The sequence below is a fragment of the Thorsellia anophelis DSM 18579 genome (assembly GCF_900111395.1).
Lineage (GTDB): Bacteria > Pseudomonadota > Gammaproteobacteria > Enterobacterales > Thorselliaceae > Thorsellia > Thorsellia anophelis.
Genome location: NZ_FOHV01000005.1, coordinates 1 through 57,671 on the forward strand (window position 1 = coordinate 1; position 57,671 = coordinate 57,671).

The 57,671-nt window shown below is 35.0% G+C and carries 47 protein-coding genes, 1 other RNA gene and 3 pseudogenes (1 of these 51 running past the window's edge); 16 read left to right on the forward strand and 35 right to left on the reverse strand.

Annotated elements, in window-relative coordinates; genetic code table 11:
• From BMW37_RS03960 to BMW37_RS15470, 12 genes and pseudogenes are all read right to left on the reverse strand, one after another.
• The coding region (locus tag BMW37_RS03960) for a transposase (RefSeq protein WP_143047592.1) at positions 1–244 on the reverse strand (244 nt) is incomplete at its 3' end.
• Between the two features lie 151 nt (positions 245–395).
• On the reverse strand, positions 396–854 hold the full coding sequence (locus tag BMW37_RS03965; RefSeq protein ID WP_093318001.1) for a hypothetical protein: 459 nt from the start codon (positions 852–854) through the stop codon (positions 396–398).
• Positions 855–962: 108 nt separating this feature from the next.
• Positions 963–1,892: a DUF5655 domain-containing protein gene (locus BMW37_RS03970; protein ID WP_093318002.1), complete on the reverse strand. Its 930-nt coding sequence runs from the start codon at positions 1,890–1,892 to the stop codon at positions 963–965.
• A gap of 1,347 nt (positions 1,893–3,239) precedes the next feature.
• Positions 3,240–3,431 (reverse strand): annotated as a pseudogene (locus BMW37_RS15460) (integrase); the annotation flags it as partial.
• A gap of 93 nt (positions 3,432–3,524) precedes the next feature.
• Positions 3,525–3,761 (reverse strand): Arm DNA-binding domain-containing protein, encoded by a 237-nt coding sequence (locus BMW37_RS15465; protein WP_245711021.1) that lies wholly within the window; start codon positions 3,759–3,761, stop codon positions 3,525–3,527.
• Between the two features lie 338 nt (positions 3,762–4,099).
• On the reverse strand, positions 4,100–4,963 hold the full coding sequence (locus BMW37_RS03980) for a YicC/YloC family endoribonuclease (RefSeq protein ID WP_093318217.1): 864 nt from the start codon (positions 4,961–4,963) through the stop codon (positions 4,100–4,102).
• Between the two features lie 96 nt (positions 4,964–5,059).
• Positions 5,060–6,271 carry an FAD-dependent oxidoreductase gene (locus BMW37_RS03985; protein ID WP_093318003.1) on the reverse strand — a complete coding sequence of 404 codons (1,212 nt, stop codon included), beginning with the start codon at positions 6,269–6,271 and terminating at the stop codon, positions 5,060–5,062.
• A 72-nt stretch (positions 6,272–6,343) separates the two neighbouring features.
• Complete coding sequence (locus tag BMW37_RS03990) at positions 6,344–7,996, reverse strand: hypothetical protein (protein WP_093318004.1); 1,653 nt, start codon at positions 7,994–7,996, stop codon at positions 6,344–6,346.
• A 126-nt stretch (positions 7,997–8,122) separates the two neighbouring features.
• Complete coding sequence (gene ubiH, locus BMW37_RS03995) at positions 8,123–9,346, reverse strand: 2-octaprenyl-6-methoxyphenyl hydroxylase (RefSeq protein WP_093318005.1); 1,224 nt, start codon at positions 9,344–9,346, stop codon at positions 8,123–8,125.
• 1 nt (position 9,347) lies between these two features.
• Positions 9,348–10,697: a Xaa-Pro aminopeptidase gene (pepP, locus tag BMW37_RS04000; protein ID WP_093318006.1), complete on the reverse strand. Its 1,350-nt coding sequence runs from the start codon at positions 10,695–10,697 to the stop codon at positions 9,348–9,350.
• A gap of 242 nt (positions 10,698–10,939) precedes the next feature.
• Entirely contained in the window at positions 10,940–11,521 is a 582-nt protein-coding gene (locus BMW37_RS04005; RefSeq protein WP_093318007.1) for a UPF0149 family protein, read from the reverse strand.
• A gap of 173 nt (positions 11,522–11,694) precedes the next feature.
• Complete coding sequence (locus BMW37_RS15470) at positions 11,695–11,997, reverse strand: zinc ribbon domain-containing protein (RefSeq protein ID WP_245711022.1); 303 nt, start codon at positions 11,995–11,997, stop codon at positions 11,695–11,697.
• Positions 11,998–12,583: 586 nt separating this feature from the next.
• Between BMW37_RS15470 and tnpA the strand changes: the two are divergent.
• The 4 genes and pseudogenes from tnpA to BMW37_RS04030 all read left to right on the forward strand — a co-directional run bounded on the left by tnpA (position 12,584) and on the right by BMW37_RS04030 (position 14,694).
• A pseudogene (gene tnpA, locus BMW37_RS04015) lies at positions 12,584–12,967 on the forward strand (IS200/IS605 family transposase).
• A 238-nt stretch (positions 12,968–13,205) separates the two neighbouring features.
• Positions 13,206–13,505 (forward strand): annotated as a pseudogene (zapA, locus tag BMW37_RS04020) (cell division protein ZapA); the annotation flags it as partial.
• Positions 13,506–13,811: 306 nt separating this feature from the next.
• A non-coding RNA gene (gene ssrS / locus BMW37_RS04025) (6S RNA) lies at positions 13,812–13,994 on the forward strand.
• Between the two features lie 88 nt (positions 13,995–14,082).
• Complete coding sequence (locus BMW37_RS04030; protein ID WP_093318009.1) at positions 14,083–14,694, forward strand: 5-formyltetrahydrofolate cyclo-ligase; 612 nt, start codon at positions 14,083–14,085, stop codon at positions 14,692–14,694.
• 594 nt (positions 14,695–15,288) lie between these two features.
• On the opposite strand, the gene BMW37_RS04040 is transcribed toward BMW37_RS04030, so the two are convergent.
• The 3 genes from BMW37_RS04040 to pepB all read right to left on the reverse strand — a co-directional run bounded on the left by BMW37_RS04040 (position 15,289) and on the right by pepB (position 19,267).
• Positions 15,289–16,854, reverse strand: coding sequence for an alanine/glycine:cation symporter family protein (locus tag BMW37_RS04040; protein ID WP_093318011.1), 1,566 nt, complete (start codon positions 16,852–16,854; stop codon positions 15,289–15,291).
• A gap of 158 nt (positions 16,855–17,012) precedes the next feature.
• Positions 17,013–17,897 carry an enhanced serine sensitivity protein SseB C-terminal domain-containing protein gene (locus tag BMW37_RS04045; RefSeq protein WP_093318012.1) on the reverse strand — a complete coding sequence of 295 codons (885 nt, stop codon included), beginning with the start codon at positions 17,895–17,897 and terminating at the stop codon, positions 17,013–17,015.
• Positions 17,898–17,902: 5 nt separating this feature from the next.
• Positions 17,903–19,267: an aminopeptidase PepB gene (gene pepB, locus BMW37_RS04050; protein ID WP_093318013.1), complete on the reverse strand. Its 1,365-nt coding sequence runs from the start codon at positions 19,265–19,267 to the stop codon at positions 17,903–17,905.
• Between the two features lie 1,264 nt (positions 19,268–20,531).
• Between pepB and gyrB the strand changes: the two genes are divergently transcribed.
• The 8 genes from gyrB (at position 20,532) to fis (ending at position 30,485) form a co-directional block, all read left to right on the forward strand.
• On the forward strand, positions 20,532–22,946 hold the full coding sequence (gene gyrB / locus BMW37_RS04060) for a DNA topoisomerase (ATP-hydrolyzing) subunit B (RefSeq protein WP_093318014.1): 2,415 nt from the start codon (positions 20,532–20,534) through the stop codon (positions 22,944–22,946).
• Between the two features lie 526 nt (positions 22,947–23,472).
• A complete protein-coding gene (gene deoR / locus BMW37_RS04065) occupies positions 23,473–24,255 on the forward strand; it encodes a DNA-binding transcriptional repressor DeoR (RefSeq protein WP_177168571.1) in 783 nt (260 codons plus the stop codon).
• Between the two features lie 294 nt (positions 24,256–24,549).
• Positions 24,550–25,785 (forward strand): phosphopentomutase, encoded by a 1,236-nt coding sequence (locus BMW37_RS04070; protein ID WP_093318016.1) that lies wholly within the window; start codon positions 24,550–24,552, stop codon positions 25,783–25,785.
• Positions 25,786–25,910: 125 nt separating this feature from the next.
• On the forward strand, positions 25,911–26,411 hold the full coding sequence (locus BMW37_RS04075) for a PACE efflux transporter (protein ID WP_177168572.1): 501 nt from the start codon (positions 25,911–25,913) through the stop codon (positions 26,409–26,411).
• Positions 26,412–26,693: 282 nt separating this feature from the next.
• The gene (locus BMW37_RS04080; RefSeq protein WP_093318018.1) at positions 26,694–27,899 is read left to right on the forward strand and encodes a hypothetical protein; all 1,206 of its coding nucleotides are present in this window, start codon (positions 26,694–26,696) and stop codon (positions 27,897–27,899) included.
• A gap of 3 nt (positions 27,900–27,902) precedes the next feature.
• Positions 27,903–28,955: a hypothetical protein gene (locus tag BMW37_RS04085; protein ID WP_093318019.1), complete on the forward strand. Its 1,053-nt coding sequence runs from the start codon at positions 27,903–27,905 to the stop codon at positions 28,953–28,955.
• Positions 28,956–29,204: 249 nt separating this feature from the next.
• Entirely contained in the window at positions 29,205–30,167 is a 963-nt protein-coding gene (dusB, locus tag BMW37_RS04090; RefSeq protein ID WP_093318218.1) for a tRNA dihydrouridine synthase DusB, read from the forward strand.
• A gap of 21 nt (positions 30,168–30,188) precedes the next feature.
• Positions 30,189–30,485 (forward strand): DNA-binding transcriptional regulator Fis, encoded by a 297-nt coding sequence (gene fis / locus BMW37_RS04095; protein ID WP_093318020.1) that lies wholly within the window; start codon positions 30,189–30,191, stop codon positions 30,483–30,485.
• 252 nt (positions 30,486–30,737) lie between these two features.
• On the opposite strand, the gene rpoH is transcribed toward fis, so the two are convergent.
• From rpoH to ftsY, 4 genes are all read right to left on the reverse strand, one after another.
• Positions 30,738–31,595: an RNA polymerase sigma factor RpoH gene (rpoH, locus tag BMW37_RS04100; protein ID WP_093318021.1), complete on the reverse strand. Its 858-nt coding sequence runs from the start codon at positions 31,593–31,595 to the stop codon at positions 30,738–30,740.
• Between the two features lie 120 nt (positions 31,596–31,715).
• Positions 31,716–32,717: a permease-like cell division protein FtsX gene (ftsX, locus tag BMW37_RS04105; RefSeq protein ID WP_093318219.1), complete on the reverse strand. Its 1,002-nt coding sequence runs from the start codon at positions 32,715–32,717 to the stop codon at positions 31,716–31,718.
• 10 nt (positions 32,718–32,727) lie between these two features.
• Positions 32,728–33,384, reverse strand: a complete 657-nt coding sequence (ftsE, locus tag BMW37_RS04110; protein ID WP_093318022.1) for a cell division ATP-binding protein FtsE — start codon at positions 33,382–33,384, stop codon at positions 32,728–32,730.
• A 116-nt stretch (positions 33,385–33,500) separates the two neighbouring features.
• Positions 33,501–34,982, reverse strand: a complete 1,482-nt coding sequence (gene ftsY, locus BMW37_RS04115) for a signal recognition particle-docking protein FtsY (RefSeq protein ID WP_093318028.1) — start codon at positions 34,980–34,982, stop codon at positions 33,501–33,503.
• A gap of 466 nt (positions 34,983–35,448) precedes the next feature.
• On the opposite strand from ftsY, the gene rsmD reads away from it, so the two are divergent.
• Positions 35,449–36,057, forward strand: a complete 609-nt coding sequence (rsmD, locus tag BMW37_RS04120; protein ID WP_093318029.1) for a 16S rRNA (guanine(966)-N(2))-methyltransferase RsmD — start codon at positions 35,449–35,451, stop codon at positions 36,055–36,057.
• Positions 36,058–36,158: 101 nt separating this feature from the next.
• On the opposite strand, the gene BMW37_RS04125 is transcribed toward rsmD, so the two are convergent.
• Positions 36,159–37,958, reverse strand: coding sequence for a hypothetical protein (locus BMW37_RS04125; RefSeq protein WP_093318030.1), 1,800 nt, complete (start codon positions 37,956–37,958; stop codon positions 36,159–36,161).
• Between the two features lie 335 nt (positions 37,959–38,293).
• On the opposite strand from BMW37_RS04125, the gene BMW37_RS04130 reads away from it, so the two are divergent.
• Positions 38,294–38,836 carry a gamma carbonic anhydrase family protein gene (locus BMW37_RS04130; protein ID WP_093318031.1) on the forward strand — a complete coding sequence of 181 codons (543 nt, stop codon included), beginning with the start codon at positions 38,294–38,296 and terminating at the stop codon, positions 38,834–38,836.
• A 2-nt stretch (positions 38,837–38,838) separates the two neighbouring features.
• Here BMW37_RS04130 and aroE read toward each other — a convergent pair whose 3' ends face one another.
• Positions 38,839–39,699: a shikimate dehydrogenase gene (gene aroE, locus BMW37_RS04135; protein ID WP_093318032.1), complete on the reverse strand. Its 861-nt coding sequence runs from the start codon at positions 39,697–39,699 to the stop codon at positions 38,839–38,841.
• A 472-nt stretch (positions 39,700–40,171) separates the two neighbouring features.
• On the opposite strand from aroE, the gene lpxL reads away from it, so the two are divergent.
• A complete protein-coding gene (gene lpxL / locus BMW37_RS04140) occupies positions 40,172–41,161 on the forward strand; it encodes an LpxL/LpxP family Kdo(2)-lipid IV(A) lauroyl/palmitoleoyl acyltransferase (protein WP_093318033.1) in 990 nt (329 codons plus the stop codon).
• A 403-nt stretch (positions 41,162–41,564) separates the two neighbouring features.
• On the opposite strand, the gene lysS is transcribed toward lpxL, so the two are convergent.
• The 5 genes from lysS to tmaR form a co-directional block, all read right to left on the reverse strand.
• Positions 41,565–43,097, reverse strand: coding sequence for a lysine--tRNA ligase (gene lysS, locus BMW37_RS04145; protein ID WP_093318034.1), 1,533 nt, complete (start codon positions 43,095–43,097; stop codon positions 41,565–41,567).
• Positions 43,098–43,152: 55 nt separating this feature from the next.
• Positions 43,153–44,251 (reverse strand): peptide chain release factor 2 gene (gene prfB / locus BMW37_RS04150; RefSeq protein WP_143047593.1). Its coding sequence is split into 2 segments (ribosomal slippage): positions 43,153–44,175 and positions 44,177–44,251, totalling 1,098 coding nucleotides; the frame shifts between segments, so codons are not numbered across the junction.
• 349 nt (positions 44,252–44,600) lie between these two features.
• Complete coding sequence (locus tag BMW37_RS04155; RefSeq protein WP_093318035.1) at positions 44,601–46,265, reverse strand: hypothetical protein; 1,665 nt, start codon at positions 46,263–46,265, stop codon at positions 44,601–44,603.
• A 75-nt stretch (positions 46,266–46,340) separates the two neighbouring features.
• The gene (locus BMW37_RS04160; RefSeq protein ID WP_143047594.1) at positions 46,341–46,802 is read right to left on the reverse strand and encodes a hypothetical protein; all 462 of its coding nucleotides are present in this window, start codon (positions 46,800–46,802) and stop codon (positions 46,341–46,343) included.
• 255 nt (positions 46,803–47,057) lie between these two features.
• Positions 47,058–47,369, reverse strand: a complete 312-nt coding sequence (gene tmaR / locus BMW37_RS04165; RefSeq protein WP_093318038.1) for a PTS system regulator TmaR — start codon at positions 47,367–47,369, stop codon at positions 47,058–47,060.
• 590 nt (positions 47,370–47,959) lie between these two features.
• Here tmaR and sbcB point away from each other — a divergent pair.
• Positions 47,960–49,393 carry an exodeoxyribonuclease I gene (sbcB, locus tag BMW37_RS04170; RefSeq protein ID WP_093318039.1) on the forward strand — a complete coding sequence of 478 codons (1,434 nt, stop codon included), beginning with the start codon at positions 47,960–47,962 and terminating at the stop codon, positions 49,391–49,393.
• Between the two features lie 99 nt (positions 49,394–49,492).
• Here sbcB and BMW37_RS15065 read toward each other — a convergent pair whose 3' ends face one another.
• The 9 genes from BMW37_RS15065 to mlaE form a co-directional block, all read right to left on the reverse strand.
• A complete protein-coding gene (locus tag BMW37_RS15065; RefSeq protein WP_177168573.1) occupies positions 49,493–49,660 on the reverse strand; it encodes a hypothetical protein in 168 nt (55 codons plus the stop codon).
• A gap of 575 nt (positions 49,661–50,235) precedes the next feature.
• Positions 50,236–52,515 (reverse strand): NADP-dependent malic enzyme, encoded by a 2,280-nt coding sequence (locus BMW37_RS04175; RefSeq protein ID WP_093318041.1) that lies wholly within the window; start codon positions 52,513–52,515, stop codon positions 50,236–50,238.
• 154 nt (positions 52,516–52,669) lie between these two features.
• Positions 52,670–53,725 carry a phosphoserine phosphatase SerB gene (gene serB / locus BMW37_RS04180; RefSeq protein ID WP_245711023.1) on the reverse strand — a complete coding sequence of 352 codons (1,056 nt, stop codon included), beginning with the start codon at positions 53,723–53,725 and terminating at the stop codon, positions 52,670–52,672.
• Positions 53,726–53,812: 87 nt separating this feature from the next.
• Positions 53,813–55,087, reverse strand: coding sequence for a UDP-N-acetylglucosamine 1-carboxyvinyltransferase (gene murA / locus BMW37_RS04185; protein ID WP_093318042.1), 1,275 nt, complete (start codon positions 55,085–55,087; stop codon positions 53,813–53,815).
• Positions 55,088–55,217: 130 nt separating this feature from the next.
• Entirely contained in the window at positions 55,218–55,475 is a 258-nt protein-coding gene (locus BMW37_RS04190; RefSeq protein ID WP_093318044.1) for a BolA family protein, read from the reverse strand.
• A gap of 104 nt (positions 55,476–55,579) precedes the next feature.
• Positions 55,580–55,870 carry an STAS domain-containing protein gene (locus tag BMW37_RS04195; protein WP_093318045.1) on the reverse strand — a complete coding sequence of 97 codons (291 nt, stop codon included), beginning with the start codon at positions 55,868–55,870 and terminating at the stop codon, positions 55,580–55,582.
• A gap of 4 nt (positions 55,871–55,874) precedes the next feature.
• Positions 55,875–56,543 (reverse strand): phospholipid-binding protein MlaC, encoded by a 669-nt coding sequence (mlaC, locus tag BMW37_RS04200; RefSeq protein WP_093318049.1) that lies wholly within the window; start codon positions 56,541–56,543, stop codon positions 55,875–55,877.
• Between the two features lie 75 nt (positions 56,544–56,618).
• Complete coding sequence (mlaD, locus tag BMW37_RS04205) at positions 56,619–57,137, reverse strand: outer membrane lipid asymmetry maintenance protein MlaD (RefSeq protein WP_093318050.1); 519 nt, start codon at positions 57,135–57,137, stop codon at positions 56,619–56,621.
• Between the two features lie 72 nt (positions 57,138–57,209).
• Positions 57,210–57,671, reverse strand: the 3' portion of a protein-coding gene (gene mlaE, locus BMW37_RS04210) for a lipid asymmetry maintenance ABC transporter permease subunit MlaE (protein ID WP_093318051.1). 318 nt of this gene lie beyond the right edge of the window; only the last 462 of its 780 coding nucleotides appear in the window; its start codon lies beyond the right edge, outside the window — the gene reads right to left on this strand; its stop codon occupies positions 57,210–57,212.

The window sequence follows — 57,671 nt, forward strand, 5'->3', positions numbered from 1 at the left end:
CTAACTGGCGTTTGAGCTCATAAATTTCTCTTTTGTCTTCATTCAGGGGAACTTTACCCTCAGCTAAATTACCGGCTGTCTCATTTAAATACTGACTTTTCCAGCGCGTAACAGCTGAGTGAGATGCACCAGAAATTTCCATAACGTGTTTAATTGAATGATTATCTTCAACGATGAGTTTAGCGAATTCATTCTTTTGTTTTGGGGTAAAAGATTGGCGCACTTTTCTGTTTTTATCTGTCATGTAATGTCTCCAGTTTGATTGTCATTGTAGGCTATAATTGCCTACAAGAAAACTATACCAGTACAACTAGTTACTTTTATAAAACTACTACTAATAGATTATTTTATAAATAAAAGCCCCTAGTAATTTAATTGACTGTTTATAATTTTATTTAAATTACAATATCGTTACGATTTTTGGTTTGAGTATAATTGAAAGGTGGGTATTCTAAATGATTTTGGAAGTACCACCATAAAAACTGTCCTTCCGCTTCATTCAACGAGTCACCAAATTGATTGTGATAACAATAAGCAATCTCTATTCCTCCATAATTTTGTAAAACATGACCATACTTAAGTTTATTCGCTTTAGTTTTGATCATTTTATTTATGGTGCTATTGGAATACCTTTTACTAATTGAGCTAGATGTTTGTCCGATATAGAGTATTCTACTTTCACCTTTGAGTCTAGTAATCGGTTTCTCGGCTATTAAAAAATATATAACATTACTTACATTTTTAGCTTCTTCAGAGCCTAAAACATCTGAAAATGAATTTATTGAGAGTGATTCAATCTTACCTGAAAGATGATAAAAGCTATTAACAAGTTCATATAAATTATCTTGATTCATAATAATCCTATCATTAAGCATTCATTAAATATTCCACAAAATAGATATGTTGTGAGAACTATATTTCGAAGTAAAATAAATATCTTACGAATAGTTATCTATAATCCCTCACCCATTCACCCTCAAAGATTGCTTAATCAGCATTAATAAATAATCCAATTCTTCTTCTTTTTCAAAGATAAATTCACAATCCCCATTTCCCCAGCTACCGATATGGGTAATATCGCGTACGCGCTTTTTAGGATCGTCAATTTCTGAATATTTAAGATTGATATACACCTTAATTTTGGATTTGGTTAGCACTAAATCGACGATATTTCGTTTACTGCCAGTAAACGCTAAATACTTCTTTCTTGGCACTAACGTGATATCGCCTAAATTCAAAATCTCATCACGCAAACGTTCATAGCGTTCGATTAACGTTGTGGGTAGATCATGAAGATGATCGCTTTCGTTATAGACTTTCACCTCTTTTACGACATCAAAAATTTCAGGATTGGATTGTGAGAGAAAATTAATACTTTCAGTTTGTTTAGTGGCTTTGATTGGGGAAAACAGCACTGTGCCGTTTGTGTACTGTTTGATCTCCCATAATTCAAATGGCAAATCTTTAAAATTAATCGACTCTTTTTGGAAGACGGTATAACTCGGCGAGACAAAAATCACGCGAGATTGACTCCAATCGACATCTTCTTTTCTTAGTGCATGGTGTTTTGATTTTTCGTCAAGGTATTCGTTATAGAGCAATACAAATTCGGCTTTGTTATTAATCAACAAAGAGAGGTAAGAAAAGCCTTGATCGATCACTGAGAATTGCTTGCCATTTTTATATTCGATGATCACAAAACATTTATTGATAGGATCAAAACAGACGCTATCGAGCCTAAAGTTATTCAGGGCAAATTCGCTTTTAATAAATTCCAGCCCAAATACTTTATCCATATTGGCTTCGGTAAGTTGTTGGATATGTTTTTCTAAGGCAAAAGGCTGTTCATCAATCGGTGCCAGCGAACCTTGTTTTGACGTAAATAACTTCACCCGTAACTCCTAATTCAACGATATGTTGTGTATTTTTGCTAATTTGGTAATGTTTGTTACAAAGCAGGATATTACAATAACGGCAAATAAATAACAGTGTCTTTTATACCTTTCATTTTTCAATATGATGCTTTGTTGGTTGCTTCCAATATAAGTTATTTTCGATATTTGAAGCTATGATGAAACCATTTCTTGATCTTATCTAAACCACCTAAATTGAACAGCAATTTGATGTGCTGATCATGCCTTGCTTACTTCAATTTGCTGGTTTTGTAGTCTATTGCCTGCTGGTTTAATTAAAGCAGGGAAACTCCTGTGGCTTTAGATGCTACAGTTGGTTCATCATGAGTATCTATTTGTTGGGATTATTCCTGATTGCACAGGGTCTTTTCACATTCTGAAAGTAAAAAAACACCAAAATTCTAACACATCTCAACAAAATAGTTTAAATAACAATCAAAAAAATATCCCTAAAATCCAGATTTTTGCTAATACGTCAGACTTATGTAGACTGTTACGACACAAAACAGACTCAAAAGTCGGAATTTTTGGGCAAAAACGACCAAATCCTCTCGCTATTAACACGTCCTGTTCAGACAAATAAAGAGACTATTTAAGGGTTTATATTTTCTAAAAAATTCCAAAACGTTCTTAAAAACGGAAATAGTCCAACACAGACGGAATCAAGTAAACAACCCACAGCAGACCATGCCAGTAGTACACCGAATACGGGTTAATTTTATTCACCTACTGTAAATAATTAAGATGTCCCAACAAGTTATTTTTATTTTAAGGGCAACGAAATTGAGAATTACTTCGTATCAAAGATGCAAAGGCATTGATCGTATTTGATAAAGACTATGTTACGTGATTTTCAGTGATTGCCCTTGTTTGCCGACTATTTGGGGCAGTTCAGGTTCCTTTTATTCATCTACTAAAACTAGCTATATTAAGTTGTGCCCCTATTGCCCCACCTTCCCATTGTGAGTGAGTAAATGGGCAGATATGTTAGTCTCTCTTCAATCATTTTTTATAAGCTAGGTTATAAGTCGAGAATGCAGACATATTTAGCCCCAGTTTGCCTACAATGCCGCCAATCACATTTATGGTAATTCGACGTATGAACACCACTAATATCTTCAAGCACTCATAGACTGCGTTATAAAGCTGCCGAGAAGCAATGCTAATTCACCAACCAAAGTATGTCGGTATGACTATACAAAGTGTAATTGAGCGAGCTGTATAATAAATTCAGTGTTAGCGGCTCCTCTCTCGGTTTGTTGATAACATTTCTGAAACAGGCTCAAAGTTCACTAGTGGTTCGATAGTATCGGCAACAGTTTGATGTGCAATACGACGCTCGTCAAAGTAGTCATGACGGTCGTAAATTCCCTCAACGCCTTTTAGTTTATGGTTCAGACAACGTTCGGCCACGTTGCCAGGAATCCGCAAAGAGGCGGCAAGGCTGCGAAAAGTGCGGCGTAAATCATGCACAGTGAAGTGTTCTAGTTTGCCCATTTTATTGGGGGGTGTTTTTTGCGTCCTGCTTCGTGGCCGAACAACTTAGTAATGGCTCGGTTAAGTGTATCTGGGCCCATATGTGGACGATTACTCGCTCGTCTTCGGAACCTGTCAAGAAAGTTGTAGCTGCATCTTAGACGATTCAAGTCGAGCTTCTGCTAGGGTCATGCTTGGGTATTGGCCGAGCGTGGCTTCTCGTCGTCCGTTTAGGCTCGTATACCTTAGCATCCAATACGGCATGCCAGATACTCTTACGCAAAAATAAAGACCATTACCATCACTGTATTTCTTGTTTACTGTTGCGGTGCGTGCATAAGACTGCACTTGAGTTGCGGTTAGTTTTGCCATCGTTTGTTACTCTATATTCCTATGAAATCGTTAAAATTTGCCCACCACTACCCACCACTTTTTTGTTTATCGAATAGTTCGATAGTTGAGTGATTGAACAATCTGTGAGCTGCATAATAAGTGGAGATGGCATAAGGCGGTGGTGAGATAGATGCAAAAATCTGCTCACCATATATTTTGGTTTTTCGCTTATTGAGTCAAAAAAAACAGGGCTTGCCCACCACTTAAACAGCAACTTATAACGGACATCTGCAAACCGATTTGGACGAGGGAAATAAAAAACCTTTATTTACAATGAAATAACAGGGCTTTTAAGACATTCTTGGACGGGTAAAAAACTATTCGATGTTTTGAATCTGCTCACGCATCTGCTCAATCAAAATTTTAATCTCAATAGCAGATTGCGTAATTTCAGGTTTAATTGATTTTGAACCTAATGTATTTGCCTCACGATTAAACTCTTGCATCATAAAATCCAATCGTCGACCAATTGGCTCTGGCTTAAGTAATATCGAACGAGTTTCAGTTATATGGATATCTAATCTATCTAATTCTTCCGATACGTCAGACTTATTAGCTAATAGTAACAGCTCTAATTCTAATCGAGAGTGTTCAGCTTGCAACTTAATTTCATTCAGTTTTTGCAGTAACCTATCACGTTGCCATTGAAGAGCAATAGGTGAAAAAGCCCTGATTGATTCCACTTCCTGAGCAATACTGTCTAATTTTTGAACTAAAATATGCCTAATTTGCTCCCCTTCTCTTTGCCGCATCTCAATAAATGATTTTAATGTTTTACTAAAAAGTATTTTTGCTACCTTATGTACCTCTTCTAAATTTTGAGAATGAGAAATCACGACACCTGGCCAATTTAGAATGTCTATTGGGTTTACACTACCCTCATCTGCTATATTCTGGACCCATTTAGCCGCTTCTATAATCTTTTTAGCAAGTGGTTTATTAATATCAAAATCATTTTTGGAAGAAGGACTCAAATCCATCTTTATATGACATTCAACTTTACCACGAGAAATTGATTGCCTTAAACACTCACGAAAATAAGGTTCTAGCTCTCTAATTTCATCGTCTAATCTAAACTGCGTTTCTAAATACCTTTGGTTAACCGATCGTATTTCACACACTAAGCTGCCCCATGATTCAACTATTATTTTACGAGCAAACCCTGTCATGCTGCTCATCATTTTATGATTATGGCTCATTCATGGATCCTAATATGTAGTATTTATGTTTATGCTTAGATTAAAGTTCAATTGTGCTTATATGGTTATTTATTAAAACTAATTATTGAACTGATAAGCTTTTAATTTTTCTGGCATATCATATAGTCCTAATGCATGTGTCATCATATGATTTTTGACAAAGGGAAGTTTATTAACCAATCCGACGCCTAGCGTACGCATGCTTTTTTTAACTAAGTTATTACCAGCAAATAAATCTTGAAACCCTTGCATTAATGCCAACATTTTCACAGCTTGTTGCTTACGCTGGCGCTCGTAATTACCTAAGTAATAATGCCGACCAAAATCTTTACCAGATTTATTGAGCCTAGTTAATTCTTCGCTTAATAAAGCAACATCCATCAAACCTAAATTAACACCTTGGCCTGCTAGTGGATGGATAGTATGAGCTGCATCACCGATAAGCACTAACCTTTCTTTCGCAAAATGATGGGCATATCTTGCTGTTAAAGGAAATGTTTTTCGTTCACTGAGTACTTCACACAAACCGAGCTTCATATCAAAACTCGTACTTAATAACTCATTAAAATAGGCTTCATCACACGACTGCAATTTTGATATATCATCCGGGAGACCTGACCAGACAATTGTACTGGTATAAGGATCCATTTGAGGTAAGAATGCCAAGACACTATTGGGCGAAAAAACTTGTCTAGCAGTCTCATTATGCTCATCATGAGTTCTAATCCTTGCCATTAGCGCATGATGCTTATAGTCCCAAAATGTTATCGGTACATCCGCATACTGCCTTAAAATAGAGTGAGCACCATCAGCAGCAACCAATAGCTTTCCTGTTAACATCCCCGTATTTAAAGAAATAAACACCTCATTTTCACCAAATGCAACCTGGTTAATCTCACTTTGCTCAAATAATTTAATAGATGGATTTGATTTAGCTGCTTGCCAAAGTGCATACTGAACACGATGATTTTCTGCAATCACGCCGATATGATCAACGCCATTTTCTCTTGCATTAAACTCTATATGACCATAAGTATCTTTCTCCCAAACTGACATAGAGTGATATGGACAGGTTGTTCCGCCTAATATCGTCTGCCAAACACCTAGTTGTTTAAATAATGTTTCACTTGCCAAGTTGAAGGCTGATACCCTTAGAGTAGGTAGTTCTGATGCTGTTGGTGCAGAATGTTTTTCAATCACTGCCACTTTAAATTGGTTTTGTGAAAGTGACAATGCTAGCGTTAACCCCACCATTCCTCCACCGACAATAACAACATCATAGTTTTGCATATATTCCTCACTAAGCGTGCTAACTGACCTTTTTAATTTAAAATATCATTCAAATTCAAAAAGTAAGATAGCTTAATTTAATTTTAGCTCTAAAAAAGTTTTTTGAGCTGGTGTCAATGGGCTCTTTTGAAGTTCTGTCCACAAAGCAACCGCTTCTTCCTCACGTTTTGCTTTCAAATAGGCTTGTGACTGAATCATATAGAGTGCAAAAATTTCATTTTTATTAGCTTGTTGCATATCTAAATTAAGTTCATTAATTGCAGCAAGTGTTTTTTCACTATCTTGATTGATCCGCCAATCAGCTTCTATTTTCAAATAATGGCTTAGAGAATTTAAACCTATTTCTTCTAAAGCTTGAGCGACTTTTAAAGATCTAGCAAGAAGGGCTTTTTGCGATAAGCCTGAGTCTTTAATACTTGATAATAAAGATAGTGTATTAATAAAATCTAACATAGGATGGTTAGGCTGAAGTTCATAAGACTGATTGGCACTTAACTTGCCTTTAGAGTTTTTAGTAATAAAAGGAAAATGAGACAATACATCTTCGACTATAACTCCCTGTAGACTCAGCGCTGCATCATACTCTATTTGGTTTTGTAATAGCACATCAAAATAACTTGCTTGCCTATCAAGTGACTTGCTTTTAATCTCTTCGTCTGTTTGTTCCTGATACAGTTTAAATAAAGCCATCTTTGCCTGATTCAGATAGTCCCCTGCAGGATATAATTTTTGATAAGCATTTACTAAATTTTCGATTTCATGAAGTTTAGCTAATCGATTATTTTCGACATTAGTTTGATTCTCAATTTGCTCAGCAGCTTGTTGAGTATTGCTTGTACTTTTGTCAATAGCATCATCTAAAACTGGCATGCTATTATAGTTTAAAATTGAAATTTCAATTAGCATATAGTTGGCACTTTGTGCAATCCAGCTATGCTTTGCATTTACTAATGATTGATATAATGATTGTGCTTCAGTTAAATTGTTATTTTTAAACGCATCTAACGCTAATAAATAGCGTTTATATTCACCTATTCTATCACTATCAGGTAATTCACGAATCCGTTTAGTAATAATTTCATCTGTTGTTAGGGTTTGATCATCCTCATTAGGCTCACGAAAATGGTAACTAAACAATGAACCACGAAGACCAATTAATAACTGCTTTTGCACATTATCGATTAAAGTATCTTGGACAACTGTCTGATTAAACTTTTTTAAATTACTCAATGCTAGCAGTGATTTTTGTGATTCCACAACGCCAAACTGTTCTAATTCAGATTGGATTTTTTTATTTTCCTTTGTTTGCTCAGCTAAATATTGATCAGTTAGAAAAAATGCCCCTGCAGGCAAGCCATCAATTTTTGTATTAACTTTACTGGTGGTTTCTTTATTTGTATTGTTGTTTTTGGTGGATTTATCACCTTCTGTATGATTTTCAGAAGTAGACATATTGTCAGATTGCAAAACATTCTGGGTAAGTAATGAATCAAGAGCAATTTCATTTGTACCAAAATATTGAGTTTCACTTTGCCTATCTATCAATAGCAACAAGTTTGCATTAATTTGATTATCAGGGCTAAAAAAAGGTTTAACGGATTTAAAACTAGCAATATCAGAAAATTCAGCAGACACCATTGTAATACAACTGATCATAGGAATCACAATAGATAACAAAACACGATTTAAATGCTTAATTACCCAGTGTTTAGTTATTTTGTTCATTTACGTCAAATCCTCCTAGTATTATAAAACTCAGAATAATTATCGACTTTCAACTCAAAGAATCGTTTGAAAGTCTCGTAAAAGCTCCTTCTTATTTTTCTGCAATCCATTTTCCCCTAAATAAAGCTAATTGACCCACCCTAATGCCTGCCGTGCAATTTGACCTTTCAAAACTGGGTTCTGAGATAGCAGAGATAATCCTATATTACGCCCTACCACAAAACCAAATGAGTTAGTAGAAAATGTCTCTACTAACCTTGTCGTGAGTGCTATTACTCTCTCTCTATCTTGTTGTCTTTGTTTTAAATAATTATTTAAAAGACTATATTCACCGATATCTCTTCCTGATTTCACAGCGTCAGCCACAAGATAAGCTAATGTATTAATATCCCTCATTCCTAAATTAAACCCTTGCCCAGCAATAGGATGCAAGGTTTGTGCTGCATTTCCGATCAATACGGTCCGATGACTAATTGGGAGGGAACACGCTGTCAGATTTAACGGGTAACTATATCGTTTACCTGTTTTTATTAATTTACCAAGCCGCCAACCAAAATGTGCTTGGAGATCATTTAAAAATGCTTCATCGGTTAAATGCATTTTAGAGGCAATTGTTTCTGGCTTAGCACACCATACTAAAGTGCTCCTATTATCCGTCATAGGAAGCAAAGCAAGCGGGCCTTCATCGGTAAAAAGTTCAAACGCCTGACCTGCATGCTCAATGCTCGTTTCTATATTAGCGATTAATCCATGTTGGTTATACTCTCTTACATATTTATCAAAACGTAATAGTTCAGCAACCTTGGAATTTGTACCATCAGCGGCAATAATTAAATCAGCCTCTATCACAATATCTGAATATGGCTCTAAATTTGGCTCTTTAATAGCGTCTATTTGACGCTTTTCAATAAGCTCAATCTTAGCCTTTGTTTGTGTGCGAGTGATAGATTTTATGGTATATGGAGCCCATATTTTTATATGCTCATTCTCTTTAATTGATTGCCACAATGAACGTCCAACATCATATAGAGAAACAACATGACCAAGAGCATTGACATGATGCTCCTCACTGTTCATTTCAACGCGACCTAAATGCCCTCTATCTGAAACAATCACTTTCTTAATAAATGTGGAATTTTCTGAAAAATGAGGCCATAGATTTAATTTTTTTAATTTTTTACATGTCCCATCAGCAATCGCAATAGCTCTTGCATCAAAACCAGGATGCATTTGCTCATCTAAAAGATTGGCTTCAATCACATCAATTTCAAGCATACCATTTGTTAGCTTACTTAATGCTAAAGCCATGGTAGCACCACTCATTGCCCCCCCAACAATCACCACTCGCATATTATACTCCAGCCTTATTTTGAGGTGCTTGGCTCATCCAAAGTTCAATCTCATCAGGATCCTTAATTGCTATTTGCGTTAAGATTTCATGACCTGTTTCAGTAATAACGATATTATCTTCAATTCTTATTCCGATGCCTAAATATTGTGCTGGGATCTTTTTTGCATCGGGTGCAATATAGATGCCTGGTTCAACAGTCAAAACCATACCTGGTTCAAGTACTCTATCTCTCTTTGAACCACCGTAATCACCCACATCATGGACATCAAGACCTAACCAATGAGATAAGCCATGCATATAAAATTTTCGATGCGCCGATTGCTCAAGTAGTACGTGTTTATCACCCACTAAAATTCCAAGTTCCAGTAATCCATCTATTAAGACATCAATCGCTTTTAAGTTAGCTTCGTAAATTGTATGGCCTGGTTTGAGGTATTGAAGGGCAGTGAGCTGCATTTTAAGTACTAACTCGTAAATATCTCTTTGCGGTTTTGAAAACTTACCATTGATAGGAAATGTTCGAGTGATGTCGCCTGCATAATTTTGGTATTCAGCTCCCGCATCAACTAATACTAACTGCCCACTTTTTAAAATTTGATTATTTTGAGTGTAATGCAAAATACAAGCATTTTCTCCCCCTCCTACAATCGTATTGTAAGAAGGGTTTCTCGCACCCTGCTTTGAAAAATGATAATGAATTTCGCCTTCTAATTGACCCTCAGTCATATTAGGCTGGCATACTCGCATTGCGTGTAAATGTGCTTTTGCTGTAATTTCACATGCTTCACGCATAACATCAATTTCATTAGCAGATTTAAATAATCTCATTTCATGTACAATTGGCCGCCAATCAATCATTGTAGTAGGTGAAACCCAATTATGACGTGAACCATTTCTTAATTGTGATAAAGCTTCAGTTATAACCTTATCACCATAGTCATAGTGGCCTTGAGCGTGATAAATCGTATCAAGTCCATTTAATAAAAGTGGAAGCTGCTTTTTCAATTCCTCAATTTTGAATGATCTATCAACGCGCAATGCACTAATTGCCTCTTCTTGACCAAGCCTTTTACCATTCCAAATTTCAGCTTCAAGATCACGCTCACGATTGAATATAATAGTATGGGAAAGCTGCTCATTGCTTTTAATCATAATAAATACAGAATCTGGTTCATCGAAACCAGTCAAATACCAAAAATCACTATCTTGCCTAAACAGATAATGACTATCAGAATTTCGTACAACCTCTTTTGCCGAAAAAATGACTATTGCACTGCCATTAACCATTCTTTCTGCCAATTTTTGGCGTCGTGCTTGAAATTCAGATGGGGTTATCACTATTTTATTCATGGAAACCTCTTTTCGGACACTATAATTAATACTGAACTTAGTCTATTTTAACAAAGAGAAACATAAAATTTGTTATTTGCAATCATTCTATATGAACACATTGTTACCAAAGTCATTACCTAGCTAGTTAACAAAAAATTAAGTGATTGTATAAACTGTTTTCTATTTTAAAAATAACTACCTGGAATTAATATCTCTATTCATTTTAAAGTTTCAATACAATTCTTGCATTTGTAATTTACTTAATGGATCGTATGACCTTTTGAACCTAATGGGCTCTGGGATAAATTTGGAGTATGTTTAAACAAGTCAAAAAATAGAATAACGGACATCTTAATATAGCCGTAAATATCTTCATAAGCATGCTCAAGCGTATTAGCGTCCTCTGAACCATCGTAGCCTAATTGAGCTATTTCTCTTAAGTCAGCAAACACCTCCGCCCCTTCTCCTTCTAATTTATTAATATTTGGCTGCGTCACTCCTAATCCTAATAAAAAATGATTAACCCATTCACTTAACCCATCTATTTTATCAAAAATTTCATTTTCTGATTCAATTAATAGCTCAAAAGCAAATTCTCCTGCTGATAATTCAGATAAGCTGTGACTGAACAATTTTTCTAATGTCACCTGAAGTTCATTTTCAAAAGCAAGGCCGTCATTTGTTAACTCATACATCAATGTCATCCTTGTTACTGAGTTTGATTCTCCTACTAAAAGCCCTGTCATCAAACCATGAATTTCAGATGGAGTTAGGGCAATTTGATGTGTTCTAAGCAGAGAATCAATCAATTCATAATTAAAAATAGAAGAAGTAGATGACATAAAAATTCCTTTTATACAACATTAAGTTAATCAAATAAAACATGACCTAAAAATTTAAATACACATCAAAAATAGACATAACAAATTGGTAATTTAAAAAGCTTTTAGAAATAGAGTGACTGATAAGGTGCACATATGATTAATTATACTCGATTTAGTGACTGCTCACAGCCCTAAAAGGAGATGTTTTCCACTTCATCGGCTACAACTAATGATAGCGTGGATTTACGCAAGCCTCCACGGGCAGACACGACTAGCCCCGCCGCGTGTAAATCATTTGTCCCTTTGAGCTGGATGTTGATCGCCACATTGATATCGCGATCATGTTCTGTATCGCAAACAAGGCAAACCCTGTAATGTGCATGCAAGGGCACCTCAGCCATCTTAAGACCGCAATAATGGCACGTTTTATAATTGGCACACCACCGTTCAACTGTGGCAACATACTTACCGCCTTCTTCGGTTTTATAGCTCAATTTTTGAATAAAACAATGCTAACTCGCTTCCCCTATTATACGCGCTAGCCGTTGGTTTTTCATCATATTCTCTGATTTAAGTGTTTCCATTATTTTGCTTGGTTATCGTCAATAATTAAACTTGAAAGTTTATGATGAAAATTAGAACGGCTATTGCCAAGCTAGAACGCATCTGCAAAAACTTTATCGTTCAGGTGATAACTGGATTGCTTGCCCTGTTTGCTTTTTAAACGAGGGTATTTATTTGGGACGCTCTTAAACAAAATTATTAAGACGCGATCAAGATCGATAATACCTTGCTGTAACGCTTGAGAAGCGCACTCTTTCAACAAGTGATACAAAGGAATTTTTTTGCCTCAACCAGCAAAAGATGTATGTCTCGCAGTGGTTTAAGTAAGACGCCGTACCGTTGATATTTGTGATGCATGAGATGAATCGCTGTATTAAAGACGATCGCCACTCGCCAAACAGAGCATTTTAAAATACCGCTTGTTTGTCATCAGGATAAATGCGTACTTTAGTGGCTTTTTTTCATTTTCAGCGTATATAACTACATTATTATAGCTATATTAACGGAGGGCTTCAAGTGAGTCTACACGATAAAGTATTAGAAACTTTATTAAATCATGGTCACAGCATCAGTAAATTGGAGGCTCATCTGATTTTTACGACCAAATACCGCCTAAAGATTTTTGATGTCGCCATGCTCGTTCAAATCCGGTAAGCATTTTTATCGGCTGGTGAAAAACTGGAAATTGAGATCTTAGAAATGAACGCAGAAGCCGACCACGCTTATATGTTGGTTGCTTATCTTCCGAAATACTCAGTTAGTATCATGGCGAATAATTTGAAATCAACTAGCAGTCGTCGTGTGCGTACTTTAAATACACATTTACACAAGGCGAATAAAACCAGAGTACTTTGTTCACAACCCTATTTCACTTGTAGTGCTGGAGGTACAACAACATAAACGCTGAAATCGCATGTACAATCGCAAGAATCCCAAAGTTAGCGCCCTTGTATCCCCGCCCGATTTGGCGAGGATTTAAGCGCATTTTGCTAAAATATTGGTTCTAAGATTTACCTAATTTAGCTAATATCATTCAATTTAGTCACCGGTTGCAGTACACCTATTGAATAAGGGTTGTTTTTTGAATGAAAATTGTCTATTATCTTGGCAATTTTATAGGTAATTTTAGGTAACCCTTATGACAACTCAACGTGTTGATATATCTGTTTTTGGTCGTTCTTTTCGTGTTAATTGTCCTACTGAGCAAAAAGAAGCTTTAGAGTTAGCGGCTTTAGATCTTGACACTCGTTTAACGGAGCTCAAAAATCGCACTGGGGTTTCAAATGTAGAACAGTTAGTGTTTATTGCCGCTCTAAACGTTTGTCATGAATTAGCACAAGAAAGAACAAAAACAGCTGATTTTGCTCATACAATGGAAGCTCGTATTAGAGTATTACAAAATACAATAGAACAAGCTTTGTTGCAGCATACAAGTATAGATAGCGTAGAACAAATCACAACACCCCCAAGCCCTTTATCTTCAAATCCCTTACCTAGTCAGGATTTACTCTCACAACCAACAGAAGATTCATTATCTACAGATGCAACTTATGAAGAAGGTGAATAACATCCACGATAAATTAATATTTACCGAAAAGCATGGACAATTTGAATACACTGCACTTTAGATGATTGATTGCCTATAACTTTTCTATGTTTAAAATCCTAAAACCAGCGATTTCTCTATTTTTTTACACTATTTTGCGTTTTATATGTTGTAATCAATTTAGTGGATGTTAAACTATAGGTACTGGAATGATCGTTTGTGGGTGAGTCCCCTGAGCCGATATTTAAAAACACACAGAATATTGTTTCACTTTATTGGTGAGCATGCTCATTTATGAGAAGCCTAAAGATGAAGTAGCGATGTTCAACCTTGAACTTCGGGTTCAAGGGTTACAACCTACGACGACATTCTGGTACTAATAATACTAAGTATTTTCATCTAATATTAATCTAATAAATATAAAACGATGAGTCTTACAAATTCATGATTTAGTATTTTATAATACCCTATGCGACAGCAAACAAATCTCAATTACAATAAAGCGAATTTTCGTAAAATTTTAAAAGCTAAGCGCCTTTCGTTAGATGACACATCTAGAAATTTACTCAACCACCGTGCAAACTTACAACTAATTGAACTACTAAACGAGTTATTAATCAATCATAGGAATGATTATAAAATTGCACTTTTCCTTGCATTTAATGGGGAAATTGATCCTTATTGTACTATCCAACATCTTCAGAAAAATAACGTTTCTGTTTACCTACCAATCATTCACCCATTTAGTAAAAAAACACTTCTATTTCAAAAATTTGATAAGAATACCACTCTAATAAAAAATAAATTTGGGATTTTAGAACCTAAATTAGACCTAAGAGCAATTACGCCACTGGATCAAATCAATTATTTTGTTATGCCTTTAACTGGTTTTGATTTGAAAGGCAATAGACTAGGTATGGGAGGGGGATTTTATGATAGAACACTTTGCCATCTAAACGATTCTGCAAAATTGATTGGATTTGCTTATAGTCTTCAGCAATTAGACACCATTCCAACCGAACCTTGGGATATTAGCCTAGGTTATATTGTCACAGAACTAAACCGTTATTGTTTTATTTGAGATAGCTAAAAAAATGAATGAACGAAATAAACTATCTGAACTTATCAATGCAAAATTTTAGCTCAGCACTGAAAGATTCACATGGTGAATTTGTTGACAATAATTGGTAAGATTTACCTGGTTTACAATAAATTGCTTGATCGGAATGATTAAACACAAAGAAAAGTGAACATTGGCCAACAAACCGATTTGAAGTTAAATTGATTGCAACACAAGCCAGATAAAATTCATCTAGATTACGATTATAAGAATCAAGCCTCATCAGTGGTAAGTAATTACATATACCTACTCGTAAAATTATGTAATGATACAAGAGCCTATTTAGAAAAAAAAGAACTATCTTAATTACCATTACATATAGGCCAAGTTTAATTGTGGTATTTTTTCATATTGTAACTAAACTTGTTGCTTAATAAGCATCAATTGCCTTCAAAATGATTCTGCCCATACGCTAGAATTATTCCTTTCCTAATTGAAGATATGATACTAGCAAAAATGGTGAAATTTCACTTACAATTGCAACCACCCCATATAAAAAAAAACAAATTAAAATAACTATTTACTCTATTTAATATGGGGCGATTAAAAACCATTCTAGTTTTTAGGGATTGAAGTCCAATACTCGGTTTTTACACCTAATACATTGTCAGAATCAAATTGCAATTGCTTATTTTTTTCATTCTCTAAATAGTGCTTTAAAGCCTGATATACGAGCGGAGCACCTAGCAATAAAATTGGTATATTAAGATATACCATCATTAAATTTGTCAAATCAGTGATATTCCAAAGATTAGATAACCTCAAATCAGCTAAAACAGTAATTACACCGAAAGGAACAAATACACATGCCCCTAAAATACGGATGAATAAGATAAAACTATCTTTTTTAGAAATATAATTTGCTGATATTTCAGCAAATGAAATCATTCCTAGTAATGTCGTAAAAGCAAAAAGTCCATAACATACTGCGATCAAGATTTTAATAAAATGCTCTAAGTGCTCAGAGGTAAGCGCTTTAACTGATTCTAGATACATTTCGATACGTTGATCTTTGATAGCATCCCAATAAGTTGCATCAGGTGTTTCCCAAAGATGTGCAAATATAACAATAAACCCTGTTAAGGTACAGATAACCATAGTATCAACGAATACCCCGAAACTTTGAACAAAACCTTGTTCACAAGGATGTCTATTATCGGCGATTGCAGCAGCCATGGTAATCGTACCTTGCCCTGCTTCATTAGACATTAGTCCTCGCTTCACGCCTTGAGCGATTGCAACCCCTACTGACCCACCAAAAATAGCACTTGGAGAAAATGCTTCTTTAATAACGACTTCAAAAAAATATGGAATAAGTGTGATATTAGTAATGACCAAATAAATTGAGACTATGAAAAATAATGTCGCTTTGAAAGGAACCAAAATATTTACATATTTAATAACACGTCTAATTCCACCAAAAATTAATATGGCGCTTGATAAAATTAGTATTAAAGCAACACTATAACTAAAAAAAGATTGTTTTTCATAAGTCACACCAGTGGTATTTTTGGTGATTTGGTCAATTGCACTAAAAACATTAAATGTTTGAGCAGGGATATTAAAAAGCGCATAAATAATAAAAGCAACCGATAAACAGACTCCCACCCAGCGCATATTACCTAATAAGCGTTTACCATAAAATGGTAACCCACCAACAAATTCCTCATTTTTCTTTTCTTTAAAAATTTGAGCAAGTACAGCCTCCATGAAAGCTGTGGTCATACCAAAAAAAGCAGCAACCCACATCCAAAATAATGCACCAGGCCCACCGACTGCAATCGCTCCTGTTACACCCACAATATTACCAGGACCAATACGCATAGCTAATCCAAGCATAAATGCGCTTAATGCACTAACTCCTGTTTTTGAGGGTTGTTTACTTAGAATAATTCCGACTGATCGTTTAAAACTAAGCAATGCAATAAATTTAGTTCTAATAGTGAAATAGATTCCAACTCCAAATAAAATAACTATCGGCATAGCAAGCTCTCCTATTATTGGAATGCTTGCATACCAAGTATATTGTGTTGGAAATGCCCAAATATAATCAGACACAATACGTATTACATCAAAAATCTCATTGATTTTATTAAAAAAATCACTCAGAGCTTGGTTCATTTTATTTCCTTTTTAAATATAAACCTTATGCTATTGCGTTAAGCGTATCTTACAGGACTACATTAAGCTGTAATTTTGATTAGAGTCTCAAAATGGTGTTAATGGCAAATTCTAGATATACACAATAAGTTTAAAACAAAAACACCTACGCTGATAGTTTAAATTTGTTGGATTTTAATCGCATCGCGTAAAAACCCACCTAATCTGCGTTGATAGAATGCTCGTGTGTGTGATTTTAAAAAATGACTGACCTGGCAAGTATCTGGCTCTGATCTAACAACACAGATATCTAAGATGTCATCTTCATCCAAATAATCAGATAACGACTCACCTAGTTGCATGAAGAGTGTTTCATACTCATGTTCTGTTGTAAGCGGGCTCATTTCAATTCCTAGAAGATAACCTGATTCGTTTAATGATTCTGAAGCAAATCGAGCAAGGTAGGCTTTAGTAACAATCTTCTGCTGTTTTAATAGCTCATTAGCTTTATTGACAAGTAACTCTGGCTCAGTCTCTAGTGTAGTCAATTTTAGTGGAATTTGCCCTTCAGTCACAATGCTCATTTTCTTTAACTGGCTTTGTGGATCCATTAAACCTTTAATTTCATCAGGGTAAAATAACTTACTATATTCACAATTAGGGTTAAGAAATAAAGATTGACCAAGCGTAAAATCAAACAGTATATGAGTAGGTAATGAAATAAATTTAATTTTATCTTGAGTCGAAGATCCATCAACCTCTAATATTGAATGCTTCTTAACTGCTTGGGTTAATTTATCTATTGATGAAAAAAAAGGAACAACATATTGTCCGTCTGACAACTGCCAATGGATTAAATCAAGTGTTCTGGCAGAATCAGCCCTACCAATAATTTCATGGATATGTTGAGTGGCTAATTCATCATTAGTTAAAACAAAAATATTAGAATCAACTAACTTGTCATAAAATTCACCGCGGACAGATTCATCCTTAGTTGCTTGCTCTAATAGTAAACCGAGTTCATCAGATTGCATATTAATATTATCAATAGATGTTTCATTCATACTCTTTACCTTTTCTGTTGCGATGCAACGATTAAATAACTCGCTAATGCTCTAATTCCAATCCCTGTAGCACCGGCAGCCCATCCATCTACAGCCCCTTTTCTATAAGTTGCAGAACAGTCAATATGGAGCCAATTATTTTGATAAGGTTCTACAAAGTGAGATAAGAATGCTGCAGCTGTGCTGGCTCCTGCAGTGTGCGCTGCACTATTAGTATTACTTATATCGGCAAAATTAGAGGGCATTTGGTCACGATGAAACTCATCAAGAGGTAAGCGCCAAAACGGTTCGTGCTGTTCACTTGCCGCCTGACAAAAGTCATGAACCATATTATTATCAAAACTAAATAACGCGTGATAATCATTACTCAATGCAACTTTTGCTGCGCCTGTTAGGGTTGCGCAATCTATTATGTATGTTGGTTTAAGTGAAGAGGCATCAATCAGACCATCTGCCAATACAAGTCGTCCTTCTGCATCTGTATTTAACACTTCTACTGTTTTACCATTACGATAATGAATAATGTCACCTAATCTAAATGCATTGCCACTAACCATATTATCAGCGCAACACAAAATCAGTTGGATTCTTGCATTCACATTTAATGCCATTGCTAATGCTAAGCTACCACTTACTAATGCAGCCCCACCCATATCGGATTTCATTGATTCCATAAAGCTACTTGCTTTAAGGCTATAACCACCTGTATCAAAAGTGATTCCTTTTCCTACTAAACACGCTAAAATTGGTTCTTCTGGGTTTCCTGTAGGATTATAATCTACTTTTAAATAGACTGGGGGACGATGCGAGCCTCTACCAACCGTATGTAGCCCTGAGTAAGATTTTTCTAACAAATCGTCCCCTACTATCATTTCATAACTAATTTTATCTTCTGCAACTTGAGTAAATAACTCAAGCGCACTATTAGCAAGATCTATCGGACCTAATTCTTCAGCTGGTAAATTAATTATTTCACGTACCCATTTTGAAATGGATATCCAATGATTCAGCAATACTTTTGACTCTAAAACTAATTCAGGGTAAATAATTGATATTTGATTTTTAGGGTGCCAAAAGCCTTGCCAAAATGCAAAACAGTGTTCATGTGTCCAACTCTCACCTATCAAATGAACATTACGCATACCTTGCGATTCAATTTTTCTGGAGGCAGAACGAATAACTGTCAATACTTTATCAAGACTTGTTGACGTGTTAATATGAATTGTCGCAATGTATTGATTGCTTTCATCAGTTCGAAAACTTAATGTTGCCGACTCTCCAAATATTTTAGGTGCTTTACTAGTTGATAATTCTACGACTAGCTGTGGTTGTACTGATTCTTCTAATTTATGAGCTACTGTATTGGTCATGGTTAATCCTTAATTGATTAATGATAGTACGAGCGGTTCACTCATCCATCTAAAGTTTTTAAATACAACAATATATACTCAATTGATCATTGTTTTTTTGTCATACTCCGAATCCTAAACGAAGTGGATTATTACTGCTGTTAGTTTATAACTAACTTGCATCGGTGGTTTCTTGTTGCTGATTCCTGCCCTTAATATATTGATGGTTTAAACAACATCCGCATTTCCTTCAAATTGGCATTCAATGCATTTGAAATGATGCTTGTATTAAACGATTTTCTATCGATATATGAGAGAGCTGCAAGGACATGTTAGACTAGTATTTTTAGGTAGCACTGCGATTAAGTATCCGCCTTGCCAAGCCAAAGCTATATTGAACACTAAAGGTGAACAACCACAAAATTATTTCATTTTGGGATCTACTCACCGTTTGGCATGAGTTCAAATTTAAACGCTTTTTTTTAATTTCCATCATGACATTATACTATTGGTATATGAATAATCAATTAGATATTAGGCACAATAGAAAACAGTATTTTTAACATGCACATTCACTTAGTGTAGATAACTAAATATTACAGCGGTGTGTTTACCCACCCGATAATTGAAGGTATAAAGCTAATATTCGCTAAAATTTGTAAAAGCTTTGAAGCAAAATCAATCGAACTTGATGAAGCACATAACCAAATTTATCTGTTAAATAATTATCAGATAAAATGTCAATATCAAGCTTAGTTAATAGTTTGAAAGATATATCTAGTCGATATGGTTAAAAAATATTATATCTAACTGAAAAAGAAACTTTGGATAGGTCGTTTGTGATCGCCTTCTTATTTTGCAGAACGTTGTGGTAAAGCACCAATATCTATTATCAATCAATATACAGAAGAACAAAGAACTCTTCAAAAATAACGACCACGTCATTACTCTTATATTTTTACCCTTAATGGCGGGGCTTTACAGCAAAATGGATAAGATGTCACCTTCCGATTTTACTTAGAAATTCATCTTTAAACAATAAACCTAATGTTTGATAAGCATCTTATTTGATGAGTTTATATGTAAATTAAGGGTTTAAATTATGCTACATCATACGGTCATTTAATATTTGATGAAAATGCCCAATATTGAATAATTTCATGCTATAATAGCGTGATAATTTTATTAAGTTCCCTTGATAAAAAAAGCCTTAATCAACTGTTTTACCTAAAAATGAGACTCTAATTTTAATAGGTATTAACGACACACTATGAGAGAAGATTGAATGTCAAATTATGATTCTTCCAGCATTAAAGTGCTAAAAGGCCTTGACGCTGTTCGTAAACGCCCAGGTATGTATATTGGTGACACTGATGATGGCACAGGTTTGCACCACATGGTATTTGAAGTAGTTGATAACTCTATCGATGAAGCACTAGCGGGGCATTGTACAAATATACTCGTCACTATTCATAGTGATAACTCTGTATCGGTACAAGACGATGGACGCGGAATACCAACAGACATTCATCCTGAAGAAGGAGTCTCTGCAGCTGAAGTTATCATGACTGTATTGCATGCTGGTGGTAAATTTGATGATAATTCTTATAAAGTCTCAGGTGGCTTACATGGCGTAGGGGTATCTGTTGTTAATGCCCTATCAGAAAAATTGCAACTTACAGTGAAGCGTGCAGGAAAAGTACATGAAATGTTTTTTGCACACGGTGAGCCTCAAGCACCACTGACTGTAATAGGTGAAACTGAACAAACTGGTACGCGCGTTAGATTCTGGCCAAGTTATGAAACATTTAAGAGTCAGAACCAATTTGAATATGACATATTAGCAAAGAGATTACGTGAACTATCATTTTTAAACTCCGGTGTATCAATTAAATTATTAGATAAGCGGGATGGAAGAGAAGACCATTTCCATTATGATGGTGGAATTAGGGCGTTCGTTGAACATCTAAGTAAAAATAAAACCCCCGTGCATCCTGCTGTGTTCTATTTTTCATTAGAAAGAGATGAGATAGGTGTTGAAGTTGCAATGCAATGGAATGATGGATTCCAAGAAAATATTTATTGCTATACCAACAACATACCTCAAAGAGATGGCGGAACACATTTAGTTGGTTTCCGCTCAGCGATGACTAGGACACTCAATAGCTATATTGAAAAAGAAATTACTAAAAACCCTAAGAACAAAATTAGTGCATCTGGTGATGACTCAAGAGAAGGTCTAATTGCGGTTATTTCCGTTAAAGTACCCGATCCTAAGTTTTCCTCACAAACTAAAGATAAGCTTGTCTCTTCTGAGGTAAAAACTGCTGTCGAAAGTTTAATGAATGAAAAATTAAGTGAATACTTACTTGAGCACCCTAATGATGCGAAAATCATTGTCAACAAAATTATTGATGCCGCAAGGGCGCGTGAAGCTGCGCGAAAAGCTAGAGAAATGACAAGACGAAAAGGAGCGTTAGATTTAGCAGGATTACCAGGTAAACTTGCTGACTGTCAAGAACGTGATCCTGCGCTATCTGAACTCTATTTAGTGGAAGGGGACTCTGCGGGCGGTTCTGCAAAACAGGGACGTAATCGAAAAAACCAAGCAATTTTACCACTGAAAGGTAAAATTTTAAATGTCGAACGCGCCAGATTTGATAAAATGCTTTCTTCACAAGAGGTTGGCACATTAATTACCGCCCTTGGCTGTGGTATTGGCCGAGATGAATATAATCCTGATAAACTTCGCTATCACAGTATCATTATTATGACGGATGCTGATGTCGACGGCTCTCATATTCGCACACTATTATTAACATTTTTCTTTAGGCAGATGCCTGAAATTATAGAACGTGGGCATGTATTTATCGCTCAACCACCGCTCTATAAAGTTAAAAGAGGCAAGCAAGAGCAATATATAAAAGATGATGAAGCGATGGAAGCTTATCAAATGTCTATTGCACTTGATGGGGCACAATTATACTACTCTACTGATGCGCCTGCCTTGACTGGGCAGCCTTTAGAAAAATTAGTATTGGAATATTATGCGATTGAAAAAATGTTTAACCGAATGGAGCGCTCTTACCCACGGCATCTACTTAATCAACTAGTATACATAGATGACTTAACCTTAGAGCAGATGAAAAATGAAGAGATTGTTGCTAATTGGGTTAATCAATTTGTTGCAATTCTCAATGAGACTGAAATTCATGGTAGCACCTACTTTAATGAAGTCATTTATAACAAAGAACGCCAATTATTTGAACCTAAACTTCGCATTAGAACTCATGGTGTTGATAATCACTATCTATTAGATAGTGAGTTTTTCCAAAGCACAGAGTATCAGCGTATTGGAAATTTTGGACGTCAAGTTAGAGGCCTTATTCAAGAAGATGCCTATGTGCTAAGAGGTGAGCGCAAAGCAACAATTTCAAGTTTTGAACAAGCTTTAGATTGGCTCGTAAAAGAATCAAAAAGAGGACTTACAATCCAACGTTATAAAGGTCTTGGTGAAATGAATCCTGAACAACTTTGGGAAACAACAATGGATCCAACAACAAGGCGCATGTTGCAAGTAACGATTAAAGATGCGATTGCAGCAGATGAAATTTTCACTACCTTAATGGGTGATGAAGTTGAACCTAGAAGAGCCTTCATTGAAGATAATGCACTTCGAGCAATGAATGTAGACATTTAAAAAATAAACCAACTGTTTTAAAATAAAATATATTATTTACCACTATCCTAAAAGATAGTGGTTTTTTTATTTACCACAATTGTCATTATGCTTAAAACTTAAGATTTCACCATAACCATTTCCATATCACTCTTAACGTTTTTGTAAGCAACATTTCTTATTTTTCAGCAGCGCTTTATTACCCCCCTATAACACAATTGATTTAACTTGCAAAAAATCAACATTTAAGGGTTTAGGGTATAAAATTGATTTAATTTTTATACCCTAAACGACTTGACTAAAACTAACAACCTTTCATGACTTGAAGTGGACTCATTACTGTCAAATATAACAGAGAATTTTTTGCCGAAGATGTATCGCCACATAGACTTTACACAATAGTTAAGTTACTATTCAAAGCCTTTAACCGACTAACTTTAAAATTAAGTTCTATTATAGAACGATTCAATTCGTTACTTTATAAATAATAGTAAATTCAAATCTATTATATACGGGAATCTAGACCAAATCATAAAAGGGGATGCTATTGGACATCAGACGTAAATATCGACTTGAAAAATTACTTGTGGCGTTACAAGGCCTAGAAAAACTTAGAATCAATGAAGCTGCATCCCTACTTAATGTATCGGAGATGACTATTCGCAGAGACATCAGCTCTGGGCAAAATAGTTTGAGGTTGTTAGGTGGATATATTGTAGCAAGTGCTTCATTGAATGGTATGAGCAATAACCGATATTTTATCACTGAACAACAAGAAAGAAATGTAGTCGAAAAGCAAAAAATTGGCATATTAGCTGCGAGTTTAGTGCAAAATAATGATACAATTTTCTTTGATTCAGGTACAACCATTCCTTTTATTATTCATGCAATTGATGACTCCATCAAGTTCACAGCCCTTTGTTATAGCATTCATGCTTTTTTAGCACTTAAGCAAAAAGCTAATTGCAGGGTGATTCTTTGCGGTGGCGAATTTAAAGAGAGCTCACAAGTATTCATTCCTATAACCCAGCCAAATGAATTGACCAATATTTATTCAAACAAAGCTTTTATATCTGCTGCGGGAGTCTGTGCGGCGAAAGGCGTTACTACTTGGGTATTAGATGAAGTCAGCGTAAAACAGCTTGCAATTCAAAACAGTGAATATACTCTACTAGTTAGTGACAATGAAAAATTTGAAGTAGTACGCCCAGGATTATTTGCCAATTTAGAGGATTTTGATGAGCTCATCACAAATGATACTCCTCCTGAATCTATAAATAATTTTATCCTACATTCAAATATAAAATTAACCTTACCGCTAACTGAATAATGTGCTCATTTCCATGAGCAATAAAAAACTGTTTATGGAAATATTCAAACCAACCAAAAATAACATCAAAAAAGTTATTTTTATAACAAATAAAATAAAACACATCTAAAAAGCAAGAATAAAAGCCAAAAAAACTTAAGAACCACGCACCTCTATCATAGATGTTATTTTTATAACAAAAAAATTAGCTTTTATGATTTCACTCTGGCATACTCAGTCCATCATTAAGTTAACAATACATACCATTTAGATTGTCAATTCGAATAAAACTTTTTTATTTATTGAGGTATTAAAATGAAACGTGTCATCATTATGCTCTTAGATTCTTTTGGTATAGGAGCGACACCTGATGCTGATAAATTTGGCGATGCAGGTTCAAACACATTAGGCCACATAGCAGATTATTTTCATAGCCTCCATAAAAATAATGGTAGAAAAATGCCTTTAAACCTACCAAATTTGAATAAGCTTGGCTTGGGTATAGCTGCAAAAGGAGCTTCTGGCCGTTATCCTGTTGGTATGGATGATAACATTACCCCAATAGGAAGCTATGGTTATGCAAAAGAACTTTCATCGGGCAAAGACACGCCGTCAGGACATTGGGAAATTGCGGGAGTACCTGTACTATTTGATTGGGGATATTTTGCTGAAAAACAAAACAGCTTTCCAGAACCATTACTTAATGAAATAGTCCAAAAAGCGGGTCTATTAGGTTACCTAGGAAATTGCCATGCATCAGGAACATCAATTTTAGAAGAGTTAGGTTCAGAGCATATTCAGACAGGGAAGCCAATTTTTTACACATCTGCAGACTCAGTCTTTCAAATTGCCTGCCATGAAAAATATTATGGTCTTGAAAAACTATACGAACTTTGTGAAATTGTTCGCACTATACTAAATGAAGGGAACTATAACATTGGCCGAGTTATAGCTAGGCCATTTATAGGTGAAGCAGGTAATTACACAAGAACAGGCAATCGTAAAGACTTAGCTGTACCACCACCTTCAATGTCTGTTCTTGAAAAACTGGTAACAGAGAAAAATGGGCAAGTAGTTTCAATTGGCAAAATTGCCGATATTTATGCTAATATAGGGATTACTAAAAAGGTCAAAGCAAACGGCTTAGATCCTCTTTTTGATGCAACCCTTCAAGAACTAGAACAAACTCAAGGCCCAAATAGTATCATCTTTACTAACCTTGTTGATTTTGATTCAATTTATGGACATCGCAGAGATATTTTGGGTTATGGTGAGGCATTAGAATGGTTTGACCGGAGACTACCAGAATTATTAAACCAGTTGCAAAAAGATGATTTATTGATCATCACTGCCGATCATGGATGCGATCCATCATGGCCTGGAACAGATCATACGCGAGAACATATCCCTGTTCTGCTATACAGCCCTTCTCTTCCATCTAAAAATTTAGGGGCTAGAGAATCTTTTGCAGACATTGGACAAACAATCGCTCAAATTTTCAAACTGTCACCGATGATATATGGTAAATCATTACTGACACCCACACCATAAATAACATATTAAGTATCAAATTATTAGACAGCAAACTCAGTAGTAAAATAAAATAGTGTACTAATACTTAGTACACTATTTTATTTTCTATGCAATTGCTGTCTAATTACTCTGCTAGAGGACTTATGCAAAACAAAACATCAGAAAAAGCGTCAACACAGATAAATAACATCGATGATGTTTTTATACCACCAAATAAAACAAAAAAAGAAAGATTATTGCATGCAATTTTGTTTGAGGTAATCGCTTTAATTTTGTGCGCCCCTGCTTTAGCATGGATAATGAATAAGCCTCTTGTTACTTCAGCAAGCTTAACTGTAATGAATGCAGGTTGTGCTATGCTCATGAATATTATTTTTAATATTATATTTGATCATTTTGAGAAAAAAATAGGGTTTACACGCAATGTAAAAATACGCATTATGCACGCTTGTTTATTTGAAATCAGTCTATTAATGCTTATCGTTCCATTAGGCGCTATGTTATTAGGAATATCGTTGTATGCTTCTTTTGCAATGAATGTTGGTCTGATTTTTTTCTTTTTGCCCTATACATACATATATAACTTAATTTTTGACACTATGCGGTATAAATTCTTTTATAAAAAATGGCAAAATAAACAATAATGCGGGCATTAAATCTCATGGAGCCATAGTCATACTTTTAAAACATTTAGAAATAATTTTAAACTACCAATTCAAAATTAGTAAAAATAAAATGCACTTAACTATTTTAATCCTAAAAATAAAGTGCTAAAACTGAAACAAATAGCACTTTATTTGAAACATATTTGTGTTTTAATTGATAACCTTTTAAAAAAATATGTTATACTTTTAGGCAAAATATTAAACAATAGACTCGTTTTAATTATATTAATGCATTACAATTTCAAAGGATAATGAGTTAACATGCAAACCTCTGTCGCACGCAGCAAGCTTGCTCTTAATACAATATTATTACTATCGATTTTCTCCAGTTTGTTTTTAACTGGATGCAGTACTAGAGTGAGTAATCAACCTACCAGTTTTTGTGAGCATGTTGATCCTAATAGTAAATATTATTCTCCTAACTCACTTACACTTGAACAACTCAATACATGTCGTATGCAAGCAGAAAAAATTCTTGCTATCCAGTCTATGCAAATTCAAATTCATAGACAAAGGGATGAAGTAATCACTGCTGCAAATATCAATTCGCCTTCTGATACTGAGATAAGTAAAGCTCTTAATTCATTATCTTCAGAAACCACACAACAAAATAGTAATGCGAATGCTTCAAGTGCAAACGTTACGTCTAGCAATCAAAAAAGAGCCGCAGGCCAAACACAAGCTGAAAGAAAACGCGCTGCCAATCAAAGCACTACTCGCATTATAGCTCAGCAAACGCCTACATCTTCTAGTGAATCGATACAACAACGCTACTTAAATGCTGCAAGTGCAACCCCTGCTCCTTCAAATAATACGCAAAACAGAGCATCCAGTGTTCCTTCCGCATCAAAAAGCCAATATGATGCCGAACAAGCAGCGCGTGTTGCAAAACAGATAGATTCATTATTACAATCAGAAACCACACAAGCAGCACTTAACCAACCAAAAGCGTTACTTCCTGGTGAAGAAACCACTAAAGTTGATCTAATAGCTCAAATCAGCAACAGAAATACAAAAATAGCTGAACCTATCAATAAAACTGAAACAAATGAACCTAAAGCTATTGTAGCTTCTCAAGTAGACAATAAAGTACAAACTCCAACGCAGTCAATTACAAATGAAGCTAACCCTTCTACGACTCAAACTAGTACTACGCAATTGAATACACCTAGCCAAAACACTGGAAAATTATCCACTGACTATACATCATCACCTAACGTGTCTAGTACTGAGTCTTTAAATTCAACTAGCAATACTAATCCTGTTGCTGAAATTGTAAGGCCAACTGACACAACCAATATAAATCCAGTGAATGCGATACAAAACAAAGGTCAAATGGATTATTATGATCCAACACCTCTCCCTGCCTTGCATGATACAACTGGCAGTCAGTCATCAACCAAAAGTGCTGTTAACCAACCGGATCCTTTAGCTCATCTACAGCAAAAACGAACAGAGAACAAATAATTTATGAAATCATGGGGAAGAATTTCGACACACAACCTTAACAAGCTTGTTTATTACTGGAATTTGATTTTTCATAGTAAAAAATCTTTTAAAACATTATGGCTTTGCATAAAAGCTCCCCTAATTTTATCGATTACATTTCTTTTTGGTTGTAACACTAGTAAAGCGCAAGAATCTGGTGATTATTGCATCTATGCTGATACAACTAGCAAATATTACAACCCTAATAAATTAACAAAGAATCAGTTAGAAGAGTGTGAAATACGAATAAAAAAAATACTTGAAATTCAAGAAATTCAAACCAAAATACAAAAAACAAGACCGCTTGAGTCAAATACACAAACTACAGATTCATCTATTAAGACAAATCTAAACGTTAATAATCAACCTTTATTTGATATTCAAGAGCCTACGAAGGCTATTTTAAGCACTAATAAAAAGATATCTCAAACAAGCGTTCGGACGGTAAAAGAAAGCGTTAAGCCGATTTATCACACAGATGCCGGAGCGTCAGTCAACAGCGGCAACCAAACAATGATCATTGTTTCTAAAGCTGGTGATCATTCAGATTCAATTATGCAAAATGTGACAACTAACACAAACCAAATGACATTAGCTCAAAATACCAAGCCCGCAACATTAGAGCAAAATACTAAACGTCAATATACTAATCCTGCAGAAACTGATGGACTTACGACTTTACTTAATCACCAGGCAAACTCTAAAGCGCCAGCTAGCCAAGAAGTACCTTCAATTAAGCTAGCCCTTTCAGATGCAAAAGCCGTTTCAACATCGCCTATAAATTCAGCCACTCAAGCTATTGATACTTATGAACAGAAAAATGTCGTCACTAATATTCAAGAATCAGAAACGCTTCTTCTAATGCAACAAATTAAACAAAATAAATTACCTAATAGCACTGCAACTGCATCTAAAAGTACCACAAAAGCGCAAGGAAATACTCAAAGTACTACTAATGCTAATGATTCTTCAACTGAACCACTAAATAGTGATGCACAACCAATTCCAACATTTGAACCATTGCCTACTTTTTAACTGATATTTTGATAGCTAATATAGTGACTATGAAAGTTTCTAGCTGAATTAGCATTATTTTAGCTTAAATTTACATTTAAAGACTGAATCTCAAGTGGTTGTTTTTAAATAAATATAAAAAAAACAATCTCTAAACCAGCTAAATTTCAAAAAATATTTTTGATTTGATGCTGTTTTGCACTTTCCTAATTCTATAAAAATGCGTAATATACGCGCCCTTGAACAGACTTAATGGTTACTTTTCAATCAATGCAAATCGGTCAATTTAAATTAAATAATAGGCTAATCGCTGCTCCCATGGCTGGGATATCAGACAAGCCATTTAGGCAATTATGCCTTGAAAATGGTGCAGCCTTAGCTGTATCTGAAATGTTATCATCCAACCCAGACGTATGGAAAACACCTAAGTCTAAACATAGGTTGATACATGATGATTGCGGAATAAAATCCGTACAAATTGCAGGTTCAGATCCGACAGAAATGGCTCTTGCTGCACGTGTGAATGTGGATTCTGGAGCAGAAATTATTGACATTAATATGGGGTGTCCTGCAAAAAAAGTGAATAAAAAGCTAGCAGGATCGGCATTATTGCAACATCCTAAATTAGTTGAATCGATTTTAACGGAAGTTGTAAATGCAGTAGAAGTGCCGGTCACTTTAAAAATACGTACTGGATGGGATAAGGATAATCGCAACTGCCTTGAGATTGCAAAGATTGCGGAAGCCTGCGGGATAAAAGCATTAAGCATACACGGGAGAACTAAAGCCTGTTTATTTAATGGTGAAGCTGAATACGACAGCATTCGACTTGTAAAAGAATCTGTCTCAATTCCGATTATAGCTAATGGTGATATTATTAATCCGATTAAAGCAAAAGCAGTATTAGATTTAACAGGTGCTGATGCCATCATGATCGGTAGAGCAGCACAAGGTAAACCTTGGATTTTCCAAGAGATACAACATTATCTGGATACAGGTGAACTATTACCAAAGAAAACACTAAGTGAGATTCGTTCCTTTGTTCTTCCTCATATTGAAGCTATTCATTCATTTTATGGCGAAGAAAAAGGGTACCGTATAGCACGAAAACATGTTGCTTGGTATTTAGCTGACTACACACCTGATGACCAGTTTAGGCGTTCTTTTAATGCACTTGAAACGGCGTCAGCTCAATTAGAGGCATTAGAAGTTTTTTTTGAAAATCATTATTAACATATAAGAGTTATAACTATCATGTTTGAACAACCAGCAACTACAAATGTACTAACTGTCCCAACACTTAATTCACAAGATCAAGTCACGCAAAAACCATTGCGTGATTCTGTTAAAATAGCGATTAAGAACTACCTCGCCCAGTTAAATGGTCAAGATGTTGAGGATGTGTATGAGTTAGTTTTATCAGAAGTCGAACGTCCTCTTCTTGATATGGTGATGCAATATACACGTGGTAACCAAACTCGCGCAGCAAATATGATGGGCATAAACCGTGGGACATTGCGTAAAAAACTTAAAAAGTATGGAATGAACTAAATCATATCCGAAAACCAGGTTTGTCAATTAAACCATAATTGATAAACCTGAAACTTCCAATCTATCTACTTTGCCTCCCCCATTTTCATCAAACTTAACTTAATACAATACAATAAATTTTATATTTTGATTGGATACAGCAGTTCAAATAAAGTATGCTATTGTTCAATTAGGGAAGGGTTTATTAATAAAAAAGATTAATGAATATGGCTTAGAAATACCTCTAAGCCATATAAAGTAGGTTAACTAAATTTAGGCGTCTAGAATAACTAATTTCAACTTATTCATTGCATTTCGTTCTAGCTGCCTTACTCGCTCAGCTGAAACACCATATTTAGCCGCTAATTCTTGTAAAGTAACTTTATTATCCTCGTCTAACCAACGAGAGCGTATAATATCTTGGCTTCTTTCATCTAAACTTGATAATGCATCGACAAGTTTATCAGCAGCAGTATCATCCCAATTATCCTCTTCAATCACAGTTGCAAAATTAGACTGTTTATCTTCAAGATGAAAAGTAGGCGTCTTAGAAGATACATCTCCATTATCATCATCCGCTCCAAGATCAAAGGCCATATCAGAAGATGCCATTCTTGATTCCATCTCTAAAACATCTTTAGCAGTAACGCCTAATTCATTAGCGACAGTTTCAACTTCATCTTGTGTGAACCAACCTAATCTCGTTTTATTTTTCCTGAGATTAAAAAATAATTTTCTCTGAGCTTTAGTCGTCGCGACTTTGACGATACGCCAATTTTTTAGCACATATTCATGTATTTCAGCTTTAATCCAATGTACAGCAAATGAAATTAATCTCACTCCAATTTCTGGATTAAATCGCTTAACTGCTTTCATTAGCCCTACATTGCCCTCCTGAATTAAATCAGCTTGAGGCAACCCATAACCAGAATAGTTTCTAGCAATATGAGCTACGAATCTCAAATGGGATAAAACCAATGTTTTTGCCGCTTCTAAATCTTGATCATAATACCAAAGTTCTGCAAGCTCTTTTTCCTCTTCCGCAGTCAAAATTGGATAAGTATTAGCTGCACGTAAATACCCTTCAATACTACCTTGCGGGATTAATGCGACAGGTAATGCTTTTGTCATAAGAATCCTCCTTATTGATGTTATTAATTGAACACACTTGATTAAGCATGCTACTCATTAACCTTAGATTGTAACCCTTTACACACCGATCACAACCTTGTAATTGTAAATTTTTATTGATTATTGTGGTCTAAAATCTCGTAAATGTTTGACTGTTGCAAGCCAGGCAGCAAACCAACCACTCATAACAGAAATAAAGACTAAAATTAACATTTCGTCTATTCTTAAACCTGTTAAACTAAAATTAGCTTCAAAAACAACTGCGACATTTGTTACGGCTTTATCTAATTGTACCATAAGTAGCTGTGATAATAAAATTGCAAGTAATGCTCCTAAACCACCATACAATGCTCCTCCATAGAGGAATGGCCGCATGATAAAACCATCTGTTGCACCTATTAGCTTCATGATATTAATCGTCTCTCGTCTGCTGGCAATGGTTAATCTTACACTATTGCCAATGACCAAGAAAAGAGCAATTACCATCAACCAACCAACAACAAATGCAACCTTAGCAACTAAGTTAGTTAAAGAAGCTAACCTAGCGAACCAGTTATCATCTGCACGCACATCATCTACCCCTTCTAATGCGACGATACGTTCTTTTAAGGTTGTAATTAATGTACCACTCTGAAAATCAACCTCTGGCGTAACAATTGCTACAGCTGGTAATGGGTTTTCTTCAAGTAAATCAATAGCAGTGCTAAATCCAGAGTAATTTTTAAACTCTTCAAGTGTTTTTTCACGTGTTAAATAGTTCACATTTGCAACACCATCTAAAGCATTTAAATTCATAATTAATTGTTCAACCCCGGGATCTGATAAAGATTTATCTAAATACACACTAATTTGCGGAGTTGGGTACCAAGCTTGGGCAGCTTCATTAACATTTTTCCAAAGTAAATAGCATAAAGTTGGAAGCGATAGAGAAATAGAGATGACAAGAATTGTTAATAAATTTGCCAATGGTTTACTACGCATATCTTCAAAAGCACTTCTCCAGCCGTACAAGAACTGCTCCATTAGACCTGATTGCATCATCGATACTCGGCTAGTTGCACTATTTTGCGCTCTAGGTGAAGTGGTTTTACCATGATTAATACGTTTTTTATCTTGACTCATATCTGACACTTTATCCTTTAATTAATCGACCAGCTGTTAATTGGTAGGCTTTATGATGAGGAGCACTTATCAGACCAAGATTATGAGTCACAATCAATACTGTTACGCCAACTTGATTAAATGACTCAAATACATCCATAATTTTTTGCGCAGATATATCATCAAGATTACCGGTAGGTTCATCAGCCAGTAAAACCTTAGGTTTATGAACTACCGCTCGAGCTATACCAACCCGCTGCTGCTCTCCCCCAGAAAGTGCAAGTGGATAGTATTGTGCTTTATCATATAATCCGACTTTATTCAGGGCAGCATTGACCCGCTTATTAATATCAATAGGATTAACACCTGCAATAATTAACGGAAGTGCGACATTTTCGTAGGCAGTTTTATCCATTAATAATTGATGATTTTGAAAAATCATTCCAATTTGTCGACGTAAAAAAGGAATTTCCCTTGATGATAATCTAGATATATCGACTCCATCAAAGAAAATATTACCTGTGCTGGGCCTTTCTATACCACAAATAAGTTTTAAAAGAGTGCTTTTTCCAGCTCCTGAATGCCCTGTTAAGAATGCCATTTCACCCGATTTCAGGTGCAAATTCACCCCTTGTAATGCTGGCCTGCCTCCGCGATATGCTTTACTAACTTGTGAAAAGCGAATCATATAAAACCCTTATAATTATCTTATTTGTTTGGTAATCATTGATAGCCTTTTAAGTCCATAACAACCATCAAAACCCTTATTGCTAACTATCATAACTATTATTAAGCGGATAAAAATTATTTATCAAACAATGCATTAACAAATTCGTCGCCATTAAAAGGCCTTAAGTCATCAATTTTTTCACCCACACCAATATAACGAACTGGAATGTTAAACTTATCAGCTAATGCAAAAATTACACCACCTTTTGCAGTGCCATCTAATTTAGTCAAAGTAAGTCCAGTCAATCCAACGGCCTCATCGAATAATTGTGCTTGGCTTATCGCATTTTGCCCTGTACAAGCATCTAATGTAAGCATTATTTCATGAGGTGCTTCAGGGTCTTGTTTTTTCATAACACGGACAATTTTTTTAAGTTCATCCATCAAATGCGACTTATTTTGTAATCGACCCGCAGTATCAGCAATTAAAATATCAACTTTTCTTGCTTTAGCAGCTTCTAGCGCATCAAATATAACTGAAGCTGAATCGGCACCTGTATGCTGAGCAATAACTTGGATATCGTTTCTTTGCCCCCAAACCTGTAATTGTTCGACTGCTGCAGCTCTAAAGGTATCACCAGCTGCTAGCATAACTGTTTTTCCATTAGCCTGAAATTGTTTTGCAAGCTTGCCAATCGTTGTTGTTTTACCAACACCATTTACCCCAACCATTAAAATAACAAACGGCTTATGAGCAGCGATTTCAAGAGGCACACTGACTGTCTTTAAGATCATTGACATTTCATCTTTTAACTTATCATACAAAAGCCCCGCATCTTTTAGTTCATTCTTAGTTGCGTGTTCTGTCAGATTTTTAATAATTTTGTTAGTGGTTTCAACTCCCACATCAGCAATCAGCAGTTGTTCCTCAAGTTCTTCAAATAGATCAGCGTCTATTCGTTTTCCCGAAAACAAAGATAAAAATCCTGAGCCAATATTTTGTTTTGTTTTAACTAAACTCTCTTTTAGGCGAGTAAAAAAACCTTTCTTATTCTTAACAACCTCTTCTGAAACAAAATCTTGTAGATTTTCCGGTGTGTGTGTTTGAGCATCTAATGAATTATCTGTTTCAATAGTTTCATCAGTATCAATGAGTTCTAACTCTATATCGGTAGGTTTATTATCAGAGTCAAGTATATCTGGTTTACTATTTTCTTTTAAATGTAGAACTGAAGATGAAGGAGGATAATTATCATTTTCAAATTCATTATTTATTGTAGTATTAGGATGATTAGATTCAGTCTCTAATGGTGTATTGGCATCTTGTTCAATACTAGCTTCAGTTATCGTAATGCAGATATCATTTAACTCTTCACTCGATGTAATATCACTGGACATAGTTGAATTAGACGAATCATCCACTGACGTAGATTGAGATTCTTCTATATTATCAGTGATAATAGACTGCGAATAGGTATCATTCGATTCAATATTTTCAGATTCATCAACGCTGCTTTCGGTTTGGTTATCTATTTGTGTTTCACTTGTCGTGTCACTACGAGATTGACCACCTAGACCAAACCATGAAAAAAAACCTTTTTTCTTTTTCTGAGACATAATACTTAATTTCCTTGAGAAAATTCACACTAGAACGTAAAGAAATAAACTATTGTTTTAATTTATTAATTATTAATTTGAGTTAATAAATACCAAATGACTAAAATAACAAGTGGCGCTCCCCTAATAAAGCATTCAATAGTTTCAATTCTATCATTTTTTTCATAAATGATCTTCATGCTAATGATCCAATCTACTTTTTTGCGCACTTTAAATTTTATTTTTATCTGGTATCAAAAAGATATTTTACTCACATTAATCCTTTAGACTATACTTTAAATGCCATTTTAGTTATCTTTAATCAGCAGATAACTTTATTTTCGAGGAAGCTATCTGAATTAATTGAATTTCAAACAGGCTTCTTGTCACTAGATTATATTCTTTAGACTGAGATATAGTTTGAAAATAGAACTCTATTTTCAAATAACTAGTACCAATCTTTTAATTAATTGCTATAGATATTAACATGATAAAAAATAATACCAATGTGAAAACAGGTAAACAATCCAGTAAAAAAAATGAAGTTGGACAGATAAGAGTAATAGGGGGTAAATGGAGAGGTAGAAAACTACCCGTTGTTAGTGAAGAAGGTTTAAGGCCAACTGGGGATAGAATGAAAGAAACCCTATTTAATTGGTTAATGCATGATCTCACAGATGCAAACTGTCTAGATTTATTTGCAGGAAGTGGGGCTCTTGGATTTGAAGCAGCCTCTCGTTATGCAGGTTCAGTTACTTTTATAGAAAAGTCCAAAATAGCTGCAATAACTATAAAAGAAAATATAGCAAAACTTAGCGCAAATAATTTAATTATATTTCAAATGGATGCATTGGAGTATTTAAACCAAAAGCCCTCTAAACCTTTTGATATTATTTTCATTGATCCTCCCTTTAGAAAAGGATTATTAGGTGAAGTGCTCATAAAACTCACTGCGCACTCTTTTGCCCAAAAAGGCTCTCGTATCTATATTGAAACAGAACGAGAGGCAATAATCGAAGATATTCCTAACGATTGGTTCTTAATCAAAGAAAAAAACACAGGCCAGGTTTGTCATCGTCTATTCGAACATGGATAAACATGAAACAAAATCATAAAAAAATAATTTTAAATAAATAGCTTACCTTATATCAATCGCGCTTAACATGAACGATAAAAATTGATGACCTGATAATAAAATTAAGCATTTTCATGTATTTTGATCAACCTTTTTATCCGTATTCTATCAACAATCAAATACAAAAAGTATATTAAAATGAGCAAGAAAGATACAATATACGCCAACATGTACCTAGCTAATGCTAACTCTTCTTCACCTAATGCTGGAGATAAATGCATTACCCATCGTTTCGTTGGTTCATTGATAAAATCGACTTGTTTTACTATGCCTGTAAAGGTTGTTGATATAGGTTGGCTTAAATATTCAAATCCTTTATTAGTTAAATCATGGCGCAAACTTTTATCATCGCTATCAAAATTGTCTAATGTATAAAAAAAATCATTATTACGCGCAATAATCGTAAATACAGGGCTAAGAGTGTAATCTTCCTCAAGTAAGATTTCATTACTGGGTTTTAATCCCCAATAGTGTGCATTCAGAGCTGTGATATATCTTACCCCCTCATTTTCAGATAAATAATCATCGAGGTTAATGCTAAGTGGCGTAGCTTCATCTTTATTTTTTAAAACATGAACCTTATCACAGAGTTGAATGTATGTTTGATTATCGCATTGAATTAAAGCATTAATTTTAACTTTCTGTAAGACTTTAGGAACGTAGTTAGGATTAGAGACATAATTGATTTGTGTTTCAGGTTGAAAATAAACTAAATTCATAGCAATATAATTCTGAATTTTCCCAAAGAAACCCGCATCTGATGAAAAAGAATGTTCGCTTTTTATAAAATTCATTAACATACACAGCAAACAAAAGGAACCTAAAATACAAAAACTGATAAACCTTACTCGTGATGACCTTGTTGGTTTAACTGAATTTAATCCTTTAATATTAAAAATATATTTAGATTTACTCAGCAGATTAAATTCATACTCTTTCTTTTGTTCTAATTGATTGCTGATATCTTCATTCAACAATTTTGCCTCAATAGGGCCTGTAAAGATCACTTTAGGGTGAACCTTGAGTTGACCTGAGAGCGTCATGCAATCATCATCTACTTTAATTGATGGTTTCCCTTTGTAAGCTATTTTTAGGCTTAAAATAATGAACACTGTACCAACGAAAACAAACTCCCATCTATCCTGAAATAATAGCATCACACCAATCAACATAAAGAAAACAGGCATAAAAAACACTGGTTCAGCAATACTTTCACGCAATTTTAAGTGTTCAATTCTTGTTAATGGCCGTTTTTCCAAGATTTTCCATGGTTTTGCATTTTGTATCTCTTCCCGACGATACAAAAGAGTAGAAGATGAAAATTCACTCGCTAATTTATGCGGTATATCCCCTGCCTGTGCATTATTCCATATAGTATTAATCTCACTTTGCCTTTGCTCAATGCGACTATGAGGCTGACTTAACGTTTCTAACGTAACTATATCTATGCCATTTACCTGTAAAATCATGACACTTCTTGGAAACACCAATAACTGAAAATGATTATTTTCAGATAACTGCACTTTAACTTGATAATCATGAAAAGGATGCTTTTCAATGACAAATTCAGATGGGTGAATATAGTCATAAATATCTCTTACAATCAGCGTGGGTAAATGGCCAAAACTATATTGATTGATAGGGTGTTGCTCGTCAGTTAACATCCTATAGCCTTCTGCATTATAGTTAAAAGGCCCTGCACGAAAAGAACCTACGCCCTCATAAACTGTAAAATCTAAAAGACTAATATCCGTCACTCTAGGATCTAATTTTTTAAGCTCTACAAAAATTGCTTGTTTTAGCGTATCATCAATTACTCTATCAGTTTGAGTTATAGTGTCAAAATCATTAATATTTATCATAAGTGAAAGAAATTTGCTCAAATTTAAAATTAAAATGCGTATAGCGATAGTTTAGCAGATGAGGTAATAAGGCTGCCATCATTAATAGCAACAGTTCATTAATTCTTGCTATTAAAAAATAGTCATAGACAAGATCGGCTCAAAACCATTTTAAGATAATTCATTTTTTAGTTTCAAATTCAGTGTGCATTGGTATAGTTTTCTTGTAGGCAATTGCAAATCAGAAACAAAAACTAACCTAGCTTTAATAATATAAAGACTTGCCTTGTTATTAAGAATGGGGCTTATCTTTTCAATCTTACTTTTTTAGATTCTTACTTAAATAAGGATATGCTATGACACCTAAAAATTTACGCCCTTACAAAAATTCTTATCCAAAAATAGCACAATCTACATGGATTGATGAAAGTGCAGTTGTAATAGGTGATGTTAATTTAGCTGACGATGTCAGTATTTGGCCTTTAGTCGTAATTAGAGGGGATGTCAATTCCATTTCTATCGGTGCGAGGACTAATATTCAAGATGGCAGCATATTGCACGTCACGCATAAATCTGCTGCTAACCCTGCAGGCAATCCTCTCATCATTGGTGATGATGTAACAGTTGGGCATAAAGTTATCTTACATGGCTGCAGTATAGAAGATAGAGTTTTAATTGGTATGGGCAGCATAATACTTGATGGTGCAACTATAGAATCTGATGTCATCGTTGGCGCGGGTTCTCTCGTTACGAGTCAAAAAAAACTAGCTAGTGGTTACCTGTATATGGGGCAACCTGCTAGACAAATCAGACCATTAACACCTGAAGAGCGACATCATTTGCTATACTCTGCTAATAATTATGTCACATGGAAAAATGATTATCTTACCAGTGAGTAAATTTAAGCTTTTGACAATGTATTTCTAACTGCTGATAACACTGCTTTTGCATCTGGCATCACACTATGCCATCTTTCAAATGCAAAAGCAGCTTGATAAACAAGCATGCCTAACCCATCAGCCCGATTATGACACCCCTTGTTCTCAAACCAAGCTAAAAATGAAGTTTGTTCTTGCCCATAGAACATATCATAAATAGCAGTATGTTCATTAAAACAGGTGGAGGGTACAGTAGGCACGCTCCCTTCAATACTAGCTGATGTTGCATTAATGATAATGTTAAAAGGCTTAGTCTCGTTGGTTAATAATGGCATTCTTGCAGCACGAAGCCTCCCATTACAATCAGTTCTTGCAAAATAATCACCAAATTGGTCCACTAAATGGACAGCTTTCTCAAATGTACGATTTGTGATGGTTATATCAAATCCCTCATCAAGTAAGGGTAATATAGCGCCTTTAGCAGCCCCACCTGCGCCAATTAGTAACAAGCGATTACCTAACTTTAACCAGCCTCTTTCTCTGATATCCATTAAAAGCCCTATGCCATCAGTATTATCACCAAGGATCTGTCCATTTTCTAGTTTAATTAACGTATTCACAGCACCTGCCATTTTAGCGTTATCAGTCAAACAATCTGCTATTTTGAAGGCCTGCTCCTTGAATGGTACGGTTACATTTGCTCCTTCACCTATAGTTTGGAAAAAATTCTTAATGGTATCGTCAAACTCATCTAAAGGGATGAGCTGTTTATCATATTGATGATTGATATTGGTTTGGCTAGCAAATAATGCATGTATCATAGGAGATTTTGAATGTTTTATTGGGTTACCAAAAACCATATATGGTGCAAGAAATTTATGCATTTTTTATTCCCTATATATAAATTACGTAAAATCTAAGCTTATTACTGGTATTTACTCTATACCAAAAATGCCAGAAAGATTATAATGATTTTTTGAAAAAAAGATTTTACGGTATCTTACCAATTAAACAGCAATATTACAGTAAGATTCCCTTTATATAGCTTATTTAAGCTATAATCTAAAGATATTTTGAGCATAAATAAGATTGATGAATCGTGAGTATATTACTACGCACTATACTAGATTAGTTTTAACCCTACTGTTAGACATTTTAGCCGATTCAATTTTCTATTTCCAAATAAGTGTTTTACATAACACACGTATCGCTTTCAATACAAAGTATTTTTTAATGACGATCCATTTAAAAATTGTTTAATCTTTTGCTCTTTAACTGTATTGCAACTTGTGCAATTACGCTATATTCATTCCGAGCATTATGGATAACACTAGTATTATTAAGGTAATAAGAAGTATGCCACATAAGACACACAAATCAGAAGAAAGTAAGATTTATGCTGATAAAGCGCAACCCAAGCTAAAACTTACATTTTTTCATCCTCGCTACTGGCTTTTATGGTTAATAGTAGGGTTTTGGTATGTATTGATTCTACTCCCGTACCCACTTTTATACAAAATAGGTAAAGGTATTGGTCGTTTACTTCTAAGGCTCAGACCCAAAATTAGAATTATAGACAAGCGCCTTAAAATTGCTGAACGCAATTTAGAGTTATGCTTTCCTAACTGGACAGATTCTGAGCGCAAGGCATTAATTGAAGCAAACTGTGAATCGGTTGGTCTTGCAATTATTGAAACTGGGATGGCCTGGTTCTGGCCTGATTGGCGAATTAATAAATGGTGCAAAGTAACTGGTATTGAACATATTAAAGAGACACTAGCTAAACCTCAAGGGATCATGTTTGTTGGAATACATTTTCTTAACTTAGAATTAGGTGGGCGCATTATCGGTTTACAGACACCTGGCATTGGAATTTATCGCCCTAATGATAACCCCGTCTGGGATTACCTTCAAGTCAGAGGTAGAATGAGGTCGAATAAATTCATGATCAACCGAAAAGATGTCAAGCAAATGATAAGAAGTTTAGAAGAAGCTGAAATCATCTGGTATGGTCCTGACCATGATTATGGTAAAAGAAATAGCGTCTTTGCACCATTTTTTGGTGTTCAGCATGCAGCAACGACGCTAGGAACTTATATCTTACTCAAAAAAACAGACTCTGCTGTTATTGCTTTTACACCTAAAAGATTAGAAAATGGTAAAGGATATGAAGTGATAGTTAGCCCACCTATCCAATCTTTCCCTACTGAAAATGAATTGCAAACGGCAACTAAGATGAATCAACTCATTGAAGAACAAATTTTACTTGCACCAGAACAATACATGTGGCTACATCGTCGTTTTAAAACACGTCCTGAAGGTGAGGCTGATTTATATTCTAAGTAATTAGCTTTATTGATACCTTTTCCTCCAGAAAGGAAGCGGAGTCCTACTGCAGTGAGTTGATTATTAGCTGGCTTCGGTGGGCTCTTGCTGCTGATTCTTCTCCTTAATACATAGAACAATCAACCAACGTCTATATTCTCTTCAAATCCGCATTCAATGCGAAACTTTGGAGAATTGATGGCCGTTTTTTATTTTTCAGATAGTTATGTTGGCACGCTAATATCTATTATCAAACAATATATAGAACAATAAAGTACGCAGAATGAATAAGGACTATGCCATGACGCCTTACATTACCTTCCTTTAGGGAAGGAGAATAAAGCGTCATGGATAAATCATATCGCCCAGACCAACTGATATAGCAAAGTAAAACTAGTGTTGGTTTTAGTGTAATATGATAAGGTTATTTACCTTGAGGTCTCATGGCTGGGAATAAAATAACATCTCTAATTGTGTGACTATTTGTAAATAACATAGCCATTCTATCAATCCCAATCCCTAATCCTGCGGTGGGTGGAAGCCCATGCTCAAGTGCAACAATATAGTCCTCATCATAAAACATCGCCTCTTCATCTCCTGCATCTTTCGCAACAGCTTGTTCTTTAAACCTAGCTGCTTGATCCTCTGCATCATTAAGTTCTGAGAAACCATTGCCGATTTCACGTCCACCGATGAAAAATTCAAAACGATCTGTAATAAATGGATTATCATCATTTCGTCTAGCAAGAGGTGACACCTCGGCTGGGTATTCAGTAATAAATGTTGGTTGAATTAGTTGGCTTTCAGCCACCTCTTCAAAAATCTCCGTTACAATTCGGCCCAACCCCCAACTTTTTTCGAGTTTAATATTAAGTGATTTTGCGATATCTGTTGCTTTATTTATATCATCCAAATCTGCAGCTGATATCTCTGGTTTATAATGGCAGATTGCTTCTTTCATAGTATATTTAGCAAAAGGTTTACTGAAATCAAGCGTGATATCACCATATTGCACTATGTTAGTTCCTAGAATATCTTGGGTGAGTGTTTTAAACATAGACTCAGTTAATATAATTAAATCCTTATAATCAGCATATGCCATATAAAGTTCAATCATCGTAAACTCTGTGTTATGTCGAGGAGAAAGACCCTCGTTACGGAAATTACGATTAATTTCATAAACACGCTCAAATCCACCTACCACTAAGCGTTTTAAATATAATTCAGGGGCAATGCGAAGATACATATCAATATCAAGTGTATTGTAATGTGTGATAAACGGTTTTGCAGCAGCCCCACCAGGAATAGTGTGCATCATCGGAGTTTCAACTTCCATAAACCCCCTATCATCCATAAATCGTCTAATACCTGAAATAATTTTTGAGCGAATAACAAACGTCTTACGCGATTGCTCATTAGCAATAAGGTCTAAATAACGCTGACGATAACGTGTCTCTTGAGAGGCCAGACCATGAAATTTATTGGGTAAAGGTCTTAATGCTTTTGTTAATAACTTAACAGAATGACAACGAACTGATAGTTCACCCGTTTTTGTCTTAAAGAGCGTTCCTGTTGCTGCAATAATATCGCCTAAGTCCCAGCGTTTAAAATAATTTTCATAAAATCCTTCAGGAAGGCTCGCTGTGGCGACATATAGCTGAATCCGCCCTGTCGCATCTTGCAAAGATACGAATGATGCTTTACCCATCACTCGTTGCATCATCATCCGTCCAGCAACACTCACCTCAACAGATTGAGCATCTAGAGTTGCTTTATCCATCTGTCCATACGTTTCTTGGAGTGAATGAGCTCTATGTTCAGGTCTAAAATCATTAGGGAATGCTATCCCCTCTTGTCTAATTTGAGCCAATTTTTCACGGCGAAACTGTAACTCACCTTGTAAATCAATTTCTTCATTGTGTTCAGTGTTCGCATCATGAGATGTCAATTCTGACATGATAAGTTCCTTTTTGATAACGTGAGTGCTAAAAAGCACTTACTATAAATTAACACTACAAGCCTGCTTTTAAACTTGCTTCCATAAATCGGTTTAAATCCCCATCTAAAACTGCTTGGGTATTGCGGGTTTCAACACCTGTCCGTAAATCTTTAATTCTTGAATCATCTAGTACATAAGATCGAATTTGACTGCCCCAACCTATGTCTGATTTATTTTCTTCCATTTGTTGTTTGTCTGCATTTTTCTTCATCATTTCAAATTCATACAATTTTGCACGTAACTGCTTCATTGCTTGATCTTTGTTTTTATGCTGTGATCGATCGTTTTGACATTGTACAACAATATTAGTTGGCAAATGAGTGATTCTAACAGCAGACTCAGTTTTATTAACATGTTGCCCGCCTGCACCTGAAGCGCGATAAACATCGATTCGAAGATCAGCAGGATTGATATCAATCTCAATATCGTCATCTATTTCAGGATAAACAAAGGCAGATGCAAATGATGTATGCCTTCTTCCTCCTGAATCAAAAGGACTTTTCCTCACTAACCTATGAACACCTGTCTCAGTCCTTAGCCAGCCAAATGCATATTCACCAGAAACTTTGATTGTTGCAGATTTTAAACCCGCAACATCTCCATCTGATACTTCAATTAGTTCTGTTTTAAAGTCATTAGCTTCAGCCCATCGCAGATACATCCTTAAGAGCATCTCGGTCCAATCTTGAGCTTCTGTACCGCCTGAACCTGCCTGTAAATCTACATAACAATCACACGAATCATGTTCATTAGAGAACATACGCCTAAATTCAAGTAATTCTAAACGTTTTGTTAATTCATCAAGTTCACTAACCGTTTCATTTAAAGTTTGCTCGTCATTCTCTTCAACTGCAAGAGTTAATAACTCTTGAACATCTTCAGCACCTTGAGTTAATGCAATGATTGTTTCGACAACCGCCTCTAAAGCAACTCGTTCTTTACCAAGGGCCTGAGCTCTTTGCGGATCACTCCAAACGTCAGGAGATTCTAGTTCAGCACACACCTCTTCAAGTCTTTCTTGCTTTATATCAAAGTCAAAGATACCCCCGAAGGGTTTGAGTTCTTTCTTTAATATCTTGAATCTGTATTTTTATTGGATTTATTTCAAACATAATTTAGCCTTTTACTTAAACATAATTAGAATTATCACTTGTATAAATTAACCATGCTAATAATTTATCACAGGTGAATTATAGGCAGATTTTATTGCGTTGTACATTAACATCATTATTTATGATAATGTGCTATAAAACTTCATACCTATATTTTAAAGCATAAAATAGTTATGATACGGCTTGTTTTTTTAGCTGTATCATAACCCATATATTTTCAGGTGTTTAATTTTTTGAAGTTGTACAATAAGGGATAAAAATGAATTTAAACTTAAGTAAAATAATCATTATATTATGCGTTATATCTGTTGCAATACAAATGATTATGTATCTCACTGGGCATTAAAAATCAAAGTCCTTTTATCCCAGCATCTGTACTTGGTTTTTTCTTACTACTATCATTTTTTTTAGGTTCTGAATTATTAACAGCAGAGGCTGCTTCTTCAACCTTATTCGTAGTTGATTGGGCTTCATTAGATTCTTTTTTTTGCATTTCAAAATCTTGAAGTTGATTTTCAAGTTGAGCCCTAGATTGCTGTTGGGTTTTGAGTTCTGCTTGGATTGAATAGAGCTGATTTTGCAAATTTATCACTTCTTGTTGCTTTTGCATTGCAATAACTCTTTGTGTTTCTTCAGCAGCCGCAATCTGGTCAATTTGTTGTTGCAAATTAATAATACGGTTACTTGCAGCATTCGTATTACCTGAACCGGCTGCCCTTGCCCATCGGTTTGCTTCTTGCTCAGCTCGTCTTGCATTGAGTAATCGTTGTTGTAAATCAGTCAACTGCAACTGATAAGACTGTGTATTTTTAGTTATTTGAGCATTTAGCTTAGAAATTGTTTCTTCAAGTTCTATCGTTTTATTTTCAGAAATCTGCAATTTTTGCTGTAATTTTTGTGTGTTTAGCTCTGCTAACTGCGCACGCTGTTGTAATTGAAGCAATTGTTGAGCTTGCCCTTGATTAACATTTTGGTTCTGTTGTTGCAAAGCCGTTAATTGCGTTTTGGATTGTGCTTGAAGTTCATTGAGCATACGTATTGCATCTTCTGCTCGTTGTTTTTCATCTTGATAAGCTTTTTTCAACACTAGCGTTTCATGGGTTAATGCTTCAATCTTGTCATTTAAAGGGTTTTCAGTGGTAGCAAGTTGGTTTGATAGTTTTTCTGCAATCGCTTGGTTTCGCGTTGTCTCATTTTTAAATTGTTCAAGCGCAGTTTGAGCTTCAGTGAGCTGATTTTTTTTATTTTCTAATTCAGCTTCTAATAACTTCCGCTCATTCAAAAATTGACTTTCAAGTTCACTATATTTTTGTTCAATATCTTTATTTTTGATTTCAACTGCTTCAAGCTGCTTTATTAACTTTTTATCTGCATCGAGAGGCAGAGCATTCAATTTTTTTATTTCCAAATCTTTTTTTTGCATTTCCTGCTCAGCAATGTCAATTCTCATTTCTAATTCTTGGACTACCTGAGCATTTTTAGCGGCTTGTTCTTTTGAAAAATCTTTTAATACATTACTAGCAATATTGTTTAAAAGCATTTGATTAGTGGGTTGTTTTACAGATGAGAGCTCACGATTCAATTGCTCATTTTCTTTTTTTAGCTCTGATATTTCCCTTTGAAGATCTAAAACTTTAGCTGAAGTCTCTGAGTTACTATTAGAAGACTCTCTAACAATCTGAGTGTTAGATGCCTGAGTTTGCGATCTTGCTTTTTTCTTAGGCACATTAGGTTTCTCTTCTGCTAGCTGTGCCATTAAAGAGGCTTCAGGGACTTGTTCAAACTCTAAATTCTGCAATACATTGAAAATCCCTTCAATATCATTTTGTGTTTGAAATACAGCAGAAGGAGAGCTAATACTTATGGGAGTGTTTATTACAGAGATCTGAGCTAAATCGTCATTATTAGTAGCGTTTAAATTTTCATCTAAAATAGGGGCAGCTAATAATGATCCAACATTAAATAAAAAACAGGTAAAAATACCTGATTTAATTTTAATCGATTTTAAAAGCATTTACTACTCCCCGAGCATAAATATCAAATAGATTCACATTAGTTGACAAAAAAGCATAGGGGAACATAGACTTACTTATAATGATTCTAAACGCTCAAGTAATGTTCTAGTCAACTCAGTTCTAACACTATTACATGTTCTAGAAATTTTAAACTGATAAGCTGCATCCATAATCGCAACAGTATCACCATTTAAACTTTCTCTCAGTTCCATATAACTTTTAGCTTGAGTAAGAACGCGATTTAAATCACCGCTTTTGGCTTGATAACGTTTTTGATGGACTCGTTTTAATGCTTCTAATTCACGCAAACAAGTTTGTAAAACCCCACCACCTGCAATAGGACTAGCTGGTGATGATTGATTAGTGGCAACTGCATTGCTCATAACAGGCGCATCTGTTTCATTTTCGACAAATTCGTCTTGGGGAGTTGCAATCGCTTGACAACCTGCAAGAGAAATTAGCGCAATCAATATCAAAGCAAAATGCTTTAATGAGCACAATCTTGCAAAGAGTTTTGTGGTTTTCTGTCTTTTCATGTTTATATTTTTTTTAAATTCTAACACTTGGTTTTAGGCCTTCCACGCGATTAGAGAGATTCTTCTATACCGCCACTTAAAAGATTTACCGGCTATTTAACATTATATACCTGTTTTAAATCTATTTGACGCATCATTCACTTATTTTTTTGTATTATACAGTGCAAGCGGCTAAGTGACAAAGCTAAATATTAAAAAAGTATATCTATTTCTCTCACAGTTCAAAATTAAACCAATTCACCACCAGCAACTACGCTAGTTTTTAGCTTTTTTCATCTTTTGGGAAATTTCGCGGCGTTCAGATGACAATTCAGCAGTTTTAATAATATATCCATCAATTCTGTCTTCATAATCGCTCTTCATATTAGATATGATAGCTCTAATTTCTTCAATTGTCATATCAGACTTGATGTAATCATTAAGGTTATCTAACAATAAGACACGTTTTTGGTTATCACGAATTTTCTTTTCTAAATCTGTAATCTCACGCTTCAATTTATTTTTACGGCGGAATAATGTAACAAACTCAATTACATCATGAAAAGTCGGGTTATTCAAGCTATCCATCATTGCTCCTTTTGTTTGAGGGTAATGCCGATTTGAACTTTAGTCTCTATTTTAGCGCATTTATGAGTGATTAGGCTAATTTATTTCAAAATTAACTGATTTTGTTACACATCATCTTGCAACATCAACTCAACTGATGAGTTTCATTGAAAACACATCAATATCAAACTAATTTCTGATACTTTTAACATTTATTTTTAAAGTTGTAAACCTACACTTAGCAGCTAATACAAAAATTTTCCCGCAATCAGTACAGGAAATTGAGTATAATTTTTTTCTTTGAGTATACGCACAGGTACAACTAACAAATCAATCACATTGATAGTCTAATATTAATAGACTAAACAGTTAACTTATGAATTCTACCATACTCTCAAAATATTTAACATCCAAAATCATCCTCTAATCACGACTCAAATCAATTATTGCTGTTTTTATCTATATCTTATCAATACTAAGTTAGTTAGGTGAAGATTACGATATATTTAGCAAATTCATAAAAAAAAAGTTTATAATCCAAGATTAGAACACATAATAATGAGACCAGTAATACTTCATCTTGTTTGATTCCACCCCTAAGAGATAGATTAATGCAAAATACCTCACATCCTTCTTTTTATATATATGACTTCGAAACGTTTGGAACTCATGCTGCTTTAGATAGGCCTGCACAATTCGCAGGGCTAAGGGTTGATCAAAATTTTAATATCATTGGGGAACCTCTTGTCATTTATTGCAAGCAAAGTGATGATTATTTGCCTCACCCAGAAGCTGTAATGATTACTGGAATTACGCCGCAGTTATGTAACCAAAAAGGAGTCACCGAATCTGAATTCGCTGATTTAATACACAAAGCATTTAGCGTCCCTAATAGTTGCATACTTGGATATAATACGATTAAATTTGATGATGAAGTGACACGCCATCTTTTTTATAGAAACTTTATTGACCCATACGCTCATCATTGGCAGCATGGTAACTCAAGATGGGACATGATTGATGTTGTTAGGGCCACCTATGCACTAAGGCCTGAAGGTATTAACTGGCCACTTACAGAAGAGGGCTTACCAAGTTTTAAGCTTGAGGCACTGACAAAGGCTAATAATATCGAACACTCACAAGCCCATGATGCTATGAGTGATGTTTATGCGACAATTGAAATAATGAAATTAATTTTAGCGAAACAACCAAGATTATTTCAATATTTGTACCAGCATAGAGATAAACAAAAATTAATCGAACTGATTGACATTATCAACTTAACTCCACTTGTACATATTTCTAGCTTTTATGGTTCTTACCGTTCAAACTTATCGATAATCGCCCCTATTGCTTGGCATCCTTCGAATAAAAATGCGGTCATCTGCGTAGATCTTACCTATGATATCACTCCGCTATTAGAATTATCTGCTATTGAGATCCAAAGTCGACTTTATAAACCCAAAAATCAGCTTACCAAGGATGAATTGCCTATTGGTATAACTGTTATCTATCTTAATAAGTGCCCAATTTTAGCGCCAGAAAAAACACTCTTACCAGAAAATATCAAAAGGCTTAATCTTGATATCGAATTGATACAACAAAACCATAGTAAACTCAAAGCATATACTCAGCTTAAAGAAAAATTAAATGAAATATTTGATATTGAAAAAGTGACAGATTCACATACAGTAAATGACGTTGATAATCAGTTATACACTCAATTCTTTTCACAGTCTGATAAATTATTATTTGAACAAATCAGAACTACTGAACCTAAAAATCTCCCTTTAATTAACATTACAAGTGATGATAATAGAATTAAAGAATTATTTTTCAGATACAAAGCCAGAAATTTCCCAGCTACATTAGATTTTGAAGAACAACAAGCTTGGATAGCGCATAGAAAATCCAGACTGAATCCTGATTCTGTTGCTAATTATATCAATAAATTAGAAGAAATTGCTGCAGAGAATCAACATGACGAGAACAAACTTAAACTATTGAAACAACTATTTTTTTATCTTCAATCAATTGCAAATTAAAACATACATCCTCATTAATTCTATGTATGGGGATGTATAAACTAACTTACTTCACTAATGAACTTATAGCATCAGACTTTATACATTACTTTAAATCAATTATTTTTTTGCTTTCACAAAAATGAGCTCAAACCCTAGCGTATGGGCACGCAATAAATCAGATTCAGGCACTTTAGTGTTAATATCGCCTGTATCTGAAATTAATACCGCCCTGCCATTTTGTTTAACATCCTGATTTATGCTATAAATTAATGTATGACGAACCATTGATCCTTATTATCATTAGTATTTAGCCCAAAATGCAATAATGGTCATTAGTATAAAAAAATCGTTAATTGATAGATTTTGTATTCGTCAAAACTAAAAGCAGATTAGGGTATTAGCAAAAAGCTAGTGGCTGAAATAAATAATTTAAATACATAGCTTAATCTAATTTTAAGCATGTCAATTGTTCTTTTTTGACTTTTTTTGCAGCAATCAAGGTTGTTTTTTATACAACTGAATCTATTTATTGCAATTAAAGCCGAATATGATTAGGTTTTACAAGGTAATTTGGTAGAATAGTCATTCGTCTTTATCACATCCATGTAGCGTGAATGTAAGGGCGATCCGGTTAGTTCGCTAACCGGAAAACTACCTTTAGTGTCATCATAATAAATTCTAACTGAATTTTTCTTTTATTTATACCCTATCAAAAAACTATCGCATTGTGCGTATTAAATAGTTTTATATCTTGAAAACGGAAAAATACACATCTACTTGATAATTTTATTGTATGAATCGAGATTAGATTATGAAATGTTAGCTTTCACTAATACTATCTCAGTGAAAGCTAATTATAATTAGAAAGGTTTGTGTTGTGCTTCAGCAGCCGCTAAGGCCACCATATTCACAATTCTCCTGACAGACGAAATTGCTGTCAAGATATGGACTGGCTTACTTACTCCCATCAACACTGGCCCTACAGTGACACCATTTGTTGTGCTGACTCTTAATAAGTTATAGCTAATCCTAGCAGATTCCATTGTAGGCATAATTAATAAATTAGCAGCGCCTTTTAATGGACTATCTGGCATTATCAATTGTCGGATAGATTCATCTAGAGCAGCATCAGCATGCATTTCACCATCTATTTCTAATTCCGGAGCTAAGGCATTGACACGTTCTAGTACCTCTCGCATTTTTTGGGCTGATTCATCATCAGCAGAACCAAAATTAGAGTGCGAAATCAAAGCAACTTTAGGTTCAATTCCAAATTGTTTAATCGCATCAGCAGCCATTAAAGTAATTTGAGCTAAATCCTCAGCACTGGTTTTCTCATTGACATATGTATCAGCAATGAAGGTGTTGCCAGAAGGTAATTGTAGGGCATTCATTGCACCAGCAACATTCACGCCTTCCCTAAATCCAAGTACTTCTTCAATCACATTATAGTGTTCTTGATATGTGCCAATGGTACCACAGATCGCTGCATCTGCCTCGTTACGTCTCAACATAAGCGCTGCAATCAATGTAGGATTTCCAATAACACTTCTTCTTGCTTTTTCTTGTGAGATCCCTCTGCGCTTCATGATTGAATGATACTCTTTCCAATAATCATTAAATCTCGGATCTGACTCGTTATTCACAATTTCAAAATCAATACCTGGCTTAATATGTAGTCCTAGTTTTGCAATTCTCATCTCAATCACATTTGGACGACCTATCAATATTGGCAAAGCAAGTTTATGTGTAACAATTTCTTGAGTTGCATGTAATACACGCTCTTCCTCTCCCTCTGCTAGCACAACTTTCTTAAGGTTTTGGCGTGCTTTAGCGAAGATCGGCCTCATAAATAAGGTTGTTTTATAAACAAATTCAGTAAGATGCTCAACATACGCATCCATATCAGCAATAGGCCTTGTTGCGACACCTGAATCCATCGCTGCTTTTGCAACAGCAGGGGCGATCTTAATGATTAATCTTGGATCAAATGGTTTAGGAATTAGGTATTCAGGACCAAAAGAGAGTGTTTCATCTACATATGCTGAGGCAACTTGTGAACTTTGTTCTGCGTGCGCTAAATCTGCAATCGCTTGTACACATGCAAGTTTCATTTCTTCATTTATTGTTGTCGCCCCTACATCAAGCGCCCCCCTAAAGATAAATGGAAAGCAAAGCACATTGTTAACTTGGTTAGGAAAATCAGATCTTCCTGTACACACGATCGCATCAGCTCTCGCTTCTTTAGCAAGTGGAGGTAATATCTCAGGCTCTGGGTTTGCTAATGCAAGGATTAGAGGTGAAGCTGCCATGGTTTTAACCATCTCTTGTGTCAGTACCCCAGGACCTGAACAACCAAGAAAAATATCAGCATCTGCAATTGCATCTCTAAGGGTCCTTTGGCCGTTATCAACAATCGCATAAGCAGCCTTAGTCACATCCATATTAGGATCTCTATCAATATAAATTACCCCTTTAGAATCACACACTGTAATATGATGTTTGGGTAAACCTAAGTTTTGAAGTAAATTCAAACACGCGATTGAAGCTGCACCTGCACCTGATGCAACTAATTTGACATCTTTGATAGATTTATTAACTAACTTTAGTCCGTTAATAATAGCAGCCGCACTGATAATAGCTGTACCATGTTGATCATCATGAAATACAGGGATTTTCATTCTGGCACGGAGTTTTTCTTCAATATAAAAACATTCAGGTGCCTTGATATCTTCTAGATTGATTCCACCAAAAGTAGGTTCTAACGCGGCTATAATATCCACTAATTTATCAGGATCTGTTTCATCAACTTCAATATCAAACACATCAATCCCTGAAAACTTTTTAAATAGTACACCTTTTCCTTCCATAACGGGTTTGCCAGCTAGCGCACCTATATTTCCAAGACCTAACACTGCAGTACCATTTGAAATAACAGCTACTAGATTGCCTTTTGCAGTATATTTATAAGCAGCTAGTGGGTCTTGTGCAATTTCTAAGCAAGGTGCTGCTACACCTGGCGAATAAGCTAATGCTAAATCACGTTGTGTTGCAAGTGGCTTACTTGGCTCTACACTAATTTTTCCTGGTATTGGAAATTGATGAAAATCTAACGCGCTTTGTTTTAAATGTTCGTCCATGGGGTCCTCTATTGTATTTTAATGTCGTTGAATTTAATTTTGATATGCTGAAGCAAAATACTGATACACTAGTAAATATAAAAAATAAAATCCATCCTTGGCTTGCAAATTTGTGATCTAGCATCAAATTATTAATTTAAATGTAAATCTGACTCTAATTACCTGAAATTGCCAATATGACAAATAGGCTTCTTAAATCATTATAGTTAATTTTAATTTTGCTTTGTGCTTGAACGCTTGGTTTTGCATGAAAAGCAACCCCTAATCCAGCTTTTTTAATCATAGGTAAATCATTTGCTCCATCACCAATTGCAATTGTTTGAGATAGTTCTAGACCCAGCTCATGAGCCATATTCACTAACACGTGGGATTTATACTCTGCATCAACAATTTGCCCGTTAACTCTTCCTGTTAATTGCCCGTCTCTTAGCTCTAATTGATTGGCATAAACACGAAATAATTTAAATTTATCTTTTAAGTAATCAGCAAAATAAGTAAAACCACCTGATGCAATTGCAACTTGCCATCCCTTTTCATAAAAAGCTTGTAGCATCAAATCTAAACCAGGCATAATCGGTAGCGTATCTCTAACTTTTAAAAGTACAGATTCATCTGCACCAGCTAGCTTTGCAACTCTCGCCCTTAAACTTTCTGTAAAATCTAATTCTCCCCTCATCGCTTGTTCAGTGACCTCACTGACAGCTGCCCCTACGCCATGCAATTTAGCGATTTCATCAATACACTCAATTTCTATCGTAGTCGAGTCCATATCCATTACAATTAATCCAGGTTTAGCTAAGCTTGGTATAATGTGATGTATATTAACAAAATCTATTTGATAACTTTTAAATAGCTCTTCTACACGAGAAGTTAAATCGGTATTAAGAATGTAGATGTCTAATCCTAATATATGCTCCATTTTGAGTAAATAAATTGAATTATTTACTGAATTTGAATGGGTGGTGTGAGAAGAAAGTGCAGATAATATGTTAACTAATTTATCTACCGTAATATTTTCGCCATAAAAAGCAGATACTGGTTTTAATTGATTTATTTCGCCATTCATTTCAACAGATTGTAATTCAATACTATCGTTTTGTATTGTCCCAATCCTAAAGGGAGGCTTAAAATTCGCAAGTTTATCACGTGCTATTGTTTGGCAAGATAGCTTAAGTTCAATAGCATTTGAAATAGGTAATCGATTAGACATATATCCTCGAATGATAACTTTATAAATAGACTCAACTTATCGACTGCATTAATATATTAGGCGATACTATTTTAGTTTACCAAAATATTACTCTTCGCTCATTGCATCAGATTTAATGCGTTCTATTTTTGCACCTAATGACCTGAGTTTATGTTCAATTCCATCATATCCCCTATCAATATGATAAATTCTGTCCACAATTGTTTCACCTTTAGCAATACATCCGGCAATGACTAAACTCGCTGATGCTCTTAAATCTGTTGCCATCACTTGTGCACCTGATAATTGAGCTACGCCATGGCAAATCACTGTATTTCCCTCTATTTCAGCTTTTGCACCCATTCTGATTAACTCAGGCACATGCATAAATCTATTCTCAAAAATAGTTTCAGTGATCAACCCAGTTCCTTCAGCAACCATATTCAATAAGGTAAATTGAGCCTGCATATCGGTAGGAAAACCTGGATGAGGCGTAGTTCGAATATTGACAGCCTTAGGTCTGCGGTTTTGCATGTCCAATGTAATCCAATCATCACCGATTTCAATTTTAGCACCAGCTTCTTTGAGTTTTGATATAACGGCATCTAATAGATCTGCTCGAGTATTTTTACAGGTAATACGACCACCTGATACAGCTGCTGCAACTAAAAATGTACCGGTTTCAATTCTATCAGGTAAGACACCATAATGACCGCCACCTAATTTTTCAACACCCTCAATAATGATTTGATCAGTGCCGGCACCTGTAATTTTTGCACCAATTGTATTTAAAAAATTAGCAGTATCAACAATTTCAGGTTCACGAGCTGCATTCTCAATAACCGTTTTACCTGTCGCTAATGTAGCTGCACTCATAATCGTAAGTGTTGCGCCTACGCTGACTTTATCCATGACAATTAAAGCACCTTTTAATCGTCCATTGACTGATGCTTTTACATATCCATCTTCTAATATAATCGTTGCCCCTAATTGCTCAAGCCCGCTTATATGTAAATCAACTGGCCTTGCCCCAATCGCACATCCACCTGGTAATGAAACCTGCCCTTTACCAAATCTTGCAACGAGTGGTCCTAGCGCCCATATCGATGCACGCATTGTTTTGACTAGTTCATAGGGAGCACAATATTCAGTTATATTTGAGCCATCTAAAAAAATAGCATCGTCTTGCTTGCATGTCATGCCTAATCTACCTAGTAATTTCAAAGTAGTATCAATATCTTTGAGATGAGGAACATTATGCAAGGTGACGGGTTCTGTTGCTAAAATAGCTGAAAAAAGAATCGGTAATGCTGCATTTTTAGCACCAGAAATAGTAATGTCCCCACTGAGAGGGCCATTACCGACAATCTTAAATTTATCCATGATATTTTACCTAAAAAGGAGGGTTAAAAAGGTGTTGAGTTAACAAAGTTAAAGGTAGCCACTTCCTGAAGTAATTGACTAATACGAATTTAACTAAGCTAGAGCACTAGGGTCTAGCCACGTTTAAAATCTACATGCCCATTAATTTACGTTCTCTTTGCCATACATCCGGCGTATAAATTTTAAAATTTACAGCATGGATGCTATTATCTGCTATAAATGGCATGAGGGGCCCATAAAGATATTGTTGTTGTTTAACTCTAAGTGTAATTTCTTCAAAAATTTTTCCAACTGCAATCACGTTAAAATGGCTACCATCACCATTAACGTATACTTCATCAAGTTCAAGCGCATTTTTCAAAATTTCTGTGATTTGTGCATTATCCATTTTATATCATCTTTTAATGTGAATTATTCTTGTTTACCAACATTTCGCTAATCATAGTTAACTGTTTATATTAGCTTTTAGTGATTTGCCAGCATATGAGTTAGTCATATTAATTCTAGTGGTAGTTTATAAGCTTCAATAAGCGAAATTAACTCTGGACTTGCCCCTTTAACTGGTATTTTATTTGGAAACAGTTGTAGGGCAATTTGTGCGATAAGAGCAAGTCCTGCTGAATCAATTTTTTCTAACTCACTGAGATCAATTTCTTTGATATGAGCTAGTCGTTTTTTTTCAGAGTGTAGCTTTAATAGTGTATTTCGGACTAATACCCCTTTTAATAGCAGCACGTCATGATTGACATGCCAGTCTATTGTCAATTGTTCGAGTGCACTCATTGAGTTACTTACCGAGTGAAATTTGGATATTAGCATCTTTTTCAAGCTGACTAATCAACCCTGCAATACCACTTTGACGTAATAGGCCTGCCCATTCAGTTTGTTTAGTGTTAATCATGCTAATTCCTTCAGCTGCCATATCAAATGCTTGCCATTTTCCTGTTTGAGTATTTTTTCTCCATGAGAAATCTAATCTAATAGGTGGTCTTCCACCTTTATCAATAATTGTCACACGAATAGAAACCGTTTCTTTGCCTTCATAAGATTGTTCAGGCGCAATTGTTATTTCTTGATCTGTATATGAGGCTAATGCCTGACCATATACTTGAGTTAAGTAAGCTTCAAAGGCATTAAAAAAAGCAGTGCGTTCTTCTTCAGTAGCTGATTGATAATATTGGCCTAAGACTAATGCGCCTGCATACTTTACATGTACGTAGGGTATTAATTCTTCTTTTACTATCGTTCTTAAATGATCAGGATTAGCCTTGATCTGGCTTTGTTCTTCTTTCATTCTGGCAAATACTTTCTCAGCTGTTTCATTCATTAATGCATAAGGATTTGTTTCATCTATTGCAAAACTAGAAAATGAAAACACTGATAACATAGCCAAAAATAGGATTTTAATAGAAAAGAGTTGAAAAATATTTTTTAAGCTCTTGATTTTAATTGTCATAGTATTGCCTCTAAATTAAGTTTTTGGTTTCAGTATATATATGATTATTTTAATATAAAATGGCTTGTCTACCTATCATTCTATTATTTCAGAAGGTATTTCCTTATCGCTAGGCTTATCTCCGCCTTTAAGGCTATAAACAATTTGTCCTATAATGTCCTCTAACACAATAGCTGATTTCGTGTCTTCAATTCTGTTTTGATCACTTAAATAATAGGTCTGGAAAATGTCAGGATCATGAACCCCCATATTAAGCGCTAAAAATTGTTCACCAAGTAGTCCCGCACTTCTAACTGATAATGAGCTACTATTTGGAATCTGGTTATACTGACTATCAATCGCCATAGTGACAACAGGTGTATACGTTTTTTCATCTAATTTGATGTTAGTTACTCTACCAATAACAACGCCACCTATTTTTACAGGTGAGCGAATCTTAAGACTGCCAACATTATCAAAAGTTGCATAGAGTGTATAAGTGCTTTGACTTTTTAAGTTTTTAATATCAGCTACTTTAAGTAATAAAAATATCAATGATATAGTTCCTAGCAGCATAAAAAATCCAACTAGTAATTCAATTTTTGCTTTTTTCATAATAACCTTAATATCAAAATGTTAACACCAAAATTTTGAATTCATTCAGTTTGGGAGTAAAAATTTAAATCATTAACCAAACATAACCGCCGTCAACACAAAATCTAATCCTAATACTGCAAGTGAAGCATGTACAACAGTTCTAGTTGTCGCTTGGCTTATGCCGGATGACGTTGCTGTGCTATAATATCCGTTATAAAGCGCTATCCACATTACAGTAAACGCAAAAACAATACTCTTGATAATTGCATTAACGATATCATACCTTACCTGAACTGCATCATTCATTGCAGACCAAAAAAATCCTGCATCAATTCCTTTCCAAGAGACACCGACCAATGCCCCTCCTAAAATCCCTACAGAAATAAAAATTAACGCTAGTAAAGGCATACTGATTATTCCTGCCCAGAACCTTGGTGCTATAATCCTTCGAAGGGGATCTACCGCCATCATTTCTAGACTGGATAATTGTTCCGTCGCTTTCATTAACCCTATTTCAGCGGTAATCGCCGAACCTGCTCTACCAGCAAATAA

What these genes read in the sequence shown, in the direction of transcription:
- murA (WP_093318042.1), bottom strand. Translation starts at nt 55,087, where the DNA reads ATGGATAAATTTAAGATTGTCGGTAATGGCCCTCTCAGTGGGGACATT.
- BMW37_RS04040 (WP_093318011.1), bottom strand. Translation starts at nt 16,854, where the DNA reads ATGAACCAAGCTCTGAGTGATTTTTTTAATAAAATCAATGAGATTTTT.
- BMW37_RS04125 (WP_093318030.1), bottom strand. Translation starts at nt 37,958, where the DNA reads ATGATAAATATTAATGATTTTGACACTATAACTCAAACTGATAGAGTA.
- pepP (WP_093318006.1), bottom strand. Translation starts at nt 10,697, where the DNA reads ATGAATAAAATAGTGATAACCCCATCTGAATTTCAAGCACGACGCCAA.
- aroE (WP_093318032.1), bottom strand. Translation starts at nt 39,699, where the DNA reads ATGCATAAATTTCTTGCACCATATATGGTTTTTGGTAACCCAATAAAA.
- lpxL (WP_093318033.1), top strand. Translation starts at nt 40,172, where the DNA reads ATGCCACATAAGACACACAAATCAGAAGAAAGTAAGATTTATGCTGAT.
- BMW37_RS04155 (WP_093318035.1), bottom strand. Translation starts at nt 46,265, where the DNA reads ATGCTTTTAAAATCGATTAAAATTAAATCAGGTATTTTTACCTGTTTT.
- BMW37_RS04070 (WP_093318016.1), top strand. Translation starts at nt 24,550, where the DNA reads ATGAAACGTGTCATCATTATGCTCTTAGATTCTTTTGGTATAGGAGCG.
- BMW37_RS15465 (WP_245711021.1), bottom strand. Translation starts at nt 3,761, where the DNA reads ATGGCAAAACTAACCGCAACTCAAGTGCAGTCTTATGCACGCACCGCA.
- ftsY (WP_093318028.1), bottom strand. Translation starts at nt 34,982, where the DNA reads ATGTCTCAGAAAAAGAAAAAAGGTTTTTTTTCATGGTTTGGTCTAGGT.
- BMW37_RS04085 (WP_093318019.1), top strand. Translation starts at nt 27,903, where the DNA reads ATGAAATCATGGGGAAGAATTTCGACACACAACCTTAACAAGCTTGTT.
- BMW37_RS04075 (WP_177168572.1), top strand. Translation starts at nt 25,911, where the DNA reads ATGCAAAACAAAACATCAGAAAAAGCGTCAACACAGATAAATAACATC.
- BMW37_RS04080 (WP_093318018.1), top strand. Translation starts at nt 26,694, where the DNA reads ATGCAAACCTCTGTCGCACGCAGCAAGCTTGCTCTTAATACAATATTA.
- gyrB (WP_093318014.1), top strand. Translation starts at nt 20,532, where the DNA reads ATGTCAAATTATGATTCTTCCAGCATTAAAGTGCTAAAAGGCCTTGAC.
- BMW37_RS04030 (WP_093318009.1), top strand. Translation starts at nt 14,083, where the DNA reads ATGCGACAGCAAACAAATCTCAATTACAATAAAGCGAATTTTCGTAAA.
- ubiH (WP_093318005.1), bottom strand. Translation starts at nt 9,346, where the DNA reads ATGCGAGTGGTGATTGTTGGGGGGGCAATGAGTGGTGCTACCATGGCT.
- BMW37_RS03965 (WP_093318001.1), bottom strand. Translation starts at nt 854, where the DNA reads ATGAATCAAGATAATTTATATGAACTTGTTAATAGCTTTTATCATCTT.
- rpoH (WP_093318021.1), bottom strand. Translation starts at nt 31,595, where the DNA reads ATGACAAAAGCATTACCTGTCGCATTAATCCCGCAAGGTAGTATTGAA.
- fis (WP_093318020.1), top strand. Translation starts at nt 30,189, where the DNA reads ATGTTTGAACAACCAGCAACTACAAATGTACTAACTGTCCCAACACTT.
- mlaC (WP_093318049.1), bottom strand. Translation starts at nt 56,543, where the DNA reads ATGACAATTAAAATCAAGAGCTTAAAAAATATTTTTCAACTCTTTTCT.
- BMW37_RS04045 (WP_093318012.1), bottom strand. Translation starts at nt 17,897, where the DNA reads ATGAATGAAACATCTATTGATAATATTAATATGCAATCTGATGAACTC.
- BMW37_RS04130 (WP_093318031.1), top strand. Translation starts at nt 38,294, where the DNA reads ATGACACCTAAAAATTTACGCCCTTACAAAAATTCTTATCCAAAAATA.
- BMW37_RS04160 (WP_143047594.1), bottom strand. Translation starts at nt 46,802, where the DNA reads ATGAAAAGACAGAAAACCACAAAACTCTTTGCAAGATTGTGCTCATTA.
- BMW37_RS15065 (WP_177168573.1), bottom strand. Translation starts at nt 49,660, where the DNA reads ATGGTTCGTCATACATTAATTTATAGCATAAATCAGGATGTTAAACAA.
- serB (WP_245711023.1), bottom strand. Translation starts at nt 53,725, where the DNA reads ATGTCTAATCGATTACCTATTTCAAATGCTATTGAACTTAAGCTATCT.
- dusB (WP_093318218.1), top strand. Translation starts at nt 29,205, where the DNA reads ATGCAAATCGGTCAATTTAAATTAAATAATAGGCTAATCGCTGCTCCC.
- BMW37_RS03980 (WP_093318217.1), bottom strand. Translation starts at nt 4,963, where the DNA reads ATGATGAGCAGCATGACAGGGTTTGCTCGTAAAATAATAGTTGAATCA.
- rsmD (WP_093318029.1), top strand. Translation starts at nt 35,449, where the DNA reads ATGATAAAAAATAATACCAATGTGAAAACAGGTAAACAATCCAGTAAA.
- lysS (WP_093318034.1), bottom strand. Translation starts at nt 43,097, where the DNA reads ATGTCAGAATTGACATCTCATGATGCGAACACTGAACACAATGAAGAA.
- BMW37_RS04195 (WP_093318045.1), bottom strand. Translation starts at nt 55,870, where the DNA reads ATGAGTGCACTCGAACAATTGACAATAGACTGGCATGTCAATCATGAC.
- tmaR (WP_093318038.1), bottom strand. Translation starts at nt 47,369, where the DNA reads ATGGATAGCTTGAATAACCCGACTTTTCATGATGTAATTGAGTTTGTT.
- BMW37_RS03985 (WP_093318003.1), bottom strand. Translation starts at nt 6,271, where the DNA reads ATGCAAAACTATGATGTTGTTATTGTCGGTGGAGGAATGGTGGGGTTA.
- mlaD (WP_093318050.1), bottom strand. Translation starts at nt 57,137, where the DNA reads ATGAAAAAAGCAAAAATTGAATTACTAGTTGGATTTTTTATGCTGCTA.
- ftsX (WP_093318219.1), bottom strand. Translation starts at nt 32,717, where the DNA reads ATGAGTCAAGATAAAAAACGTATTAATCATGGTAAAACCACTTCACCT.
- pepB (WP_093318013.1), bottom strand. Translation starts at nt 19,267, where the DNA reads ATGACCAATACAGTAGCTCATAAATTAGAAGAATCAGTACAACCACAG.
- ftsE (WP_093318022.1), bottom strand. Translation starts at nt 33,384, where the DNA reads ATGATTCGCTTTTCACAAGTTAGTAAAGCATATCGCGGAGGCAGGCCA.
- BMW37_RS03990 (WP_093318004.1), bottom strand. Translation starts at nt 7,996, where the DNA reads ATGAACAAAATAACTAAACACTGGGTAATTAAGCATTTAAATCGTGTT.
- BMW37_RS04005 (WP_093318007.1), bottom strand. Translation starts at nt 11,521, where the DNA reads ATGTCATCTACTTCTTCTATTTTTAATTATGAATTGATTGATTCTCTG.
- BMW37_RS04175 (WP_093318041.1), bottom strand. Translation starts at nt 52,515, where the DNA reads ATGGACGAACATTTAAAACAAAGCGCGTTAGATTTTCATCAATTTCCA.
- sbcB (WP_093318039.1), top strand. Translation starts at nt 47,960, where the DNA reads ATGCAAAATACCTCACATCCTTCTTTTTATATATATGACTTCGAAACG.
- BMW37_RS04190 (WP_093318044.1), bottom strand. Translation starts at nt 55,475, where the DNA reads ATGGATAATGCACAAATCACAGAAATTTTGAAAAATGCGCTTGAACTT.